The organism is Brevibacillus choshinensis (assembly GCF_016811915.1).
Classification (GTDB): domain Bacteria; phylum Bacillota; class Bacilli; order Brevibacillales; family Brevibacillaceae; genus Brevibacillus; species Brevibacillus choshinensis_A.
In genome coordinates, this window is sequence record NZ_CP069127.1 from 86,067 (window position 1) to 143,737 (window position 57,671).

At 51.3% G+C, this 57,671-nt stretch carries 59 protein-coding genes, 1 other RNA gene and 1 pseudogene (2 of these 61 cut by a window edge); 57 read left to right on the forward strand and 4 right to left on the reverse strand.

From position 1 onward, the window contains the following. The 10 genes from JNE38_RS00525 to JNE38_RS00570 form a co-directional block, all read left to right on the forward strand. Positions 1-761, forward strand: partial view of an HD-GYP domain-containing protein gene (locus JNE38_RS00525; protein ID WP_203354808.1) — the 3' portion only. 379 nt of this gene lie to the left of the window's left edge; the window shows 761 of its 1,140 coding nt (coding positions 380-1,140); the start codon falls outside the window, past its left edge; the stop codon is at positions 759-761. Positions 762-832: 71 nt separating this feature from the next. Then, an RNA gene (gene ffs, locus JNE38_RS00530) (signal recognition particle sRNA large type) lies at positions 833-1,097 on the forward strand. A gap of 249 nt (positions 1,098-1,346) precedes the next feature. Beyond that, the gene (locus JNE38_RS00535; protein WP_203354809.1) at positions 1,347-2,777 is read left to right on the forward strand and encodes a PAS domain-containing sensor histidine kinase; all 1,431 of its coding nucleotides are present in this window, start codon (positions 1,347-1,349) and stop codon (positions 2,775-2,777) included. 128 nt (positions 2,778-2,905) lie between these two features. After that, positions 2,906-4,606 carry a DNA polymerase III subunit gamma/tau gene (dnaX, locus tag JNE38_RS00540; RefSeq protein WP_203354810.1) on the forward strand — a complete coding sequence of 567 codons (1,701 nt, stop codon included), beginning with the start codon at positions 2,906-2,908 and terminating at the stop codon, positions 4,604-4,606. Positions 4,607-4,646: 40 nt separating this feature from the next. Beyond that, entirely contained in the window at positions 4,647-4,958 is a 312-nt protein-coding gene (locus tag JNE38_RS00545; RefSeq protein WP_238933688.1) for a YbaB/EbfC family nucleoid-associated protein, read from the forward strand. A gap of 27 nt (positions 4,959-4,985) precedes the next feature. After that, positions 4,986-5,582: a recombination mediator RecR gene (gene recR, locus JNE38_RS00550; protein WP_092274871.1), complete on the forward strand. Its 597-nt coding sequence runs from the start codon at positions 4,986-4,988 to the stop codon at positions 5,580-5,582. Positions 5,583-5,654: 72 nt separating this feature from the next. Then, positions 5,655-6,134, forward strand: coding sequence for an SRPBCC family protein (locus JNE38_RS00555; protein ID WP_203354812.1), 480 nt, complete (start codon positions 5,655-5,657; stop codon positions 6,132-6,134). A gap of 57 nt (positions 6,135-6,191) precedes the next feature. After that, positions 6,192-7,166, forward strand: coding sequence for a CPBP family intramembrane glutamic endopeptidase (locus tag JNE38_RS00560; protein WP_203354813.1), 975 nt, complete (start codon positions 6,192-6,194; stop codon positions 7,164-7,166). Between the two features lie 12 nt (positions 7,167-7,178). Next, positions 7,179-7,409, forward strand: coding sequence for a DUF2508 family protein (locus JNE38_RS00565; RefSeq protein ID WP_203354814.1), 231 nt, complete (start codon positions 7,179-7,181; stop codon positions 7,407-7,409). Positions 7,410-7,420: 11 nt separating this feature from the next. Next, on the forward strand, positions 7,421-7,687 hold the full coding sequence (locus tag JNE38_RS00570; protein ID WP_203354815.1) for a pro-sigmaK processing inhibitor BofA family protein: 267 nt from the start codon (positions 7,421-7,423) through the stop codon (positions 7,685-7,687). Between the two features lie 4 nt (positions 7,688-7,691). Here the strand turns inward: JNE38_RS00570 and JNE38_RS00575 are convergent, their stop codons facing one another. Then, positions 7,692-8,219, reverse strand: a complete 528-nt coding sequence (locus JNE38_RS00575; RefSeq protein WP_203354816.1) for a hypothetical protein — start codon at positions 8,217-8,219, stop codon at positions 7,692-7,694. 202 nt (positions 8,220-8,421) lie between these two features. On the opposite strand from JNE38_RS00575, the gene JNE38_RS00580 reads away from it, so the two are divergent. From JNE38_RS00580 to rsmI, 12 genes are all read left to right on the forward strand, one after another. Continuing rightward, positions 8,422-9,432: a hypothetical protein gene (locus JNE38_RS00580; RefSeq protein ID WP_238933523.1), complete on the forward strand. Its 1,011-nt coding sequence runs from the start codon at positions 8,422-8,424 to the stop codon at positions 9,430-9,432. Positions 9,433-9,492: 60 nt separating this feature from the next. Further along, a complete protein-coding gene (locus tag JNE38_RS00585) occupies positions 9,493-9,675 on the forward strand; it encodes a sigma factor G inhibitor Gin (protein ID WP_203354817.1) in 183 nt (60 codons plus the stop codon). A gap of 131 nt (positions 9,676-9,806) precedes the next feature. Next, complete coding sequence (locus JNE38_RS00590) at positions 9,807-11,243, forward strand: aminotransferase class I/II-fold pyridoxal phosphate-dependent enzyme (RefSeq protein ID WP_428993688.1); 1,437 nt, start codon at positions 9,807-9,809, stop codon at positions 11,241-11,243. A 42-nt stretch (positions 11,244-11,285) separates the two neighbouring features. Beyond that, complete coding sequence (tmk, locus tag JNE38_RS00595; protein WP_203354819.1) at positions 11,286-11,927, forward strand: dTMP kinase; 642 nt, start codon at positions 11,286-11,288, stop codon at positions 11,925-11,927. Between the two features lie 139 nt (positions 11,928-12,066). Next, positions 12,067-12,396, forward strand: coding sequence for a cyclic-di-AMP receptor (locus tag JNE38_RS00600; RefSeq protein WP_007719896.1), 330 nt, complete (start codon positions 12,067-12,069; stop codon positions 12,394-12,396). Positions 12,397-12,496: 100 nt separating this feature from the next. Beyond that, complete coding sequence (locus tag JNE38_RS00605) at positions 12,497-12,943, forward strand: YaaR family protein (protein ID WP_203354820.1); 447 nt, start codon at positions 12,497-12,499, stop codon at positions 12,941-12,943. Positions 12,944-12,960: 17 nt separating this feature from the next. Next, positions 12,961-13,941 (forward strand): DNA polymerase III subunit delta', encoded by a 981-nt coding sequence (holB, locus tag JNE38_RS00610; RefSeq protein ID WP_203354821.1) that lies wholly within the window; start codon positions 12,961-12,963, stop codon positions 13,939-13,941. 2 nt (positions 13,942-13,943) lie between these two features. Next, positions 13,944-14,759: a PSP1 domain-containing protein gene (locus JNE38_RS00615; protein WP_203354822.1), complete on the forward strand. Its 816-nt coding sequence runs from the start codon at positions 13,944-13,946 to the stop codon at positions 14,757-14,759. 27 nt (positions 14,760-14,786) lie between these two features. After that, entirely contained in the window at positions 14,787-15,158 is a 372-nt protein-coding gene (gene yabA, locus JNE38_RS00620) for a DNA replication initiation control protein YabA (RefSeq protein WP_203354823.1), read from the forward strand. A gap of 95 nt (positions 15,159-15,253) precedes the next feature. Next, complete coding sequence (locus tag JNE38_RS00625; RefSeq protein WP_203357371.1) at positions 15,254-16,021, forward strand: tRNA1(Val) (adenine(37)-N6)-methyltransferase; 768 nt, start codon at positions 15,254-15,256, stop codon at positions 16,019-16,021. Next, a complete protein-coding gene (locus JNE38_RS00630; protein ID WP_203354824.1) occupies positions 15,957-16,286 on the forward strand; it encodes a GIY-YIG nuclease family protein in 330 nt (109 codons plus the stop codon). Before JNE38_RS00625 ends, JNE38_RS00630 begins: the two co-directional genes overlap by 65 nt. Then, the gene (rsmI, locus tag JNE38_RS00635; RefSeq protein WP_203357372.1) at positions 16,270-17,151 is read left to right on the forward strand and encodes a 16S rRNA (cytidine(1402)-2'-O)-methyltransferase; all 882 of its coding nucleotides are present in this window, start codon (positions 16,270-16,272) and stop codon (positions 17,149-17,151) included. The genes JNE38_RS00630 and rsmI overlap by 17 nt, the downstream gene beginning before the upstream one ends. A 101-nt stretch (positions 17,152-17,252) precedes the next feature. Here the strand turns inward: rsmI and JNE38_RS00640 are convergent, their stop codons facing one another. After that, entirely contained in the window at positions 17,253-17,504 is a 252-nt protein-coding gene (locus tag JNE38_RS00640; RefSeq protein WP_055746082.1) for an AbrB/MazE/SpoVT family DNA-binding domain-containing protein, read from the reverse strand. 736 nt (positions 17,505-18,240) lie between these two features. On the opposite strand from JNE38_RS00640, the gene metG reads away from it, so the two are divergent. From metG to spoVG, 11 genes are all read left to right on the forward strand, one after another. Continuing rightward, positions 18,241-20,268, forward strand: coding sequence for a methionine--tRNA ligase (gene metG, locus JNE38_RS00645; protein ID WP_203354825.1), 2,028 nt, complete (start codon positions 18,241-18,243; stop codon positions 20,266-20,268). 35 nt (positions 20,269-20,303) lie between these two features. After that, positions 20,304-21,071: a TatD family hydrolase gene (locus JNE38_RS00650; protein WP_203354826.1), complete on the forward strand. Its 768-nt coding sequence runs from the start codon at positions 20,304-20,306 to the stop codon at positions 21,069-21,071. A 373-nt stretch (positions 21,072-21,444) separates the two neighbouring features. Beyond that, positions 21,445-22,539 (forward strand): resuscitation-promoting factor, encoded by a 1,095-nt coding sequence (locus JNE38_RS00655; protein ID WP_203354827.1) that lies wholly within the window; start codon positions 21,445-21,447, stop codon positions 22,537-22,539. Between the two features lie 167 nt (positions 22,540-22,706). Next, on the forward strand, positions 22,707-23,255 hold the full coding sequence (rnmV, locus tag JNE38_RS00660; protein ID WP_203354828.1) for a ribonuclease M5: 549 nt from the start codon (positions 22,707-22,709) through the stop codon (positions 23,253-23,255). A 3-nt stretch (positions 23,256-23,258) separates the two neighbouring features. Beyond that, positions 23,259-24,152, forward strand: coding sequence for a 16S rRNA (adenine(1518)-N(6)/adenine(1519)-N(6))-dimethyltransferase RsmA (rsmA, locus tag JNE38_RS00665; RefSeq protein ID WP_203354829.1), 894 nt, complete (start codon positions 23,259-23,261; stop codon positions 24,150-24,152). 215 nt (positions 24,153-24,367) lie between these two features. Beyond that, a complete protein-coding gene (gene veg, locus JNE38_RS00670) occupies positions 24,368-24,640 on the forward strand; it encodes a biofilm formation stimulator Veg (RefSeq protein WP_055746088.1) in 273 nt (90 codons plus the stop codon). Between the two features lie 123 nt (positions 24,641-24,763). Beyond that, on the forward strand, positions 24,764-24,946 hold the full coding sequence (locus tag JNE38_RS00675) for a small, acid-soluble spore protein, alpha/beta type (protein ID WP_203354830.1): 183 nt from the start codon (positions 24,764-24,766) through the stop codon (positions 24,944-24,946). A gap of 167 nt (positions 24,947-25,113) precedes the next feature. After that, complete coding sequence (gene ispE, locus JNE38_RS00680; RefSeq protein ID WP_203354831.1) at positions 25,114-25,992, forward strand: 4-(cytidine 5'-diphospho)-2-C-methyl-D-erythritol kinase; 879 nt, start codon at positions 25,114-25,116, stop codon at positions 25,990-25,992. Positions 25,993-26,047: 55 nt separating this feature from the next. Continuing rightward, the gene (gene purR / locus JNE38_RS00685; RefSeq protein ID WP_203354832.1) at positions 26,048-26,872 is read left to right on the forward strand and encodes a pur operon repressor; all 825 of its coding nucleotides are present in this window, start codon (positions 26,048-26,050) and stop codon (positions 26,870-26,872) included. Between the two features lie 84 nt (positions 26,873-26,956). Continuing rightward, positions 26,957-27,340 (forward strand): RidA family protein, encoded by a 384-nt coding sequence (locus tag JNE38_RS00690; RefSeq protein WP_203354833.1) that lies wholly within the window; start codon positions 26,957-26,959, stop codon positions 27,338-27,340. Positions 27,341-27,549: 209 nt separating this feature from the next. Continuing rightward, the gene (gene spoVG / locus JNE38_RS00695; RefSeq protein WP_007719936.1) at positions 27,550-27,837 is read left to right on the forward strand and encodes a septation regulator SpoVG; all 288 of its coding nucleotides are present in this window, start codon (positions 27,550-27,552) and stop codon (positions 27,835-27,837) included. Between the two features lie 53 nt (positions 27,838-27,890). Here the strand turns inward: spoVG and JNE38_RS00700 are convergent, their stop codons facing one another. After that, positions 27,891-28,904, reverse strand: a complete 1,014-nt coding sequence (locus JNE38_RS00700; protein ID WP_203354834.1) for a CobW family GTP-binding protein — start codon at positions 28,902-28,904, stop codon at positions 27,891-27,893. A 197-nt stretch (positions 28,905-29,101) separates the two neighbouring features. Between JNE38_RS00700 and glmU the strand changes: the two genes are divergently transcribed. From glmU to JNE38_RS31040, 14 genes and pseudogenes are all read left to right on the forward strand, one after another. Then, positions 29,102-30,487 (forward strand): bifunctional UDP-N-acetylglucosamine diphosphorylase/glucosamine-1-phosphate N-acetyltransferase GlmU, encoded by a 1,386-nt coding sequence (gene glmU / locus JNE38_RS00705; protein ID WP_203354835.1) that lies wholly within the window; start codon positions 29,102-29,104, stop codon positions 30,485-30,487. Positions 30,488-30,508: 21 nt separating this feature from the next. After that, entirely contained in the window at positions 30,509-31,459 is a 951-nt protein-coding gene (locus JNE38_RS00710; RefSeq protein WP_203354836.1) for a ribose-phosphate diphosphokinase, read from the forward strand. A gap of 117 nt (positions 31,460-31,576) precedes the next feature. Beyond that, positions 31,577-32,197 carry a 50S ribosomal protein L25 gene (locus JNE38_RS00715; protein ID WP_203354837.1) on the forward strand — a complete coding sequence of 207 codons (621 nt, stop codon included), beginning with the start codon at positions 31,577-31,579 and terminating at the stop codon, positions 32,195-32,197. Positions 32,198-32,338: 141 nt separating this feature from the next. Next, the gene (locus tag JNE38_RS00720) at positions 32,339-33,304 is read left to right on the forward strand and encodes a spermidine synthase (protein ID WP_203354838.1); all 966 of its coding nucleotides are present in this window, start codon (positions 32,339-32,341) and stop codon (positions 33,302-33,304) included. An 84-nt stretch (positions 33,305-33,388) separates the two neighbouring features. Beyond that, entirely contained in the window at positions 33,389-33,958 is a 570-nt protein-coding gene (gene pth / locus JNE38_RS00725; protein WP_203354839.1) for an aminoacyl-tRNA hydrolase, read from the forward strand. 105 nt (positions 33,959-34,063) lie between these two features. After that, on the forward strand, positions 34,064-34,294 hold the full coding sequence (locus JNE38_RS00730; RefSeq protein WP_055746099.1) for an anti-sigma-F factor Fin: 231 nt from the start codon (positions 34,064-34,066) through the stop codon (positions 34,292-34,294). A gap of 155 nt (positions 34,295-34,449) precedes the next feature. Then, on the forward strand, positions 34,450-37,998 hold the full coding sequence (gene mfd / locus JNE38_RS00735; RefSeq protein ID WP_203354840.1) for a transcription-repair coupling factor: 3,549 nt from the start codon (positions 34,450-34,452) through the stop codon (positions 37,996-37,998). A 35-nt stretch (positions 37,999-38,033) separates the two neighbouring features. After that, complete coding sequence (locus tag JNE38_RS00740) at positions 38,034-39,110, forward strand: peptidylprolyl isomerase (RefSeq protein ID WP_203357373.1); 1,077 nt, start codon at positions 38,034-38,036, stop codon at positions 39,108-39,110. A gap of 234 nt (positions 39,111-39,344) precedes the next feature. Beyond that, positions 39,345-39,887, forward strand: a complete 543-nt coding sequence (gene spoVT / locus JNE38_RS00745; RefSeq protein WP_203354841.1) for a stage V sporulation protein T — start codon at positions 39,345-39,347, stop codon at positions 39,885-39,887. Positions 39,888-40,059: 172 nt separating this feature from the next. After that, a complete protein-coding gene (locus tag JNE38_RS00750) occupies positions 40,060-41,694 on the forward strand; it encodes a putative polysaccharide biosynthesis protein (RefSeq protein WP_203354842.1) in 1,635 nt (544 codons plus the stop codon). A gap of 14 nt (positions 41,695-41,708) precedes the next feature. After that, a complete protein-coding gene (mazG, locus tag JNE38_RS00755) occupies positions 41,709-43,196 on the forward strand; it encodes a bifunctional methyltransferase/pyrophosphohydrolase YabN (protein ID WP_203354843.1) in 1,488 nt (495 codons plus the stop codon). Between the two features lie 3 nt (positions 43,197-43,199). Next, on the forward strand, positions 43,200-43,496 hold the full coding sequence (locus JNE38_RS00760; RefSeq protein ID WP_203354844.1) for an RNA-binding S4 domain-containing protein: 297 nt from the start codon (positions 43,200-43,202) through the stop codon (positions 43,494-43,496). A gap of 146 nt (positions 43,497-43,642) precedes the next feature. Beyond that, positions 43,643-43,987: pseudogene (locus tag JNE38_RS30890) on the forward strand (DUF2157 domain-containing protein); the annotation flags it as partial. Between the two features lie 357 nt (positions 43,988-44,344). Further along, positions 44,345-45,796 carry a GDYXXLXY domain-containing protein gene (locus JNE38_RS31040; RefSeq protein WP_343071678.1) on the forward strand — a complete coding sequence of 484 codons (1,452 nt, stop codon included), beginning with the start codon at positions 44,345-44,347 and terminating at the stop codon, positions 45,794-45,796. Between the two features lie 25 nt (positions 45,797-45,821). Here JNE38_RS31040 and JNE38_RS00770 read toward each other — a convergent pair whose 3' ends face one another. Then, positions 45,822-47,102, reverse strand: coding sequence for an MFS transporter (locus tag JNE38_RS00770; RefSeq protein WP_203354846.1), 1,281 nt, complete (start codon positions 47,100-47,102; stop codon positions 45,822-45,824). Between the two features lie 102 nt (positions 47,103-47,204). On the opposite strand from JNE38_RS00770, the gene JNE38_RS00775 reads away from it, so the two are divergent. The 10 genes from JNE38_RS00775 to JNE38_RS00820 form a co-directional block, all read left to right on the forward strand. Next, entirely contained in the window at positions 47,205-48,986 is a 1,782-nt protein-coding gene (locus JNE38_RS00775) for an ABC transporter substrate-binding protein (RefSeq protein ID WP_203354847.1), read from the forward strand. A gap of 61 nt (positions 48,987-49,047) precedes the next feature. Then, positions 49,048-51,078: a copper amine oxidase N-terminal domain-containing protein gene (locus JNE38_RS00780; protein WP_203354848.1), complete on the forward strand. Its 2,031-nt coding sequence runs from the start codon at positions 49,048-49,050 to the stop codon at positions 51,076-51,078. Between the two features lie 103 nt (positions 51,079-51,181). Next, positions 51,182-51,466 (forward strand): sporulation protein YabP, encoded by a 285-nt coding sequence (gene yabP / locus JNE38_RS00785; RefSeq protein ID WP_092274989.1) that lies wholly within the window; start codon positions 51,182-51,184, stop codon positions 51,464-51,466. Further along, on the forward strand, positions 51,463-52,035 hold the full coding sequence (gene yabQ, locus JNE38_RS00790; protein ID WP_203354849.1) for a spore cortex biosynthesis protein YabQ: 573 nt from the start codon (positions 51,463-51,465) through the stop codon (positions 52,033-52,035). Before yabP ends, yabQ begins: the two co-directional genes overlap by 4 nt. A gap of 14 nt (positions 52,036-52,049) precedes the next feature. Continuing rightward, positions 52,050-52,364, forward strand: a complete 315-nt coding sequence (locus JNE38_RS00795; RefSeq protein WP_238933524.1) for an FtsB family cell division protein — start codon at positions 52,050-52,052, stop codon at positions 52,362-52,364. A 42-nt stretch (positions 52,365-52,406) separates the two neighbouring features. Further along, entirely contained in the window at positions 52,407-52,778 is a 372-nt protein-coding gene (locus JNE38_RS00800; protein ID WP_203354850.1) for a S1 RNA-binding domain-containing protein, read from the forward strand. 352 nt (positions 52,779-53,130) lie between these two features. Continuing rightward, on the forward strand, positions 53,131-55,605 hold the full coding sequence (spoIIE, locus tag JNE38_RS00805; RefSeq protein WP_203354851.1) for a stage II sporulation protein E: 2,475 nt from the start codon (positions 53,131-53,133) through the stop codon (positions 55,603-55,605). Positions 55,606-55,668: 63 nt separating this feature from the next. Continuing rightward, on the forward strand, positions 55,669-56,430 hold the full coding sequence (locus JNE38_RS00810; protein ID WP_203354852.1) for a VWA domain-containing protein: 762 nt from the start codon (positions 55,669-55,671) through the stop codon (positions 56,428-56,430). Continuing rightward, positions 56,420-57,358 carry a serine/threonine protein kinase gene (locus tag JNE38_RS00815; RefSeq protein WP_238933690.1) on the forward strand — a complete coding sequence of 313 codons (939 nt, stop codon included), beginning with the start codon at positions 56,420-56,422 and terminating at the stop codon, positions 57,356-57,358. Before JNE38_RS00810 ends, JNE38_RS00815 begins: the two co-directional genes overlap by 11 nt. 18 nt (positions 57,359-57,376) lie before the next feature. Continuing rightward, positions 57,377-57,671 carry the 5' end (the start) of a threonine/serine exporter family protein gene (locus JNE38_RS00820; protein WP_203354854.1) on the forward strand. The gene runs 455 nt beyond the window's last position, so 295 of the gene's 750 nt are visible here — the first part of the coding sequence; it begins with the start codon at positions 57,377-57,379; its stop codon lies beyond the right edge, outside the window.

The window sequence follows — 57,671 nt, forward strand, 5'->3', positions numbered from 1 at the left end:
GTGATTTCTCCATACGGGTTCCCATTCAGGGGATGAAAGAGATCACGATCCTCGAAAGGAAATTCAACAAGATGGCAGGGCAAATGCATGAGCTGATCGTACGGGAACGGGAATACATGCAGGAGAGTCTGGACCAAATCGTGCGCAGCTTTTACTTGGCGGTGGAAATGAAGGATCCGTATACGGCAGGACATACCGAACGCGTCACCGAGTACGCACTTATTTTGTACGATCATCTGGATGAAAAATCACGCAGCCAATTTTCCCGGGACGACTTGCGTTACGCCAGTTTAATGCATGACATTGGAAAAGTAGCGATACCGGATCATGTTTTGCTCAAAGCAGGGAAGTTGACGGATGAGGAATATGAATACATGAAGCGGCATTCGTCCATTGGAGCCAACATTGTCGAGCAGATCGAAAGCTTGGCTCACGTCAGCCCGGGAGTGAGGCACCATCACGAGCGGTGGGATGGCCGCGGTTATCCCGATCAATTAAAGGGAGAGGCCATTCCTTTGATTGGGCGGATCATAGCTGTTGCCGACACATTTGATGCGATGACGACTACCAGATCCTATCGGAAGGCGATGACCTTTCAGGAAGCGCATGATGAAATTGTCCGCTGCTCGGAGAAGCAATTTGATCCCAATATCGTAACTGTTTTTCAAGAAGCTTACCGAGCTCGCGTGTTGCAGGCGCAGCTTCGGTCAGGTGGTGTCACGCTGGAAACGTCGGCCAGTGCTGCATCCGAGAAAGAATGAGGGGACCTTTCCCTGTATTGGTTGGTCTTTACGCCTTGCTATCAATCCGTATCTCTGGTATTCTAACTGTACCGTGCTAGACGGGGAGGTTGCGGTGCCCTGTAACCTGCAATCCGCAATAGCAGGGTTGAATTCCTATCATAGGTTTCCTCATGTGAGGCTGCCTTATGGCGGCGGTGTTGAGGATCGGGTCCTGTGCAACGCGAACCCATGAACCTGGTCAGGTCCGGAAGGAAGCAGCCATAAGTGGATCATCGCGTGTGCCGCAGGGTAGCCTGGTCTGAGCTGCTACCATAAGTAACGCTCGGATGAGGATTATCGAAGATAGGTGCACGGTACCTTCTATATGACAGTCAAGTAGCATGTTTTCTTCGGGAGACATGCTATTTTTATTTGCCAATAAAGTCTTTCCGATCGCTCGGTGTATTTTTTGTTGTTTTTTGACGATAAACAGCGAAACATTTCCCTTTTCTTCCTGATGGAAAAGGGCAGGTTTTAGGCGGAGTTTCACGAATTTTCATAGAAGGAGAAACAATATACTATCCTGCACATTGAACTACGTCATAGGTCAGGGAGGGACAAGCTGTGAGTGCATCTTTTTCGCTACATCTGGTCGGCTCGTCCGGACGATTGCAGCAGTTCATGCATCAACTGCCTACTGCCGTTTTATTGGTAAATCAGGCAGGAAGTATCGTTGAAGTAAACGAACAACTGCTTCGTGTCACCGGATATTCACGCGATCGACTTGTCAATCAACCGTTTCAGACCATCCTTCCTTTCAATGGCTCCGTGGAGCAGTTGTATGAAGAGTTATTGCAGAAGGAAGCGCAGCCGGAATTCAACGTGGAGGTAGAATGGAAGAATAAACAGGGGATATGCGGAAAGACTCCTGCGATGATATTGGTGCAGCAAGCAGAACAGCCCTTGTATCTGATTCATCTGTCTCAACTATCAAAAGAACCAGACTTCACCTTGCCCCAGCGAGTGCTGACTAAGCTGACGCACGATACCAGCCTTGGCTTGTTCATTCTGGACGAGCAGGCGAATATCGTCGAGGCCAGTCAGACGGCATGCAAGCTCTTGGGGATGGACCGGCTGCAAGTCATCAACAACCACATTGATCGTGTTTTTGCAGGCATTCCCGAACAGCATCGGCTCATCAAAAAAGAGCTGCTGGAAGGTGTCAAATTACACAACATCGCCACGTCATGGTCCAATGACAATCAGCGCTACGAATTAATCGTGGATGCCAATACGCTGCAGGACGGTACAGGCAAGACGGTTGGCGCTTTTGTCCTTTTTAAAGATATTACGAATCTGCGTTCCTTTGAGCAAAAAATCGAGCGAAACGAGCGGTTGGCGATGATTGGGCAGATCGCTGCCGGCACCGCACACGAAATACGCAACCCGCTTACCTCCATCAAAGGATTTCTGCAAATGTTCTTAAAATCATTTGGCGAAAGCGGAATGGATCGGGAAAAGACGTATACGGAAATCATGCTGACGGAGATCAATCGAATCAACTCGTTGGTGAGTGAGTTTCTCTTGTTGAGCAAACCGCGCAATATTCAATACTCCATGGTGGACCTCAATACCGTCTTCTCGGAAATCCTGCCGATCGTCGAATCCCAGGCCATTCTGTACGGGATCGACGTGAAGTTTTCCTCCCACGGAAAACTTCCGATGGTCGTAGGCGATACCGAGCTTCTCAAGCAGGTGTTCATCAACATTTGCAAAAACGGCATTGAAGCCATGGGCGAGCAGGGCACGCTGCAAATTTCCCACCACATCGATCAGGACGGAGACAAGGTAAGCATCGACATTCACGACTCCGGCCCCGGTATTCCGTTGTACATCATCGACAAAATTTTCGACCCGTTTTTTACGACTAAAGAAGAAGGAACAGGCTTGGGGTTGTCCGTCTGCCAAAAAATCATCCACGATATCGGTGGCCAGATTCGCGTCTCGTCCAAGGGGTACGGAACGACCTTTCACATCATGCTTCCTTACATGTAAAAACGTCCATGCGAAAGCGTCCCTCACAACCATGTGAACGGGGCGTTTTCTTTGATGGAACTATGCCAATAGTGTATAATGAATAGGATATAAAAGAGGACTGTGCAGATGGGGAGTGTCACACGAACATGGCTTATACCGCGCTGTATCGCGTATACCGACCGCAGACGTTTCAAGACGTTGTCGGACAAGAACATGTGACGATTACCTTGCGCAATGCATTGCGCGAAGGAAGGCTTTCCCATGCCTATTTGTTCAACGGTCCCCGTGGTACCGGTAAGACGAGTGCAGCCAAAATCATGTCCAAAGCCGTAAACTGCGAGCAGCCGATTGACGGCGAGCCTTGCAATGAGTGCGGTTCGTGCCGTGCGATTACAAGCGGTTCTGTGACGGATGTGCTGGAGATCGATGCCGCATCCAACCGCGGGGTTGAAGAGATTCGCGACATTCGCGACAAAGTGAAATTTGCTCCAAGCGACGTCAAGTACAAGGTGTACATCATTGACGAAGTGCATATGCTGACGACGGAGGCGTTTAACGCGCTGCTAAAGACGTTGGAAGAACCGCCTGCACACGTCATTTTCATTTTGGCCACCACGGAACCGCACAAGCTGCCGGCCACGATCATCTCTCGGTGCCAGCGTTTCGATTTTCATCGAATTCCGCTTCGGGTGATGGTCAATCTGCTGCAGAAAATTTGCCAATCGCAGGGAGTACGAGTCGAAGAACAAGCACTCCAGCTGGTGGCGAAGATGGCAGAGGGTGGAGCGCGTGATGCCCTCAGCTTGCTCGATCAGGCGATCAGCTATAGCCGAGATGAAGTGAAGGCAAGCGACATCATGCAAATTACGGGTACCGTCTCCCAGACGTACTTTTCCGTCCTGGCCCGCCATATCGCTGAGCGCGATGTAGCTCAGGTCATGGAACAGTTCGATCAGGTCATGGTTCAAGGGAAGGATCCCGAGCAGTTCCTGCATGATTTCATGTACTACTATCGGGATATGCTGCTGTTGAAGACTGCTCCTCAGCTGGAGGAGATCGTAGAGCGGACGATGATAGACGATCAGTTTGCCACCGTAGCTGAGCTGTACGGGTTTCCCGAGCTGTATGCGGCGATCGAGACATGCAATGAGGCGCTGACCCAATTGAAATACTCGACGTACGCCAGAGTTTTGGTGGAGCTGACACTGGTCAAGATGTGCCAGCCTGTTGCACAAACGGCCGGAAGTACCGCTACAGCAGCTCCGCAAGTAAATAATGAAGAGCTGGCAGGCATGGCGAACCGGATCCGCACATTGGAAGAACGCCTGGTTCAGATCATGCAAGGGCAGGTAAACTTGCCGACGCAAAAAGCGGAGGAGCCGAGAAAGGCTGAACCGAAGCGTGTGGCTGCGGCAGGAGGCGGATCGCGAACCTCGATGAACAAGGTGCGCGAAGTCGCGAAGGCATTGGACGAAAATCTGACTCGTCAGGTGCGCGGACAATGGAGCCAAATATTGACTGATTTGAAAAAGGTGAAAATCCAGTACCAGGCTTGGCTGGTAAATGGTCAGCCTGTTGCTGCTGGCGGTGATGCGGTGGTGGTCACGTTCACCAGCCCCATCCACTGCGATAAAACCATGGAGCCGGAATTAAAGGGCGTAGTCGAGCGGGTCATCTTGAATGTGCTGGGCAAGCCATTGCAGCTTTTTTCCATCATGGAAGAGGAATGGCAATCGGTCGAACAGCAGGTAGGGCAAAAGGAAGGCCCTGCCGAAGAGGAACAGGATCCGTTTTTGGCAGAAGCCATAAAGCTCGTGGGCGAAGAACTAGTCGAAGTAAAAGACTAATTTCAAAAACAATCAAGGGAGGAACCCTCACATGAAAAACATGCAGCAAATGCAACAAATGATGAAGCAAGTGAAAAAAATGCAAGAAGAAATGGCAAAAGCCCAAGAAGCCCTGAAGGATAAAGTCGTAGAAGGCTCTGCTGGCGGCGGCGCTGTATTGGTCAAAGCGGATGGCCACAAGCAAGTAAAAGAAATCATCATCAAGCCAGAAGTCATCGATCCAGATGATGTTGAAATGCTGCAAGATCTCGTGCTGACCGCTGTGAATGACGCGCTGCGCAAAGCGGACGAATTGATGGCGAAAGACATGGGGAAATTCACTGGAGGAATGAACATCCCGGGTCTGTTCTAAAAACAGGTAGTCGAAGGAGCATACGCGATGTTCTATCCAGAACCGGTATCCAAGCTAATTGAAGGCTTTATGAAACTGCCCGGCATCGGTCCGAAAACCGCTGGGCGGCTTGCCTTTTTCGTTCTCAACATGAAGGAAGACGACGTGCTCGATCTGGCCAAGGCGCTCGTCAACGCCAAACGCCAGCTGCACTACTGCTCGGTATGCAACAACATCACCGATCTCGATCCTTGCCACATTTGCAGGGACAAGCGTCGCGACGGCTCTGTCATTTGTGTCGTTCAGGAGCCCAAGGATGTCGTGGCGATGGAAAAAACGAGAGAGTTTGAAGGGTATTACCACGTATTGCACGGAGCCATTTCACCGATGGATGGGATCGGTCCGGAAGATATTCGCATCCCTGACCTGTTGAAGCGGCTCAGCGACGAGCAGGTCAAAGAGGTTATCCTGGCGACCAATCCCAACATCGAAGGGGAGGCGACGGCGATGTACATTTCCCGCCTGATCAAACCTTTCGGGATTCGCGTAACGCGCATTGCCCATGGATTGCCTGTGGGCGGTGATCTGGAGTACGCAGATGAAGTGACGCTGACCAAAGCACTGGAAGGTCGACGAGAACTATAGAATGGTGGAAGAGAAAAAGACGGGGGAAACCTGTCTTTTTTTCATTCTTCACATGGTTAAGGAGAGAGGGACATGCCTGTCATCTGTTCGGAGCTGATTATCGCAGCGCCGCCGCAACTCTGTTTTGATGCGGCCAGAAGCATCGATTTGCATATGGAGTCAACATCTAGAACCGGGGAAAGGGCGATCGCCGGGGTCATGAGTGGATGGATCGAGCTAGGGGAGTCTGTGACCTGGGAAGCCGTCCATTTTGGGATCAAGCAGCGACTGACTGCGAAAATCACAGAGATGAACAAGCCTCATTATTTTGTGGACGAGATGGTTTCCGGAGCATTCAAACGATTTCGGCATGAGCACGAATTTATACCAGTAGGACAAAACCAAACGCGCATGCTCGATACCTTTGACTATACTTCTCCACTCGGAATTTTGGGGAAAATCGCGGATTGGCTTTTCCTTGAGGCGTACATGGCGCGCTTTCTGCTGGAAAGGAATCTTTACTTGAAGCAGGTGGCCGAGCGGCAGTTCAAACAAACGGAAGAAGAAGCTTGAGGAAAGACGGACTTTTTTTGTGGGACGAGACATACAGTGAAATAGGAGCGTGAAGAGATGCTGACAGGACCGGGGCTGTCGCTGCGGATAGAGCCAGAGAGACATCGGTCTACTCCGTGGGCGATCATGCTGTGCATAGGGTATTGGCTGATGTTTGCCGCTGAATTTTCCGTCATTCGTTTCTATCGGGGAGAAGACGGGCGATGGATCGCATCGACAACAGATCAGCCTCATTTGTGGTTGTCGCTGACGGTGTTAACCATTACCATGGTCAGCTTGGTAGGGGCAGTCGGGTTTGCAATCAGTCTCTGGAGGCAGGGACGGCAAACGCAGTGGCTGTGGGGAGATCACGATCTGACTGGCAACGATGTGCTGCACATGGTCGCGTGGATGCATGTATTTCAGACGTTCACGCTTCTCATCTACGGATTGATCCTCGAGGGGACTCTCTTTTCGGAGGGAACAATCGGCGGGACGTTCGAATCTGCCATGTTTCAGTTGTTTCTCTTGATCCTGATTCCATTCTGGTTCCGGGGGAGACTGGCAGAGATCGGTGTGCGCCGTCCCGCACGTATAGGCCGAATGCTCCTCACCCTGCTGATCATGTTCATCCTGATCGCCAAAGTGCTCGATGTGGCGATAACCAATCCTCTCGCAGATTGGCTCGGGATGTCTCTCTCCTCCGAGCGGGAGCAGCAGATTGAAAAGGAAATTGTACAAGCCAAGCAAACCGATATGCTGGCGGCAGCTACGTCGTTTCTCGTCATCGGGATCTTGGTCCCGATTGCGGAAGAGCTGTTGTTTCGGGGAGTCATCCAGACGTATCTGGTGCGTCGCATGGGAGCTGTCATCGGTATCGTTTTGAGCAGCTTGTGGTTCGCTCTCTTGCACATTGATTTGGCTTTATTCGTGCCGCTTTTTGTCATTGGTCTCGGTTTGGGATTTGTGCGTCATCGCTACCAGTCAATTTGGGGCGCAGTATTGCTGCATGCAGTGAACAATTTGTCTGGAGTGCTGTACTACTTTCAGTGAGGGGGTACGCTGATGAGCAGGTGGGGGAAAAAGGCGAGGGTGTTGATCGATGTGGAGGCGGTCGGTCTGGATGCGGCAGTCAATCGGGCCCGTCTCGATTGGCAGCACGCCCGCCATCTGGTAGAAATCAGTGAACCGGATGGCGGCTTGGATGATGCGATTTACTATTTGCAGTTGACAGAAAAACGCTATATGTACCTTCTCTCGCAAGCGAAGCGGGAGCATCATCGTAAGCAAGCCTAAGGAGGAAGCTCATGGAAACGGGATGGGTCATTGCTCTGATTATTGCGGGAATTCTGCTCGTCATCGCTGCCAGCAAATCGGTTGCGCTTCCGGTGCGCTGGATTGGTTTTGGGATCATGCAGCTGGTGATAGGCGCGATCTTGCTCTTCTTTGCGAATCTGGTCGGGGAATTAGCTGATTTCCATATCCCGATCAATCCGGTTACCGCCTTGCTGGCCGGTTTTTTACGGTTACCGGGTCTAGCAGCCTTGGTCGTCATTAAGCTGTGGGTGATGTAAGGCTTCACCCATCGGTCAGCAAAAAGGCGACCCCTCTATTTTCGTATTTCACACGGCTTTTTTTTGATTGACGCAAGGAAACAAGCAGAGCAAACAGCCTGGGCAGCGACAGAACCAGTGTGCCGCAAAGCAAAGTCAAGCCGTATTCGACAGGCAGCCACACGTAAGCAGCCGCTGCGAGAAACAGGCAGCCGAGCAGCACGACGCACTCTCCTCGGCGATATACCGAAATCGGCACAGGAAGCCGGTACCCGCTCCCCCACCAAGGAGAGACAAGCATGTCGGCAGTCGTTTGAGGTTTGAGAAGGCGAAGCTGCGCATATAGACGAAAGACAACCAGATGCCCCACTGCAATAGCGGGAAGGATAGCCAGTGTCACGATCAGGCGAGCCGCTGGAATGTGTAAATAAAACGAAATAGCGATCATGGACACGCCCATCAACAGCCATTGAAACAGATGGCCGAGCAAGCCCCAGCGGAAGCGGTGAAGCAGTTTGTAGCTGTATATGGTTTGGTTCGCAGATTCCTTCATACGTCACTTCCTTTACTGACAAGCCTTGAATTCGATCTAATTATCGCATAGTCGCAAATGTTGAAAAAGCACGAAATCTTTGCCGTTGGAGAGGTCCAGCGGCTTTTGTATGTCCGGTCCGGGCTGTGCCGTACCGTGCCGTCATGGGCTGGCGGTGAATGGGAACGCTAATTGGAACGGCAGATAGAGGAGGGAGAGGGTCTTGTTCCATCAGCGTTTGACTTTACTGGCGATAGAAGAAGAGGTGACTCCAGATGTTCGCCGGGACCTTATGGAATGCGGAATCCAACTGATCCCATTTGAAATAGAAAAAGGAGCTTTCCATTCAGAGGCAGATGGATGGCTGCTCACAAAGAGCAGGGATATGAAAACGTGGGGAGAAATGGCCCAGGAAGCAGCCGTATCACCTGGCCTTTTGCTGGTCTACGGCGAAGAGATCCCCTATGGCTGGACGGAATCTGTCACGGATCGCGGCTCAAGCCTCGGAAGCTGGGAAGTGGTCAGGATGGCGCTGCTGTCAGAAAAAGAGAAGGCGCTGGTCGGAGGGAAGCCGGACGGGGAGTGGTTACGCATGGTGTGCCGCCTGCTGGCTCGCTATCAGCGGGTGTCTTTGGTCTGCAGCATACGCGAAGTCGATGAGATCCTCCGCCAGCTACCCATGTATTTATCATGGAAAGAGCGCTTTTATCTGGAACTGGGAGAACGATGCGATCAAGAGGGGATTTCTCTGCAGACAGTATCCCGAGCACTTGGCATGGACAAGCGCATAGGACAGGGCTGGCTGTATCCAAATCGACTGGACCAGGCCCCGTTGTGCAGATGGATTGAGCGCGAAGGCAAGCTAGCCATGGAAAAGGCGAATGTGCATCGCGTGGTCTTATGGGGCTCTGCGATCATGTGGAATCAGATGGATACAAGCTGGCTCACGGGAAAAGAGGTATGCCTGCTATCCCAGGAGGAGAAGCAAATTCCGAACGAGGTCTTCACTGAATACTGGCAATGCGAGCAGTGGCAAAAAGCGCTGCAAAACGCAGATTTGCTGGTGATCGGCACAGCAGACGACATCATTCGTGAACTCCCGTTAAAAGAGCTCGTCCATTCCATGAAACAGGCGAATGTAGTGGATGCTTGTGCTTGTTTTCCGGTACAGGAAACGCAGAATGTCCTTCAAAGCTACCGAGCTATCGGCGAAAAGACGAACGTTTGGGAATGATGCTGATTATAATGGGGTATAATGATTGGTAGATTGAGGAAAAGGGCAGGCGTTAAAACTATGGAAAAGGTTGCTCAGCGATGTATCGTCTGTGAAATGGAACGCAGCGACGGAATCGCGATCTGTGAGCAGTTCATCTGCCAGAGATGCGAGCAGGAAATGGTCAATACGGATGTACAGGATGAAAAGTACCCGTTCTTTATTCACCAGATGAGGAGAATATGGTTACGGAAAGATGCTTGAACGAAAAAAGGCAACGGACAAATCCCGATGCCTTTTTTCGTTCCAAATCATGCTAAAATAGTGGGTAATTCATTTCATAAAGGACGTGAGTGCACGTGTTGGGGAAAAATGCTGATTTTCGGGAGAGGCAAATGCGTGCCCCCCTGTATGAACAGCTGGAACGGCACGTCAAGCGTCGTCCGCATCCGTTTCATGTTCCTGGACATAAAATGGGGCACAGCTTCGACAGCGAAGGCAGACATCGGTTCCAGTCGATTTTGGAGCTCGATCTTACAGAAATAAATGGCACGGATGATTTGCATCAGCCTCAGGGCGTCATCGCAGAAGCGCAGGAGCTGGCAGCAGAGGCGTTTGGAGCAGAGGAGACGAGATTTCTCATTGGCGGAAGCACGGTCGGGAATCTCGCGCTGATCATGACGGTATGCCGTCCCGGAGACAAGATCCTCGTCCAGCGAAATTGCCACAAGTCGGTGTACCACGGAATCATGATGGCGAAGGCCATTCCGATTTTCTTGGTGCCAGCTGTCGATTTGGCTACCGGAGTCGCAGCAGGAGTCAGGAGAGAAGACGTGGAGCGTGCGCTGCATCTCCACCCTGATGCGAAGGCCGTCTTTTTGACAAATCCCACCTACTACGGAATGGGAATCGATTTGGAGAAGATGGCAGCGATCGTGCATCGGTATGATATTCCTCTCTTGATTGATGAGGCGCACGGTCCGCATTTTGGATTCCATCCCGCTTTCCCGTTATCTGCGATGCAGTCAGGTGTCGACGCGGCGGTGCAGTCCACACACAAAATGGCGTCGGCGATGACGATGTCTTCCATGCTGCATGTGCAAGGAGGGAGGATCGACCGGGACAGGCTGTTTCGGCATTTGGCCATGATCCAGTCGTCGAGCCCTTCCTATGTGCTCATGGCTTCGCTCGATTTGGCACGGCGTCATCTGGTGAAGGAGGCATACGAGGAGTGGGACAGACTGTTGCCGCAGCTGGACAAGCTGCGGGAGCGCACAGGCAGACTGGGGTGGCTGGAATGGCCGGATGTGACGTCAAGCAGTGTGTACGCCACTCTCGATCCGCTAAAGCTGTTTCTCCATATACGGACGGAACAAATAGACGGTTTTGCCCTGCAGCAGACCATGGAGAGGGATGGCATTTACCCAGAGCTGGCAGACTCCTCGCATGTGCTCCTGGCTGCATCAGCCGGAACCTCCTCTCGAGACCTGGATGGATTGGTCCGGCTCTTGGAGTCACTGGAACTCGAGGTGGAGCCCGGGGAAGAGCGAGTGCTAGAGGCAGGGGTGGTTTCCTCACACTACCTGCGCGAACAGGTCGTGCCGATGGATGAGGCGGTGGACGCCCCAAGCGAGCAGGTGACGTTGGAGAATTCACTGGGGAGAGTCGCAGCGGAGATGGTGATTCCGTATCCGCCTGGCATACCGGTGGTTGTTCCCGGTGAGCGGATGGATGCCCAGAGCCTTGCGATGCTGACGGAGCTGCGGATGGGCCAGACACGCTTTCATGGTGTGCAAGATGAGCATTTGCAAACGATACGAGTCATAAGATAGACAAGCAATGGGCATGACAACAGGTGTTTTGGCGGAAGGAGCATGAAAGTGACAACAGGACGAAAAGGTCGGTTCATCACCGTGGAAGGTGGAGAGGGCGCAGGAAAATCCACGATCATCGCGAGGCTGTATGCGGAGCTGCAGGAGCGTGGAATGGACGTGCTTCTCACGAGGGAGCCGGGCGGTATCGATATCGCCGAGCAGATACGCGAAATCATCTTGAACCCGGCGCATACGCAAATGGACAAACGCACAGAAGCGTTATTGTATGCGGCTGCGCGGGGGCAGCATTTGGCGGAAAAGGTGCTCCCTGCACTTGAGGCAGGGAAACTGGTGCTATGCGACCGTTTTATCGACAGCAGCCTTGCATACCAAGGTCATGCTCGCGGTCTGGGAATCGAAGAAGTGTATGCCATCAACAAATTCGCAATCGGTGACTGCATGCCCCAGCTGACGCTGTTTTTCGACGTCCAGCCTGAGGTCGGTCTGGCGAGGATCAATGCTGCGAGAGGCAGAGAGGTCAATCGTCTGGATCTGGAGGGCATGCGTTTCCATGAGCTGGTCAGGGAAGGATACCAGCTGGCGATGGCCCGGGACCCGGAGCGTTTCCTCGTGATCGACGCTGGTCAGTCGATGGAACAGGTGTATCAGGACGCACTCGACGCGTTATTGGCCCGATTGTAAGGTGGCAGTACCGTTCGGCAGCGTACATGCTGTATAATATGTTTAGAAAGAATATCGTACCATGCCCACATGTTTCACATACAATGAAGCACCGAGAACCCTAAGTGGGAATGATTATTTGCGGAAAGGGTGATAGCCGATGAAAATGGTAGTTGCGGTCGTCCAAGACAAAGACAGTGGTCGTCTGTCTCAACAGCTGGTGAAAAAAGGATTTCGTGCTACTAAGCTTGCCAGTACGGGTAGCTTTTTACGCGCCGGTAACACAACATTCTTGATCGGTACGTCTGACGAAAGCGTGCCGGAAGTAATCGACATCATTGCTCATAATTGCAAATCCCGCAAACAGATGGTCACTCCTGTTTCTCCACTTAGCAATGCGGTAGACTCGTTTATGCCATACCCCCTCGAGGTGCAGGTAGGCGGAGCTGCTGTGTTCGTGCTCGACGTTGGAGAATTCCACTCCTTCTAGCATCTGCTTTCCGTCAGTTCCTGCTCTCTTTTTTCGCTGCTTTCGTATATACTGATTCTCATGGGGACAAAACCCTCGGATCGGATGCGGAGGTGGCGATATGAAAATCAGCGATGGTCTTCGGCCGAAGCTGGACATGGTTAAAACGACAGATGCACGCAGAAATCCTCAGCTCGAAAAGCTGAATTTTGGCACGATGGTTCAAGGTGAAGACGAACGTATGTCCCAGGAGCGGCTGAATCGGCTGTTGTCTGATATCGACAAGCAAGGTCAGATACTCGCCCGTTCCCGCTCCGTGCGCGACTTTTATTCCTATAAAAATCTCGTCAAGCAGTTCATGGAGGAAGCCGTGAAGTACGGTATCGCCCTGGACGACCGACGGGGGATGAACCGGCGTGGCCGCAGCAGGCTGTACAAGATCGTCAAAGAGGTGGATACGGAGCTGCTCAAACTCACGGATGAGCTGCTGAGCGACCAGGCACCCATGATTGACTTGCTGGCCCGCATCGGTGAAATTCGCGGAATGCTGATCAACCTGTACTTTTAGTTAGGTGTTGAATAACCATGACATGGACACAATTCTCCCAGCAGCCTCGGGCATCGGAGCTGCTGTACCATAGCCTTCGCAACGAACGGCTGGCACACGCTTATTTGCTGACCGGTCCTAAGGGCGCAGGCAAAAAGCAGATGGCCCTGCATCTGGCGAAATCCCTGTTTTGTCCGGAGAGGGAAGCTGACGCCTGCGGGGCCTGTCTTACATGCAGACGCATCGAGGGAGGCAATCATCCCGACGTGCTGTTTATTACGCCGGATGGAGCTTCTATCAAAATCGATCAGATCCGTGCGCTGCAAAAGGAAATGGCGATGCGTGCGGTCGAGTCCCGGCACAAGGTGTACATCATCGAGCACGTCGATAAAATGACGACACAAGCTGCCAACAGTCTCCTCAAGTTTTTGGAGGAGCCACCTGCTGGGGTGCTCGCCCTGCTGCTCACAGAACACAGCCATGCGATTCTCCCTACCATTTTGTCGCGCTGCCAAATCGTACAATTTTCGCCACTTTCTGCAGAGGCGATCGCACAAGAACTGCGCAGGGAAGGCGTTTTGGCAGGATTGGCCCATGTCGCTTCCCACATTACGACAAATGTGGAAGAGGCCAAGGTGCTAACCCAATCAGAATCGTTTGCACAGCTAAGAAATCTAGTGATACAATTGATTCAGGAGTGCAAACAACGCAATTCGTCTGCGCTTTTTACCATCCATGATATGTTGCAAAAGAGCGACAAAATTAAAGAGGAACTACCCCTCTTTTTAGATTTGCTCATCCTTTGGCTGCGCGATATCCTGTATGTGCAAGTAGGCAGGCATGCCCATCTCATTAACAGCGACCAACAGGATGTGCTGCAAGGACAAGCACTGGTATGGACAAAAGCTGAGCTCTTGCACGGGATAGATTTGGTCATGGAGACGAAAAATCGGATAGAGCGAAATGCCAACGTACAGTTGGCTCTTGAGCGGTTGGTTCTTCAATTCCAGGAGGGATAACCTTGTACGAGGTTGTTGGAGTCCGCTTTAAAAAAGCGGGCAAAATATATTACTTCGACCCGGACCGACTGCCGATTGAAAAAGATTGTACGGTCATCGTGGAAACGGCACGAGGGGTCGAATATGGCAAGGTTGTAATCGGGAAGAAGCAGGTAGCAGATTCCGATGTCGTGTTGCCATTGAAAAAGGTGATCCGCGTCGCAGACGACAAGGATGCAAAGCAGGTGGACGAGAACAAGCAGGCCGCCAAGAATGCTTTTGCCGTTTGTCAGACCAAGATCAGGGAACACAAGCTGGACATGAAGCTGGTCGATGTAGAGTATACATTCGATCGCAACAAGATCATCTTTTACTTCACGGCAGATGGTCGAGTAGATTTCCGCGAGCTGGTCAAAGACCTGGCTTCGGTATTCCGTACGCGTATTGAGCTTCGCCAGATCGGTGTGCGAGACGAAGCCAAGATGCTCGGCGGTATCGGACCTTGTGGACGACTGCTCTGCTGTTCTACGTTCCTTGGCGATTTTGAGCCAGTATCCATTAAGATGGCCAAAGACCAAAACCTTTCGTTGAATCCAGCCAAAATCTCCGGACTTTGCGGCAGATTGATGTGCTGTTTAAAATACGAGAACGACAACTACGAGAGTACGCGTGATGAAATGCCGGACATCGGCAAGGTCGTCACCACTCCGATGGGTAATGGCCGAGTCGTGTCCGTCAATGTACTCGACCAATCGGTTCAAGTAGAACTTTCGATCGATAAAAAGATCACAGAGTTTGGGCTCGATGAGATTGCGATAGGGCATCCCGCTTTTGAATAAACGCGGGAGTAGGGGAGAGGTGAGCTAGTGGACAAACGGGAAATCTTCGTCAAAATGGCGAGCATTGAAGAACGAATTGGGGACCTTTATAAAGAGATCGGTGAGTTGAAAGACGTCATCGTCGTTTTGATGGAGGAAAATGCCCAATTACTCGTTGAAAACCAGCACCTTCGCAACCGACTGGACAGGAAAAAGACAAGCTCCTCTCCCAAGCAAAAGGGTACTCGCCCTGTTGCCCAGGAGAAGACCAAGAAAGCAGTCGTCGGAGAAGGGTACGACAACCTGGCTCGTCTCTACGCAGAAGGGTTTCATATCTGTAATGTCCATTTTGGCAGCTTGCGTAAAGAAGGCGATTGTTTATTCTGCTTGTCGTTTTTAAGCGGAGGCCCTCAAAAATAGATGGTAAATCAAAAGCGACCTAGGCCATGTGTCAGGTCGCTTTTAAATGGATAGGAAATCATAACGATAAGATCTAAAGGGGTATGGACCAACGGATGGAACCTGTCACCAATGTGCCGCTCTATGAATCGGAGCGCATCGACGATTTGCTGACTCATGAATTGAAGATTATACAAAGCCACGAGGTATTTTGCTTCTCGATGGATGCCGTCCTGCTGGCTCGCTTTGCCTCTGCGCCAAAAAGAGGACGCATCCTCGATTTCTGCACGGGTAACGGAGCGATTCCGCTCATCATGACGACCCGGACGCCGGAAGCTTCCTTTGAAGGGATCGAGATTCAGGAGCGGCTGTTTAGCATGGCGAGCCGCAATGTAGCGTTGAATCGTCTGGAAGGACGGATCACCATGCACCATGGCGATGTAAAGGAAGCGGTGGAGCGATTCGGCCATTCCAAGTTTGACGTGATTACCTGCAATCCGCCGTATATGCCTGCGACCAGCGGTGAAAAGAACATCAGTGAGCATTTTGCAATCGCGCGCCATGAAATCATGCTCTCGCTGGAAGATGTGATTCGTGTCGGCAGCCAGCTACTGAAAAACGGAGGTAAGCTCGCTATGGTACATCGTTCGACACGCCTGATCGAGATTATCTCTCTGATGCGTCAATACGGGATTGAGCCGAAACGGATGCGTCTCGTGTACCCGCGCAAAGATGCGGAGCCGAACATGGTACTGATCGAAGGGATGCGGGGAGGCAAGCCGGAGCTGCGAATCCAGCCGCCGTTGATTGTGTATGAAAATGGAGAGGAATACTGTGAAGAACTGCAGGAAATCTATTTCGGAAGACGCGATTCCCTCGCATAAAAGTCACTTTGTGTACATTTTGGCTTGTGCAGACGGGAGTCTTTACACGGGCTATACGACCGAGCTGCTGCGACGCCTGCGTGCACACAACGAAGGCAAAGGAGCCAAATATACCCGAGGGCGGGGACCTGTCGAACTGTTGTATTGGGAAGAGGGGACAGACCGCTCCTGGGGGCTGAGGAGAGAGGAAGGAATCAAACGGCTCTCCCGCCCCAAAAAAGAAGAATTGATTGGAGAGGGACCCCATGATTCAAGTTCAACGTAGTTTTTCCACCGAGCAGTCAGGCGTCCTGTACTTGGTAGCGACACCGATCGGAAATCTCGACGATATGACGGTGCGCTGTCTGGAAACGCTGCGCTCCGTCGATGTCATTGCCTGTGAGGATACAAGGCAGACACGCAAACTGCTGAACCACTTTGCAATCGACAAGCGGACGGTCAGCTATCACGAGCATAATAAGGAAGCGAGCGGAAACGGGCTCTTGCAATGGCTGGCGGAAGGCAAGCAAATTGCTCTCGTCAGCGATGCAGGGCTGCCTGCTATTTCAGATCCAGGTGCGGAGCTGGTGCGAGATGCCGCCGCTGCAGGATTTGCAGTCATCCCGGTTCCGGGAGCCAATGCTGCGTTGACAGCGCTGATCGCATCGGGACTGCCGACGGAGCGATTTGTGTTTTGCGGTTTTATTGGACGGGAAAACAAGGAGCGTCGCGAAGAACTGGATCGGCTGAAAAAATATCCCGAGACGTTGATTTTCTATGAGGCCCCCCACCGGATCGAAAAAACACTCGGAGCCATCCGGGAAGCGTGGGGCAATCGCCGTGGGGTTCTGGCAAGAGAGCTTACCAAGCGATATGAGGAGTTTGTGCGGGGGACGATCGATGAATTGCTGGAGTGGCTGCGGGAAGGCGAAGCGCGGGGCGAATTTTGCCTGATTGTCGAGGGCTACACCGGACCCCTGGAGGAAGAGGAAGCGGATGCATGGTGGCATTCACTCAGTGTCATCGAGCATGTCGATACGTACTGTGAGCAGGGCTTGAATAAAAAAGAGGCGATCAAGAAAGCTGCAGATGACCGAGGCGTCTCCAAGCGCGATGTGTACAATGAGTACCATCGTGATCAAGCGGAATAGAGCTGGCCGACTGCGGTCAGCTTTTTTATATGCAAAAAGAGCCTTCTTCGGGCTTGTCTTCCCGAGAAGGCTCGAATATATGTAATAGAAGAAACAGGTTTTTATCGTTTTACGACTGGCATTTCGGACAGACAGTCTTGGCAAACGATTTTACCTTTAAAATGAGATACTTTGTCAGCGTTACCGCAGAAAATGCAAGCAGGCTCATATTTTTTCAGGATGATGCGCTCGCCGTCCACGTAAATTTCCAATGCGTCTTTTTCTGCGATACCCAGTGTGCGGCGCAATTCGATTGGAATAACTACACGGCCCAACTCGTCCACTTTACGTACAATACCTGTTGATTTCATCATTGTGTTTTCTCCTCCCAAAACTGGACATGTCGATGCTATTGTCCAACCTGAATCATTAATCGTCAATATTCGACATTTTCTGTTGAACACATCATACCAGCGATTCCCAAAGGTGTCAACATCGTTTTGACAATTCTTTGAAAACCAAAATGTTTTTAGAAAATAAGAATGCTGATATAACAACGTTTTTCTGTAATGTGGAAATCTTATGTAAAATGATATGGATAATATTTACTGGAATTTATCAGCTTGATAACAGTCGGTTCATGTCGAATTCAGACTTGATTATTCGACATAATCACCGTTATTTCACTCTTTTTCCTTTTATTTCAACCGTATGCCTGTTTTGTGGAAAAGTGGTGGAGGGGAGGTTTACAAAACAGGTTGGTCGTGTACAATAGAGGGTGTAAAGAGGGAAAACATAGCAAACGACCGTGATGGGAAGAGTAGGCCGCAACTCCTTATTCCAGAGAGCCGGGGTAGCTGAAAACCGGCATAAGTGAGCAAGCTGAACATGGACCCAGAGTCTCGCCGATGAACATGAGACGGTGCAATGCCGTTCCCAGTAGTCCGCGACGCAAGCCCACGTTACGGGCAGAGTCAAATCCTTGACTCACCAAGTCCGTGATCCGTGAGGGTGCGGAATGTTTGGGTGGTACCGTGAGTAATAAGCTCGCCCCAATTTTGGGGCGGGCTTTTCTATTTTCTAAACGTAATTTGGAGGTGTTTTGTTGCAATGAAACCAACGTATTACATTACCACACCGATTTACTATCCGAGCAACAAGCTGCATATCGGAAATGCCTACACAACGATTGCCTGTGATGCAGTGGCACGCTACAAACGTCTGCGCGGCTATGATGTCTACTACCTCACAGGCACAGACGAGCATGGTCAAAAGCTGCAAGAGCGCGCCGCCGAGGATGGCAAAGCTCCGCTGGAATTCATAGACCCTGTCGTTGATTGGATCCGCGATCTGTGGGCAAAATTGGACATTTCCTACGATGACTTCATCCGTACGACCCAACCGCGTCATAAAGAAGTGGTCCAAAAAGTATTCCAGCGTCTGCTCGATCAGGGAGACATCTACCTGGGCGAATACGAAGGCTACTACTGTGTGCCGGATGAAGCATTCTGGACCGAGACCCAATGTAAAACGGACAAAGGTTACATTTGTCCTGACTGTGGTCGCGAAGTGAAAAAGGTGAAGGAGAAAAACTACTTCTTCCGCATGTCCAAATACCAGGACAGACTGCTTGCGCACATCGAAGCCAATCCTGATTTCATACAGCCGGAGAGCCGCAAAAACGAGATGATCAACAACTTCCTGAAGCCAGGTCTGCAGGATCTCTCCGTTTCCCGCAGCACGTTTGACTGGGGAATCAAAGTCCCAAGTGATCCGGAGCATGTCATCTACGTTTGGATTGATGCATTGACCAACTATATTTCGGCATTGGGCTATCTGAGCGACGATGACAGCAAGTACCGCCGCTTCTGGCCGGCCGATGTGCACATGGTAGGAAAAGATATTTTGCGTTTCCACACCATTTACTGGCCCATTCTGTTGATGGCTTTGGATGTTCCGCTGCCGAAGCAAATCTTTGGACATGGCTGGCTCCTGATGCCTGATGGAAAAATGTCCAAATCCAAAGGAAACGTGATCGATCCGAAGCTGCTGATCGATCGCTATGGCTCTGATGGCGTTCGCTACTTCCTGCTGCGTGAAATCAACTTCGGACAGGATGGCATCTTTACCCCGGAATCGTTCGTCCAACGTTTGAACTTCGATTTGGCAAACGACATCGGCAATCTGCTGAGCCGCACCGCCACGATGATCGAAAAATATTTCGACGGCGTGATTCCGGCTGCGCAAGACGCAGGTGAACCGGATGACAGCCTGATCAGTCTCGCAGTGAAAACAAAAGGTCTGGTTGAAGAGCACATGGAAGCAATGCGCTTCAGCAATGCCTTGGCACACATCTGGGAGCTGGTGGGACGCACCAACAAATACATTGATGAAACCATGCCGTGGAATCTGGCCAAGTCTGAGGAAACCAAAGGGCGCCTGGCGACTGTCATGTACAATCTGGCGGAGAGCATCCGGATCAGCTCCATCCTGATTCAGCCATTCATGACCAAAGCACCGGCGAAAATTTGGGACCAACTCGGGATTGCAGCCAATGAGGAAGCGACCAGCTGGGAATCTGCCGGCGTATGGGGCGGATTGCCTGTAGGCAGTCCCGTTAGCCGAAAGGAACTATTGTTCCCTCGCTTGGACGTTCAAGCCGAGCTGGCATTTATCGACGAATCCACTGCCGAAGCCCGTCGTCAGGCAGAGGAAAACAAGAAAAAGCAAGAGGCATTGAAAGGGGAACCATCCGTGAGCGAAACAACAGCAAACCAAACCGAAGCAGCAGCTGAAAAGCCGGCTGATGCCAAAGAAGAAATCGGCATCGATGACTTTGGCCAAGTAGAACTGCGCGTCGCTCAGGTCGTGGAGTGCGCCAAACACCCGAATGCGGACAAATTGCTCATCTTGCAACTGGATCTGGGATACGAAAAGCGTCAGGTAGTATCCGGTATTGCGAAGTATTACACTCCGGAAGAAATGGTTGGGAAAAAGGTCATTCTCGTGGCCAACCTGAAGCCAGTGAAACTCCGCGGCGAAATGTCCCAAGGCATGATTCTCGCAGCTTCTGCAGGTGATCAGCTGACGCTCGCGACGGTGGATCCGAGTATGCCAAACGGCGCGATCGTGAAGTAACGAGCGCACGCAGCAAGAAAGGTAGGTCTTACGCAGTGTTATTCGAAACGCACACGCACCTGAATGCCAAGGAATTTGACGAGGATCGCGATGAGGTCATTGCCCGGGCCAGAGAAAATGGGGTCAGCACGATCGTCAACATCGGATTCAATGCGGAAACGATCCCGACCTGCATCGAGCTGGCGGAGAAGTACGACTTCATTTACGCTGTTGTCGGCTGGCACCCGCAGGATGCAAAAGATATGACGGACGAACATCTGGAATGGATCGAAGAGCTCAGTCGTCATCCGAAAGTCGTAGGCCTGGGGGAAATGGGTCTCGATTACTATTGGGATACGTCGCCAAAGGATGTGCAGGCAGAGGTGTTCCGCAAGCAGATTCGCCTCGCCCGCAAAGTGGGAATGCCGATCATCATCCACAACCGCGATGCCCATCATGATGTCATCTCCATCCTCAAAGAGGAGAAGGCAGCGGAAGTGGGGGGGATCATGCACTGCTTTTCTGGGAGCTGGGAGACCGCAAAGCTGGCGCTGGATATGAATTTCTATATCTCCTTCGGGGGGCCGCTAACGTTTAAGAACGCCAAGCAGCCCAAGGAGGTCGCTGCCAAAGTGCCCCTTGATCGACTCCTGATCGAGACGGACAGCCCGTACCTGACGCCTCATCCTTTCCGTGGCAAGCGAAACGAGAGCGGCTACGTCCGGTACGTCTGCGAGGAAATGGCGAACATTCGTGGATTGTCCTATGAAGAAATGGCACAAATCACCTCAGATAACGCTCGTCGTTTATTCCGGTTCAAATAAGCAAAAAGACATAGCAAAAGCGGAAATTCACGGTCTACTCGTGTTTTTCCGCTTTTTTTATTCGTGATTTCTTGGGTTCTACTCTTTTTTGTCGACGCATACCATGTACAATGTGTCGAACGATTATTGTCCCATCGACACATCTGGTCGACACCAATCAACTATGATTCGTCAGAGGCTTTTTGCTAGGCTTGTACCATCATCTCTTCAGCCGAAGGTAGGGGAAATTTGACAAAGCCGGAAAAGTAACATACAATCAAATCCAATCTTGTTTAGTACCGGCCACTTCCAGAATATTAGTGCAATTACAATGACCCTTACCTGGCTAGACCGAAAAAGCCTATGTGCTTTTCTAGGAAAAGGAGTGTGGGAAATGGAGTTACGCACGATGTGGGAAAGGTATAAGAATCGGGGGCTCGTCCTATTCGGCGGTCTTGCTCTTGTGCTCGTTCCCATGATTGGGTATTTCTCTGCCCAGGCTACCCAGCCAAAACAGGTCACTTTTTCGTTAGACGGAGAGAGTCGCACGATGGCTACCAAAGCCGAAACAGTTGAGCAGTTTTTGACGGAGCGACAGATCGTGGTAACGGAAAAGGATTTCCTTCAACCGACAGCTGAGACATCGCTAAAAAACGGAACAGTCATCACTTTACATACAGTCTGGTCCATACCGGTCCAGATTGACGGGCAGAAAAAAATGATCGAAACACTCAGCCGTGATGTTGCCGGCGCGTTGAAGGACGGCGGCATCGCAGTTAGTGATAAGGACCGGGTGGAACCGGCCTTGACCGCAGCTCTATCCAAAGATTCTTCCATCACTGTCAAACGCGTAGTCGAGAAGATGGTAGAGGAGGAAGAGCGCGTCACCTATCAGGAAATTCGCAAGAGTGATCCTGTGTTGGAACGAGGTAAAACCAAGGTATTGCAAACAGGGCAAGAAGGTAAGGCAATTGCACACTACAAGGTCATCATGGAGGATGGCAAAGAAGTCTCCCGAGAACTCGTGACGAGAGATGTCATCACACCGAAGAAGGACCAAGTAGTTGCCGTAGGAACCGCCGTAGCGATGCGTGCGGGAGACAGCTCGCAGCGGGTACTGGTCGCATCAGCAGCCGGATCGATATCCCGTGGCGGAAAAGTTTTCAGGCCGAAGAAAGTACTGAACGGAGTGACCTTGACAGCCTATTCTCCATCAGGAGGAGGCAAACATCCTAGCTCGCCAGGCTATGGCCGTACGGCGACTGGGGTAAAAGCACAGGCTGGGCATACGATTGCAGTAGACCCTCGCGTCATTCCATACGGATGGTGGGTCTATATCGAAGGAGTCGGCTATCGTCGAGCAGAGGATACCGGTGGTGCCATGAAAGGTGGCAAGATTGACGTATTTGTTAGCACGGAGTCGGAAGCGGTCCAGTTTGGCCGCAAGCGTAACAAAACTGTCTATATCATAGGACCGCAGAAGCCTTAGGACAGGAGCGATATGCTCCTGTCTTCTGTTTGGTTGCGAGCCGTGTTAAGCTGGTTGTTAGTTAGACGCTCCTGGGGTAGGTAATGTTTCGGCTTTTTGGGGCTTTTGGCCGTATTTTTTTGGCATACTTGTACCATAGGGACAATGTACGAAAGTGGGAGCAAAGAATGAAAATCAAGGAAGTCATCGTGGTGGAGGGCAGGGACGATACCGCAGCGATCAAGCGAGCTGTCAACGCAGATACGATCGAGACGGGCGGTTCCGCCATCCATACCTGGACGATTGAAAAAATCCGCCTGGCGCAGCAGAAGCGCGGCGTCATTATTTTTACAGACCCGGATTACCAGGGCGAGCGCATTCGCAAAATTATCAGCAAAGCGGTACCAGGCTGCAAGCATGCGTTCATCACCCAGGAGAATGGGACGAAGAAGGGCGATATCGGGGTCGAAAACGCCTCCCCGGAAGTCATCATTCAGGCACTGTCCGAGGTGCGTACGGAGATGGCAGAGACCGCGGGGGAAATTACAGCTGACGATATGCTGGCTCATGGTCTGACATCAGGGCCCACCTCCAAGGAACGGCGGATCAAATTGGGGGAGAAGCTGGGGATTGGGTATGCCAATGCCAAGCAGATGCTGCAGCGGCTCAATGCCTTCCAAATCAAGCGGGATGAATTTGAAGCAGCTATGAATGCCATAGACAAAGAAAGGGATTAAGCCATGACCCAAATGACAGGCAAGGATATTGCCACACCTACGCGGACAAAAGAGGTCCTGGAGAAGTACGGCTTCTCATTCAAAAAAAGCCTGGGGCAGAACTTTCTCATCGACACCAATATCCTGCACAATATCGTAAGCGAGGCAGATCTGACGAAAGAAAAAGGAGCCATCGAGATTGGACCGGGAATCGGCGCGTTGACGGAACAGTTGGGACGAGCTGCAAAAAAGGTGATGGCGGTTGAGATTGACCAGCGGCTGCTCCCTATTTTGGCGGATACGCTGTCCCCTTATGACAATATTGAGGTCGTGCACGGCGATGTGCTGGAGCTCGATCTGAAAGCGTTGATCGCGGAGAAAATGACTGGGGTGGACAAGATTAGCGTAGTGGCAAATCTGCCTTACTATGTGACCACTCCGATCCTGATGAAGCTGCTGGAGGAGCGTCTGCCGCTCGAAAATATCGTGGTGATGATTCAGAAAGAAGTAGCTGAGAGAATTGCTGCCAAGCCCGGAACGAAAGACTACGGCTCTCTATCTGTAGCGGCGCAGTTTTATGCAGAGACAGAAGTGGCGATGATCGTGCCGGCCAGCGTCTTCATCCCTCGTCCAAATGTAGATTCGGCTGTCATCCGTCTAAAGGTTCGGGACCGTCCGCCAGTCGAAGTGGATGACCAGGACTTGTTCTTCCGCGTCGTTCGAAGCTCGTTCGCCCAGCGCCGGAAGACTTTGTTGAACAACCTCATGAACGGTCTGTTTCGCAAAGAACAGAAGGAAGAAGTAATACAGATGCTTTCCGACATCGAGGTTGACCCTACACGTCGCGGGGAGACCTTGAGCTTGGAGGAATTTGCACGCCTAGCCAACGAAAGCTTGCGGCGCGGGCTGATTGGATAACGACATGGAAAGACCCTCGTTTTTGGGCCAATAACGCCAAAAGTGAGGGTTTTTTGCGTTTTCTGCTTCTTTTCGATATCATACTGACAAATATCTACGTAATTCATGAAAAAAAGCCCGTTGACAAAATATCTGCTTGGTTGCTATAATTTTTTATTTCTTTGACAAAATAAGTGTATGCTGTTATAATAGATGTAAGCGAGGTGGATGGAACAATGGCAAGAAACGCGTTACTTGACATTAAACGCAGTTTAGACGGACACATTGGTGAGCGCATCCTGCTGAAGGCTAATGGCGGTCGCCGAAAAACCGTCGAACGTAGTGGCATCCTCGAAGAAACATACCCATCTGTGTTTGTTGTAAAGCTAGACGACGATCAACTTTTTGAGCGGGTTTCTTACAGCTATGCGGACATCTTGACAGAAACTGTAGAGTTGACGGTGTGCCGTGAGAATCAGCACATCCGCATCACATTTGTACAACAGTAGAGCCCATTGGGTTCTACTGTTTTATTTTTGCCAAATATTCGGTTGCTGATGAGGACTGCCAAATCGATTGAAACGCTCCCATACTGCACACACTACTTGTGTCAACGAGAAAGGGAGGATGTTATGGGTCGCAGACGAGGCATTATGTCTGAGCAGTTCAAGATGGAGATCGCCAAGGAGCTTGGATTTTACGATACGGTGAAAGCCGAGGGATGGGGTGCCATCACGACGCGTGACGCAGGGAATATTGTCAAACGCGCGATTCAGATTGCCGAGGAAGCATTGGCCAAACAGCATACTACATGACTCGTTGGCAGGCCGGGGAAACCCGGTCTTTCCTTTGAGATCGGTATTTTCTAAACCGTCATAATGTTCACCATCATATTGTTTTATTTGATCGAGTGGCATGGAAGAGAATGCCTATGCTACAATAAGAGACTAGGAAATTTAGAACGTAGTCAGAGGTGAACAACGTGCGTATCTCGGTCAAAGCTCCGGCCAAAATCAACTTAACTCTTGATGTTCTCGCCAAGCGGCCGGACGGTTATCACGAAGTGGAAATGGTGATGACTACCGTAGACTTGGCGGATCGTGTGGATCTGACTCTACGTGGAGATGGAGAGATCACGCTGGACTGCTCTGCTAGCTTCGTACCAGATGATATCCGCAATCACGCGTACAAAGCTGCGGTGCTCTTAAAAGAACGTTACCATGTGCGTGAAGGCGTGCATTTGTATATCGATAAGCAGATCCCCGTTGCTGCGGGTCTGGCAGGGGGAAGCAGCGATGCAGCGGCAACGCTCCGCGGGCTGAACCAACTATGGAATCTCGGACTGAGTCTGGATGAGCTGGCTGCTGTAGGAGCGGAGATTGGCTCTGATGTTCCTTTCTGCGTGTACGGGGGAACAGCGCTGGCAAAAGGTCGGGGAGAGCAAATCACCCATCTGGGGGCACCAGCGCCGTGCTGGGTCATTCTCGCCAAGCCGCCGATTGGTGTTTCGACAGCCGATGTATACGGAAACCTGCGAGTGCCCGAGATCGACAACCATCCGGCTACAGGAGAAATGCTGATGGCGATTTCGGATCAAGATTTTTCACTCATGTGCCAATCGCTCGGGAATGTGCTTGAAAATGTCACCTTGCCGCTTCATCCGCAGGTGCGGCAGATCAAGGAGCTGATGATGGCGTCGGGGGCAGACGGCGTACTCATGTCAGGCAGCGGTCCTACCGTGTTTGCCCTCGTGCAAAAGGAAGCAAAGGTTCACCGGATCTACAATGCATTGCGCGGTTTTGTGAAAGACGTATTTGTAGCCCGAATGTTAGGTGCACAAGAAGGGGAAATGCTTGCATGAACCCGTATATAAATGATACATTAGCACCATAATATTCGGTTTTGGAGGAAGAGCTATGAAGAAATTGCGTAGAAGTGCTCGACTTGTCGATATGACTCAGCACTTGCTCGCCCATCCCCATACGCTGATTCCGCTCACTCTGTTTGCCGAACAATACGGGGCGGCGAAATCGTCGATTAGTGAAGACTTGTCCATCATCAAGGAAGCGTTTGAGGTTCAGGGCGTTGGCTTGCTGAAAACAGTGGCGGGAGCGGCTGGTGGAGTGAAGTACATTCCACAGGTCAAAACGGAAGAGGCACTGGTTTTCGTGCAAGAACTGATTGGACAACTTGCTAATCCGGATCGTCTCTTGCCAGGTGGATACCTGTACATGTCCGATATTCTCGGCGATCCGTCCACGATGGCGAAGATCGGCAAGCTGTTCGCGACAGCTTACGCTGACAAAAATGTGGATGTGGTCATGACGGTGGAAACCAAAGGGATTCCACTCGCCTATGCGACAGCGATGTTTTTGAACGTGCCTGTGGTGATTGTGCGACGTGACAACAAGGTGACGGAAGGTTCGGTCGTTAGTATCAACTATGTTTCGGGGTCAAGTAAGCGGATTCAGACCATGTCTCTGGCGCGCCGTGCACTGGCTGAGCAGTCTCGTGTCCTGATTGTGGACGACTTTATGAAAGCAGGCGGTACGCTGCGAGGCATGATCGACTTGCTGCAAGAGTTCCGTGCTACGGTAGTAGGCTGCGGCGTATTGGTTGAAACGACAGCGGACGTTTCTGAACGCCTGGTCGATGAGTACGTGTCACTCGCGAAGCTTCAGGATGTAGACATCAAAGGCAAGCAAATTGAAATCGAGCTCGGAAGCTTTTTTGACAGATAGGAATCCATTCTTGTCTGCTCAGTGTAATTCCGGCTCCGTTACTTGCGGAGTCAGGTTTTCCAAAATAGAGGGGAGTAGATCCACATGGCAATCTCTTTTGTTTCCACTGACAAAGCTCCAGCAGCAATCGGTCCATACAGCCAAGCTGCAAAGGTAGGCCCATTCCTATTTGCATCCGGTCAAATTCCTCTGCGCGCGGACGGAACACTCGTCGAGGGCGACATCCTCGCTCAGACTCATCAGGTGTTCTCCAACATCCAGGCAGTGCTGGCAGAAGCAGGCGGTAGCTTGTCCAATGTCGTAAAGGCGACGGTATTCATCAAAGACATGAACGATTTCGCTCAGCTCAATGAAGTGTACGGCCAGTATTTCGGCGATCACAAACCGGCTCGTTCCACTGTGGAAGTGGCACGTCTGCCGCGCGACGTGAAAGTAGAAATTGAGATTGTGGCTTATATCGAAGCGTAACAATCAGGATGATGAACGAGCAGCCTCGCGCAAAATGTGCGCAAGGCTGTTTTTTTTTTCGACTTTCCCCCCATAGGCTCAGTGCGAATTTGGTCGATATGAATAAATTTATATATTTTTTTAAAAATTTGCATAGAGTAGCAGGAATATTTACCCAAAGGGTGGAAATACTCCTAAACGCGTTTTTATAGATAAAGGGAGTGAACTAGATGGAAGTTACAGACGTTAGACTTCGCCGAGTGAATACGGATGGTAGGATGAAAGCGATTGCGTCCATTACAATTGACCATGAATTTGTGGTTCATGATATCCGTGTCATTGACGGAAACAATGGTATGTTCGTAGCCATGCCGAGCAAACGTACACCGGATGGAGAGTTCCGTGATATCGCGCACCCGATTTCTTCCACTACCCGCGAAAAAATTCAGGCTGCTGTCTTGACTGAGTATGATCGCGTAGGTCAAGAAGAAGAAAGCACGATTGAAGCCGGTGCATAGGTAAAACCAACAAGCACCCTGTCACTTTGACAGGGTGCTTACACGTACGGCTATCAATAGCATTTTTCCAAATCTGCAATCATCTTGTCTCGGTTCATTCCCTCTCCGATAAAGACGGCCACCATCTTGGGTCCATGATTTTCAAACGGAAATAGATGGACTTGATTGTCGGTGTGCTGAAAAGAGATGAGCTCCTCTCTTCCGTGAAACAAAACGTAGCCTTTTGCCCGGTACACGTTTTTGGGCAGGCTGTACAGGAAGTCTTCAAACCTGGCGCCATCGACGGGCCCTGCAAAGGGGTAAGAGAAAGTCTCGATGCTGTTGAACAGCGAAGGAGAGCTCGTACGAAGTCCAAGAGACTGTTTGAGCCGATCCACCGCAGACATACGGCCGATGCTCTTTTGGACGGGAACGTGGCTGACCGCTTCTCCTTGTGCAGCGACGTGGTCGGGCAGACGTGTGACGGTTAAGAGGGTATGTAGGTCCATGTCGCTCTGGATGGTCAAATGAACGGGCGCATGTGGATTCAGCTCGGACAGTTTTCGCTTTACTTTTTCCAGGGCATCATCAGCAGTCATGTCGATTTTGTTTACCAGCAGCAGGTCTGCGTATTTCACTTGGTTGCGTATCGTTTTCACCAGGGCGCTCGTGGATTGGAACCGTGAGTTTAGCTCTGAAAAGCGGGAAGCATCCACGACGGTGATGATCCCTTTCAGTTCAATCGACTCGTACAGCTCTGGATGAGTCAATCCGTCGATCACATCGACGGGATCAGCTACGCCTGTCGTCTCGATGAGAATTTTATCAGGCTGTATGGAGGTAATTATCTCCTTTAAGCTCTCCGTCATTTCCCCTCGTATGGAACAGCAGATGCAGCCATCCAACAACTTTTTTACAGGAAACCCAAATCCTTGAAGTTGTTCCCCGTCAATATCTTCCTCGCCCATTTCATTCATGACAACCACGACTTTGCTATCTTGTGCACGCAAATGAGTGAGCATTTTCTGCAATAGGGTGGTTTTTCCGCTTCCTAAATAACCTGTCAGCAAGTACACCTGAGTGCTCATCCCGTTCGACCCCCTTATCAATTACCCCTATCGACCATCAATATATCACAATTTTATCAGAAGATTAAATGTTGTCCGTTATTTGTCCAACTTTCCGGCAATGTCCGGAAAACGGCCATAATCCTGCATCGATTGTCTTGAAATCCACATATGATTAAGATATAGTCATTGTGGAACTTCTACGATGGAGGGTTGTCATGTCTAAGATCCATGCCGTGGTTCTGGCTGCTGGTCAGGGTACACGGATGAAATCGAAGCTGTACAAGGTCCTGCACCCTGTGTGCGGAAAGCCAATGGTCCAACATGTAGTGGATACGATGGCGTCCATGCAGGTAGAGGATATCGTTGTCGTCGTAGGTCATGGTGCAGACACAGTCCGCGCCAAACTGGGCGAGGGCGTTGTATATGCACTACAAGAAGAGCAGTTGGGAACGGCGCATGCCGTCCAGCAGGCAGCGCCATTTTTACGAGATAAAGAAGGCACTACGTTTCTACTGTACGGAGACGTCCCACTTTTGTCTGCAGAGACTCTGTCCGCTTTGTTGACCTATCACGAAGAGCAGCAAGCGGCGGCGACCGTGTTAACCGCCGTACTGTCCGATCCAACCGGGTATGGACGCATCGTGCGCGATGAGGCAGGCGAAGTATTGCGAATCGTGGAACATAAGGACGCCACGGAAGCGGAACGGGCGATCCGGGAGATTAATACGGGCATATACTGCTATGACAACCAAAAATTATGGAAAGCCTTGGCGCAAGTGAAAAATGACAATGCACAAGGCGAATACTATGTAACAGATGTTGTCGGTATTCTGCGGGATGCAGGGGAAAAGGTTGCCGCTTTCGAAGCAGCAGATCCGGATGAAACGATGGGGGTAAACGATCGTGTGCAGCTTTCCGAAGCGGAAGCGTATATGAGACGCCGCATTGCTGTCCGTCACATGCGTAATGGCGTGACCATTTTGGACCCAGCATCCACCTATATCGAGGCAGACGTGACCATCGCACCTGATACGGTGATCCATCCGGGTACATTCTTGCGTGGAAGGACAACCATCGGGGCTGATTGCGTCATCGGGCCAAATGCAGATTTAACCAATGTCGAGGTAGCTGACAGCGTTTCCCTCACGTACACGGTTATGGTAGATGCTCGCGTGGAGCAGGAGAGCACCGTCGGGCCGTTTGCCTATGTTCGTCCGGGAAGTGTCATTGGTCCAAAAGCAAAAATCGGTGATTTCGTTGAGCTGAAAAATGCGAAAATCGGCGAAGGAAGCAAAGTTCCTCACCTCAGCTACGTAGGGGATGCTGAGATTGGCGATGGCGTCAATATCGGCTGTGGAACCATCACCGTCAACTACGATGGAGCTGTCAAACACAAAACCATCGTGCAAGACGGTGCGTTCGTCGGTTGCAACTCAAATCTGGTTGCACCGGTCACCGTCGGTCAGAATGCTTATGTAGCAGCTGGCTCTACGATTACCCAAGATGTGCCAGATAATGCGCTTGCTATCGCTCGCGAACGGCAAGTAAATAAAATCGACTACGCCAACAGAATGCCTCGCAAGGGCAAAAAGCAATCATAACGGGAGGTTCTTGAGAAGATCATGGCTAACTACCGCGACCCAAAACTGAAGGTATTTACGTGCAACGCAAACCCAGAACTGGCGAAAGAAATCGCCGAACACATTGGTGTACCACTCGGAAACGCGCAAGCAGTGCGCTTTAGTGATGGTGAGTGCCAAATCAAATTGAATGAAAGCGTTCGCGGTTGTGACGTATTTGTTATTCAGCCAACATCTGCTCCCGTTAATGAGCATTTGATGGAGCTATTGGTGATGGTGGACGCATTGAAACGTGCTTCTGCTAAAAGCATCAACGTAGTGATTCCTTACTACGGCTATGCTCGTCAAGATCGTAAAGCACGCGCACGCGATCCGATTACAGCGAAACTGGTTGCCAATTTGATTGAAACAGCTGGCGCACAACGCGTAATCACGATGGACCTGCATGCGACCCAAATCCAAGGTTTCTTTGACATCCCGGTTGATCATCTGTTGGGCGTACCGATCCTGGCAAAACACTTCTCCGAAAAAGGTCTGTCTGACATCGTGGTGGTTTCTCCTGACCATGGTGGTGTTACCCGCGCCCGCAAACTGGCTGAGCGTCTGGAAGCACCAATCGCGATCATCGACAAGCGCCGTCCGGAGCCGAACGTAGCGGAAGTCATGAATATCGTAGGGAACATCGCAGGAAAAACGGCGATCATCATTGACGATATCATCGATACAGCTGGTACCATCACACTGGCAGCGAGTGCATTGGTTGAAGCAGGTGCACGCGAAGTTTACGCTTGCTGCACCCATCCAGTACTGTCCGGACCAGCAATCGAGCGTATCGGCAACTCCAAAATTCGCGAGCTGATCGTGACCAACTCGATCCCGCTTACAGAAGAACAAATCATCGACAAAATCACAGTGCTGTCCGTAGCGCCGATCATTGGCGAAGCCATCATCCGCGTGCACGAAGAGCTGTCTGTGAGCAAACTGTTCGATTAATAGCCGGCTCCCGCAAAGGAGTCGAAACATGCCCCCGCCTTATGGGGGATTGAAACAAACCTTCGTTGGACAAGCTAGTGAGGAAACTTTTACTAGCGGTCCAAGGGAGGTTTTTTTGTGGAAGCGATTCAGGGTCAAATGCGAGCGCAAGGCATGGGGAACTCGGTCAAATCACTGCGGAGAAACGGCTGGGTACCCGCCATTGTCTACGGCTCCGATATGAGCAATCAGGAAATTCAAGTGCAGGCAAAAGAGCTGGATGCAGCATTGCGTCGGCAAGCGACAAACAAACCATATAAACTGGTGGTTGATGGCAATACCTACGACGTCATGGTGAACGAATTGCAGCGCCATCCGATTGGGGGGGTCATCATCCATGCGGACTTTAAAAAGATCAATATGAATGAAAAGGTGCATACATCAGTTCCCGTGCTCATGACCGGTGATCCAGAGCTTGGCGTTGCTACATTGGTTCGTCATAACGTAGACATTAGCTGCTTGCCTGGAAATATTCCGGAATCGTTCACGGTAAATGTAGATGGGTTGAATATCGGTGACGTCGTGCTGGTCAGTGATCTGGTCGTTCCGCCGGGGATCGAGCTGGGGGTAGATGCGACTGAAGTGTTGATCAGTGTCCTGCCGGTCAAAGCCAAATCAGAGGAGTCTATCGAAGCTCAGCACGAAGCGGAGCAGGTGGCTGAAGCGGCTGGCTCGACGGAACAATCAAAAAGAGTGTAGCTCTTACGTAAAAGGCTCGGGTGGCGGCATCCGAGCCTTTTTTTACCTTTTTTGATTTCCATTGTCCATGCATCCATGCAGGAGGAGAACAGGCTTCATATCCTGCTAGTATGTCAAACGGAGGGTGGAATCGCATAAGAGATGATGGAATTATTGTGGATGGCCGTTGGTGTAGCCGCGACATTGATTGTAGCCGGGCTCATTCGACTTTACTTTCGTTTTGAGGTCCGTGCGTACGTAGCTGAGGATGAAGAGCCTGAGGGAAAGTATCGCATTTTGCGAAAAGTGCAGACCCCTACCCAGCGAGTAGCCCTTGTGGAGCATGAAGACCAGCTGCTGGTCTATGCTAACGGCTATGTCATGTTCGGAACAACCGAAGATGAAGACATGTATGGGGAAGCCTTGATTCACGTTCCTGTGTCGGTTGCGCAGAAACGTGAGCGTGTCCTGCTCATTGGAGCGGGAGGCGGCATAACGGCAAGGGAAGTCCTTCGTTATCCGGACGTGAAAGAAATTACCGTGATAGATATTGATCCAGTCATGATTGAATTCGGGAAGACACTGGAACCGCTCGTCAAGTTTAACCAAGGGTCGTTGAACCATCCCAAGGTTCGGACGGTAGTCGAGGATGGAAGGAGCTTTCTGGAGAAAAATGAGGAGAAGTGGGATGTCATCATTTTGGATGTGCCTGAACCCACCATGGAAAGCCTCGGTCTCAGTCGGCTCTATAGCTGGGAGTTTTACAGTCTGTTGAGAGAGCGTTTGAATCCTGGCGGGGTTGCGGGAATCGCTGGTTCGGTTCTTTCCAATACCCCGGAGTACTTCTGGACGATACAGGCCACGCTCAAGGCAGCCGGCTTTTCGGTATTGCCCTATCACTTTGATGTTCTAGTGGAGCATGATGAAGATTGGGGGTACTGTGTGGCTGCTACCAGACCCATTTCACCTGCAGATGTGAACATTCAGGTTCCCAACCGTTACTTGAATCGCGACAGGCTGAAGGATATGTTCCATATTCGCTACGGATACTGGAAGTACTGGGAAGAAGACGAAATCCAGACAGACCGGAACCGGGTGCTGGCGTATTATCAAAATGAAGACATGTAACGATGAGTCCCACTTTCGGTGGGGCTTTATCTTTTGTTCGGCAGTCCATTCTAGTACAATGGGGAAAGATTAGGAGGGATCACCGTGAAAGTAATCATCGGGCTGGGGAATCCCGGCAAGAAATACGAAGATACGAGACATAATGCGGGTTTTATGGCCATAGATAAAATAAGCGAGAAATGGGGCATTCCTGTCCAGCAAAATAAATTCCGGGCACTCGTAGGAGAAGGCAGGATCGAGGGCGAAAAGGTTCTACTCGTGAAGCCGCAGACTTATATGAACCTGTCGGGTGAATCCGTGGCGGAAATCCTGAAATTTTACAAACTGATCCCGGATGAGCTGGTAGTCATTTTTGATGATCTGGATATGCCGGCGGGTCAGCTGCGCTTGCGGGAAAAAGGGAGCGCGGGTGGTCATAACGGGATCAAGTCCATGATACAGCATCTGGGGACACAGGATTTCAAACGCATCAAGGTAGGAATAGGCCGTCCAGAGCCAGGGAGAAGTGTCAGCGATTACGTGTTGCAGTCGTTCCCGGCCTCCGAGAGAGCGGACATCAACGAAGCCGTCACCTTGGCGGGAGATGCTGCGGCAATGTGGACCAGAGAACCATTTGTAAAGGTCATGAACCACTTTAACAGCTTGAAAAAGTAAAAAATTTCATCCGGAGCAACATACCTGCGGGGGTACATGTCTAGTATGATTTTCCACCCTGCCGTCCATACTAAGCGATATGAAAGGTATGGGGGTGGCATATACATGAGCATACGTTATGCGTGTCGCTGCTGCGGGATGAAGATCGCGGAATTTGACGAATCGCAAGTAACAGAAGCGCAGCTCGGGTTTGATTCCTTGACCCCGGAAGAGCGGGCTCTTATAATATCGAGAGAACAAAGTGGAGATACGGTCGTCAGCATCACGTGCGACTATTGCCGTGAAGCGCTGAATCAGCATCCAGAGCTTTCGCTAGTCGGAAACCCACTTCAATAAGTGGATAACACTCGTTAGGAAGGCTTGCACTGACAAGGCCTTAGCTTGGGGAGCTAAGGCTTCTTTTCGCATGGTCGACCTGAATGTCAAATTGTGACAAGAGCTGCTGGAACCCCATTTACGAATGACAGAAGAATTAGAGAGGGGATTAGTGAATGCAAGTCATCATTAACCCGATGAAGCAGGATCCGAACGTAGGAACGATCGTCGCTGGTCTGGAAAAAGGACTGCATGAGCAGCTCGTCTCCGGTTTGGCTGGTTCTGCACGGCAGACACTCATGGCGACGCTGAAGCAAATGACAGATCGCCCCGTCTGCGTCGTGACCCATAATATGTATCAGGCGCAAAAAGTATATGAAGACCTGATTGAGCTGGTGCCTAGCGATCAAGTATTGCTTTATCCGGGGAACGAGCTGATCGGCTCCGAACTCGCTATCGCCAGTCCGGAGATGCTCGCACAGAGAATTCACGTGTTCAACCGTTTGGCCCGGGGCTTTACGGGTTTTTTAGTTGCGCCTTTCGCGGGCTTGCGTCGATTGGTGGTCCCTCCGCATGTCTGGAAGGAATCGCAAATCAAGCTGGCTGTCGGCGAAGAGCTGGACATCGAGTCGTTTTTGCTCCGCTGTATCGAGCTGGGCTACGAGCGCGTCGATATGGTCGAGCGAAAAGGCGAGCTGAGTGTTCGCGGCGGCATTATTGACCTTTATCCGATTGATTCTGAATGGCCCGTGCGGATTGAGCTGTTCGATGTCGAGATCGACTCCATCCGTACGTTTGACATGCTTTCCCAGCGTTCTCTGGAGTCTGTGCAGACCTATCTTATCGGACCTGCCAAAGAAATGATTGCCTCAACCCCGCTCTTGCAAGAGTCTGCTGTTCGTTTAGAGCAGAAGCTCGGTGAAACCGTTGCCAAATTGAAGGATGGTTCCGCAAAGGAAAAGGTGGTAGAGCGTATCGGGTCAGATGTTGAGCGCATGAGTCTCGGACAACGCTTTCCCCATCTGTACTCGTACGTCTCGGTGATCTACCCGACGGAAGATACGCTGTTGTCCTACATGCCGTCGGATACGCTGATGATCGTGGATGAGCCGACTCGCGTACTGGATACGGCAGCTCAGCTGCAAAAGGAAGAAGCGGAATGGCTGACGGGACGTATCATTTCTGGCGAGTACATGGCCAATCTCAGCCTGTCCCGTACGTATGAAGATATCATTTCGACGAAAAAGCGCCAGATCGTTTACCTGTCTTTATTCCTGAGACAATCTCCTAAGACACAGCCGCAAAATATCGTCAATCTCACCTGTAGGACGATGCAGAACTTCCACGGTCAGATGAATGTACTGAAGACAGAGCTGGCTCGCTGGCAAAAGTCTCATGACCAGATCGTATTCGTCGCAGCGGATTTGGAGCGGGCTAAGCGCTTGGAGCGAGTCCTCCACGATTACGAGATGGAAGCCGATGTGCTGGCCGAAGCTGTCGACACTGTGCCGCCAGGTCGTCCGACCATCATTCTGGGCAATCTGCAGACCGGATTTGAGCTTCCTCTGAACAAGCTCGTGGTCATTACCGAGGGCGAGGTCTTTACGGCCAAGCAGCGCAAGGCCAGAAAAGTACAGCAAACCATGAATAACGCCGAGCGAATCAAGAATTACCTGGAGCTCAAGCCGGGTGATTACGTGGTGCACGTCAACCACGGGATTGGAAAATACCTTGGAATTGAAACCAAGGAAATACTCGGAATTCATAAAGATTACTTGCATATTCAATACGCGGCGGGAGACAGTCTGTTTGTTCCCATCGATCAAATCGATCACGTGCAAAAATACGTGGCGAGTGAAGAAACGCAACCGAAGATCTACAGCTTGGGCGGCAGCGAATGGAAACGGGTCAAGAACAAAGTGCAATCCTCCGTAAAAGATATCGCCGAAGACTTGATCAAGCTGTATGCATCCCGTGAAGCGGCTGTGGGGCATTCCTTTTCGGTGGATACGGCAGAGCAGCGTGAATTTGAGGCGATGTTCCCGTATCAGGAAACACCGGATCAGCTGCGCGCGATTGCCGAAGTAAAATCGGACATGGAACGCCGGCGCCCCATGGATCGTCTTGTATGTGGGGACGTAGGGTACGGGAAGACAGAGGTAGCCATTCGCGCGGCGTTCAAGGCAGTGATGGATGGCAAGCAGGTTGCCGTACTCGTGCCGACCACCATTTTGGCCCAGCAGCATTACGAGACGTTCCGCGAACGCTTTGCGGATTATCCGATTCGTGTGGAGGTACTGAGCCGCTTCCGTTCCCGCAAGGAGCAGAATGCTACTTTAAAAGGTATCAAGGAAGGCACAGTTGATGTGGTCATCGGTACCCACCGTCTGCTCTCCAAGGATCTGACATTCCGCGAGCTCGGACTGTTGATTGTGGATGAGGAGCAGCGTTTTGGGGTGAGCCACAAGGAAAAGCTGAAGCAGCTGAAGACCAACGTCGACGTCATGACGCTGACGGCTACGCCGATCCCACGTACGCTGCATATGTCCATGCTGGGTGTACGCGATTTGTCGGTTATCGAGACACCGCCGGAAAACCGCTTCCCTGTACAGACGTATGTCATGGACTACAGCCCTGCATTGGTGCGTGAAGCGATCGAACGGGAGCTGGCCCGCGATGGACAGGTGTTTTTCCTCTACAACCAAGTCCAAGGCATCGAACAGATGGCGGAGCAAATTTCCATGCTCGTCCCCGATGCGAGGATCGCTGTGGCCCACGGTCAGATGAACGAAAGCGAGCTGGAAGGAGTCATCCTGGACTTCCTGGAAGGCAATTTCGACGTATTGGTAAGCACCACCATTATTGAGACGGGTGTGGACATCCCGAATGTCAACACGCTGATCATCTACAATGCTGACAAAATGGGCTTGTCCCAGCTGTATCAGCTGCGCGGGCGGGTGGGTCGTTCCAATCGGATCGCGTACGCTTACTTTACGTATCAGCGCGACAAGGTGCTGACAGAGGTAGCCGAAAAACGCCTTCAGGCCATCAAGGAATTTACAGAGCTCGGCTCTGGATTCAAGATCGCCATGCGTGACTTGTCCATTCGTGGTGCGGGTAATTTGCTCGGCGCTGAACAGCACGGCTTCATTAATACGGTCGGGTTTGATTTGTACAGCCAGATGCTGAAGGATGCCATCGATGAGCTGAAAGGCGAAGTGAGGCAGGAGAGCGCCACGACTGTGGAAATCAACCTGCAGCTGGATGCCTACATTCCATCGATGTACATCACAGACAGCCGGCAGAAGATCGAGATGTACAAAAAGTTCGTGGCAGTCTCTTCGCTGGACGACGTGGACGATCTGGCGGAAGAATTACTCGACCGTTTTGGCCCGGTGCCCAAGCCGGTTGAAAATCTCTTGACCATTTCCCGCATGCGCGTGTATGCCCTGCAGCACCACATTACGGAAATCAGTCAAAAGAATCCGGACGAAATCAAACTGTTCCTGCATCCGAGCCAAAACAACAACATCGATGGCGGAGCCTTGTTTGCTCTTGCCAGTAGTTGGAGCCGCAGGATAGGGCTATCGGGTGGACAACAGATCACGATTGCTGTTAAAGTAAAAGGGTTGAGAGAAGACGAGGGCGTGCAGCTGGTAGAGAAGCTGCTGCGTCAATTTCACCAGGTGCGCAAAGACACCGGTACGGAGAGCCCTGTATCATAGAAAAGCTGGGCTAGCCAGGAAGGGAGATCCTCATGATGAAACGTTCTGTAGCCGTTCTGTCCACTGCTGTGCTCGTTATGGCACTCTTGGCGGGATGCGGAAAAGCAGATGACAAAGCTCAGCCTCAAACACCGGCAAATCAGACAGAAGGCAGCGGGCAAGGCAATCAGGCAGCGGACGCCAATGACCCATTGGTTCAGTTTCCCAAGCTGACTCTGCCGTTTACAGTAGAACCAAACGCGACCATTGTGGAATATCAAGGCGGCACCATGAACGGGAAAGAGTTTGAAGAGTTCCTGCGCGTCATCAACTTCATGAATCCGCAACAAGGCGGTATGATTGAAGCAGCCGACGATAACGCCTTGAAAGCTTTTGCTCGTGAATACACGGCGACCAAGATCATGGCTGCCCGTGCTGACGAGACCATGAAAAAAGATTCCAAGGAACTGGCAGAAAAAACGTTTGAAAAGATTAAAAATCAATACCTGGGCTTTATCGGAAAAGATGAAGCCAAGTTTACCAAGCTGATGGAAGGCCAAGGCGTCACGAAAGACATGGTAGTGGGCCAAATGGCTTTGATCAACGACTCCATCAACGTACTGAAAAAAGGCATCGATGATGCGACGCTGAAAAAAGAGTACGATAGCATGGATAAAGCGTCCCGTACCATTGCTTCTGTCCGTCACATCCTGATTTCGACCGAGAAACGCAAACCGGAAGAAGCACTGAAGCTGGCGAACGATCTGGAAGCTCGTCTGAAAAAAGGCGAAGACTTCGCGAAGCTTGCCAAAGAATTTACGGATGACCCAGGAAGCAAAGAAAATGGCGGCCTCTACGCTGACGCTGATGTCACGCAATGGGTGCCTGAGTTCAAGGAAGCGGCTCTGACTCAACAAGTGGGTCAAGTAGGACCTCCTGTGAAGACTGATTACGGTTACCACATCATCAAAGTGGAGAGCCGCAAGGAAAAGGCTTTTGATGAAATGAAGGAACAGCTCCGTGCACATGCATTGGAGAAGGCCTATGATGCCTTCGGTAAAAACGAGCTGGACAAGCTCATCACCAAGTACAACCTGCCGAAAGTCAATCACCCGGCTCCGGCAACCAAATAGCACTCACTAAGAAACAGGGACATTCGTTCCCTGTTTTTTCGTTTTCTCGCATATTCTTGAAACGTGGGCAAATACTATTATCACTCGCTACCGCCCGGGGGAGAGTAACTGAAACAAGCTGGAAAAAGTTGCAGTCGCCACGCATAGGTAAAATTAGAATTTGAGGAAAAAATACAGGTAACGAGCCAAGCCAATTTACTATTTACTTCTCTTAGGAAAGCGAGGCAACATGACATGAAAGCAACTGGTATCGTTCGTCGAATTGACGACCTCGGTCGGGTCGTGATTCCTAAGGAGATTCGTCGTACACTGCGCATTCGTGAAGGCGACCCGCTGGAGATCTTTGTAGATCGTGATGGAGAAGTCATTCTCAAGAAGTACTCGCCTATTGGAGAGTTGGGAGACTTCGCAAAAGAATACGCTGACTCTCTGTACGAGAGCATGAATCATACCGTATTGATTTCAGACCGAGACAGTGTAATAGCCGTTGCGGGAGCATCCAAGAAAGAGTATCTCGAGAAGCCGATTGGAAGTATTGTTGAGAAATGCCTGGAAGAGCGCAAAACTCGACTGGAGAAGAATGCAGGCTCCTATGAGATTTGCCGCGATATGAATGAGACGTACGGCTCTTTCGTTGTGGCTCCGATCGTGGCTGGAGGAGATCCGATCGGTTCGGTGATCCTGCTCAACAAAAACGAGTCCACCAAGATGAGTGATTTGGAAATGAAAATGTCGGAAACGGCTGCAGGTTTCCTGGCAAAACAGATGGAGCAGTAGAGGGAAAGCAAAGAAAACAGCCCCGGTCATTGGGGCTGTTTTTGTGTTGCATAGATAGGAATTACAAATGCTGGAGGGGCCAGGTTTTCCAGCCATTGAAGTTTTCTTGATCTCCAAACGCATGTGGTATAATGTACAAAGTTTCTGGTTGGAGAGGAGAAATTTCACTCATATGGGTAGGGAAAAAGCATCTGTACAATTTGTGAAAGGCGCCGCGATTCTCGGGGTTGCCGGTCTTGTCTCCAAGCTGCTTGGCGCCGTATACCGCATTCCGTATCAGAATATTGCCGGTGACATCGGTCTGTATGTATACATGCAAGTTTACCCGCTGTATACCACGCTGCTCATTTTGGCGACAGCGGGTTTTCCGATTGCCATTTCCAAGATTGTCTCTGAACGCGTAGCGGTAGGCGATGCGATTGGGGCGCGTCGAGCATTTCGCGTTGCCAGCATTGCGCTGGTGATACTCGGTTTGTTTTTCTTCTTATTGTTGTATGGCGGAGCGCCGCTTGTTGCCCAATTCATGGGAGATGAGCATTTGACCACGCCGCTCCGGGCAGTAGCCTGGTCGCTGCCGCTAGTACCGATGGCAGCGATTCTGAGGGGATATTTCCAAGGCCATCAGAATATGATGCCCACAGGCGTATCGCAAGTGATCGAGCAATTGATCCGGGTCATTTTCATCCTCTTGTCGGCTTTCTGGGCGATGAACGTGTATCAGGATGCATATCTGGCAGGGACTGGCGCCGTATTTGCCGCTTTTCCAGGAGGTGTAGCGGCCGTTCTCGTACTGCTGTGGTATTGGCAAAAGGACAAGCAGGTACGATTGGTGGAAGCGAAACAGGAGCAGTCGGCTGGCGTTGCTGAATGGACCAACCGTCAAGTTCTTCGCAGTCTTTTGTATTATGCGCTGCCGATCTGCATGGGCGCCCTCGTTCTGCCGCTGATTCCACTGGTGGATTCGGTGACAGTCGTGAACATGCTGCAGTGGAGCGGGATGCAGGAAGACCTCGCCAAGCTGGCCAAGGGAGCATTTGACCGTGGACAGCCGCTGATTCAGTTCGGCACGTTTTTTGCGACCTCCCTTTCTTTGGCTTTGGTGCCAGCGATCAGTGAAGCTGTCGCGCAGCGTCAAACCCAGCTGATCGAAAGCCGCTCGGAGATCGCGATCCGCTTGACCTTTTTGCTGGGGCTCCCCGCGTCGTTTGGACTTGCCCTGCTGGCCGAGCCGATCAACGTGATGCTCTATGGCGATAATAGCGGTACGGAAGCACTCGCTGTACAATCCTTTACGATTGTCTTTGCCACGTTGAGTATTGCCAGCGCGGGAATATTGCAGGGGTTGGGACGCGTCATGCGGCCGGCGCGCAATCTCTTTATCGGCGTATTGGTCAAGCTCGTGTTGAATCTGGCGCTAGTTCCAGTCTGGGGAATTACCGGTGCTGCCTTATCGACCGTAATCGCCTATCTGGTAGCGATGGGACTCAACGTGCTGGCTGTGAAGAAGTACACCGGCGCGCAAATCGGCATTCGCCAAACGGTGTTGAAACCACTCATCTCCGTCCTGGTCATGTCTGTGGTTGTCCTGGTAGTCGAATGGGGGGCAACCGCCCTGCTCGGGAACATGCCTGGTCCAGAGCGGCTGTTCCACACGGTGATCGGACTGGTGGCTGTCGGTTGCGGAGCGCTTGTCTACTTGCTTGCCCTTCTCAAGACAGGCGGGCTGACACGCACGGATATTCAGTTTTTACCGAAAGGCAGACAGATTGCTTCGCTGCTCACGAGACTGCGACTGCTGCCAAAATAAAGGAGGCGTGACGATTGGAAGCTAACCAATACATCATCACCGTGGTCGGTTTGGGAGCCGGAGATCTCGACCAACTGCCCTATGGGATATATCGGACGCTGAAACAGGCTGCCCATCTCTATTTGCGCACGCAGGAGCACCCGGTCGTCGCAGAGCTCGCCGCAGAGAACATCAGCTACTCGTCCTTTGACGCCATTTACGAGCAACATGAATCTTTCGAAGACGTGTACACCGATATCGTGGAAAAGCTGTTCGTCAGTGCCGAGCAACAAGGAGCGATCGTGTATGCGGTACCGGGCCACCCTCTGGTAGCAGAGCGCACGGTGCAGCTATTGCTGGAGCAAGGACCTGATCGCGGAGTGCGAATCGAAATCGGGGGTGGGCAAAGCTTCATCGACCCCCTGTTTGCCCGTTTGAAGATCGATCCGATCGAAGGATTCTCTCTGCTCGACGGCACGGCTTTGAAAGCGGATCAGGTGTCGCCGGGCCTGCATACCATCATTGCGCAGGTGTATGACGCGTTTGTCGCATCGGATGTCAAACTGACGCTGATGGAAGTCCTGCCGGATGATTTTCTCGTGACGGTTGCGACTGCAGTGGGAGTCGCCGGTCAGGAGTGCGTTGAGACCGTCCCGCTGTACGAGCTCGATCGCCTGGATCATTTCGGCAATTTGTCGCTCGTCTATGTGCCGCCTGCTCGCGACGAGCGCATCTCTTATCGACAATTCTCCTATCTCAAGGACATCGTGGCGGTTCTGCGAAGTCCGGAGGGTTGTCCGTGGGATCGGGAACAGACCCATCAGAGCATCCGCAAAAATCTGATCGAGGAAACGTATGAAGTGCTGGAAACGATCGATGATGAAGATCCGGATGCCATGTGCGAGGAGCTGGGGGATCTGTTGATGCAGATCATGCTGCATTCCCAAATGGCATCGGAGGATGGATATTTTACTGTCGATGATGTGGTAGCGACTCTGAATGAAAAGCTGATCCGTCGACATCCACACGTATTCGGTGAAAAGAATGCCAACGATTCCGAGGAAGCATTGGCCAATTGGCAAGAGATCAAAGCCCAGGAGAAGGCGGCCAAAGGAATCGATACGACGGTCCAATCCCAGCTCGCCGGTATTCCCCGTGACCTGCCTGCCCTGATGTACGCCTACAAGCTGCAGAAAAAGGCTGCTCAGGTCGGATTTGATTGGGACGATGTAGCCGATGTCTATGGCAAGGTGGAGGAAGAGTACCGAGAGCTGCGCGAGGCTGCAGTAGAAGAGCGTGCAGGCGAGCTGGGGGATCTTCTGTTTGCGGTCGTCAATCTGGCCCGTTTTCTGAAGCTCGATCCCGAAGAAGCATTGGCCTTGACCAACAATAAGTTCAAGCAGCGGTTTTCCTATATTGAAGACAAACTCCGCGAGGCTGGCAAATCCTTTGAGGATACTGATCTGAAAGAGATGGATCAGTGGTGGGAAGAGGCCAAGCAGCACGGAAAAAGGAGAGGATAGTTCATGAGGCTGGACAAATATTTGAAAGTATCCCGTCTGATCAAACGCCGCACCTTGGCAAAAGAGGTTTGCGACAAAGGGCGCGTCGAGATCAACGACCGCCAGGCGAAATCCTCCAGCAACGTAAAGATCGGCGACAGGCTGGCGATCCGTTTCGGTCAAAAAATCGTGACGGTCAAAGTGGAGGACATCAAAGAAAACCCGCGCAAGGAAGAGGCGGCTTCGCTCTACACCGTGATTGGTGAAGTGCCTGTGCCGCGCGATGAAAAAGAAGAAGACGCCTACATGAAAGGCCAATGATACCAGATAAATAGAAAGCAATACAAAGAGCTACCCTACCACGGGTAGTTTTTTTGTCGCCTTCCTTGGGCAGTTCCTGATAGAGGTTTTCTTATTGAGGGTATGGTATATAATGGGTTTACGCATGTAGGCACTACGATGAGAAGGGATGTGAACACATGCAACAAAATGCTGTGCGACTCGGCTATTTTTTGGCCATTTCCCTCCTGTTGTCAGCCCTCTTCTATTTCTTCGCCTCCAACTGGCCCGTGCTTGACCGATGGGAGAAAATCGGAGTCAGCGTGTCCGTGCTCATCCTTCTTTATTTGTTTTCGTATGGAGCTGCACGGATTCTGAGAAGGCATTCCTTTCTGAGCAATTGGCTCTTGGTCGCAGGCGGTCTTTCCTTTGGCATCAGCGTCGCCCTATTGGGGCAGATCTATAATTCCCATGCCGACAGCTACACGCTCTTTGTCGTCTGGCTGATCCCCAGCCTGCTGTTTGCCATCGTGACGAGGTACCAGCCTTTCTATGTGATCAGCTACGTTCTCGCTCATTTGGCCGTTTGTTTCTTTTTGGATCCCTCCGTCATTCATGTGGTGAGGGATGAACAATGGTGGTTTATGGTCTTTTGGCTGATCGCGCTAGGCAATCTGATCTTGTTTTGGTTAGCTGCAACAGACTGGTTGCGATCCCGACCCATTCACTACTTGTCCTTCCTCGTCTTCCAGCTGGCTTTGTTCTTATCAGCCTTCGTCGAGGTCTACGGACCGCTTCCGGAGCTGTTGTATCTGGTGATCGGTGGCGCGCTTTTCTTTGGCTTCCTGAAATGGATGCCCAATCGTGCCCTGTTGATTGTGACCTCCACGATGCTGGCCTTGTTTGTAGTGGTGATGTTTTTCAGGTTCATGCTTGAACATTATTCCGAGAGCTTCTACCTGATCGGGCTTCTGGCTGCTGCGGGGATCGTCTGGGGAGCCGTGGAGGGTATCAAATGGCTGCGAAGACAGGCGTCTCAGAAGGATAGCAAATGGGTCCGAGTCGTTCAGGAAGCATTCACGGTCCTCGTCACACTGGTGGCGGCGACGATCGGTGCTGTCTCGCTTACGGGGCTTCTGTTCCTTTTGGCTGATGATGATACGGTCGTCTATTTCCTGTTCTTCCTGTCGCTGATCGGCATCTTGGTACCCATCTTCCTAGAGAAGAAAATGAATGCGACAGTCCGCTACACGTTGATCACGATGGGGTGCATGATCGGAATCGGAGCGTCCTTGTATTTGGAGGATTATTACTGGATTGTGCTACTGGCGGCGCTGGGACTGTCTTGGGGAATCACCAGGGAAATTCCCGCCAAACTCCTGACTCAGTTTGTTTTTCTCCTCGTCTTGTACGTTGAGGCGGGTGATTGGGGCAATACCCATGACGGGGTGCTCGCAGCCATTTTCGTCACACAAATGGCGATGTACTTGCTTCCGCGAATGCCTGATGCCTTGCAAAACAGCTCGCTGATTTACGCTCTTCTCTCCTTTTTGGTACTTACGGAAAGCAATCGATGGGGAACCGCATGGAGCATCACGGTCAGCCTCGTCTATTTCGCCTTGACTACGTATCTGGTCTATCGCACCATGCACAAGAAGGATCGAATGAGCTTCGGGATTGCCATCGGCTTCTGGTTCGCCTTTTTGCTGATGAAGTACTACGACTTCCTTTGGAGTCTGCTGCACAAGTCGCTCAGCCTGCTCTTGCTCAGCGTCGTGTTTTTTGCGGTCAGCTATTGGCTGGAGCGATCGGGCAAAACCGAGTGGGGTTCCGAGGCCTCTCCGATATTCGCCTCGAAGCGACTGGCGCTGCTGACGATTATCGTGCTGCAGTTTGCGCTGCTCGGCTACCAGATCTGGGGCAGTGAAACCATTCTCTCGCAAGGTCGTTCCATCAAGCTGGAGCTTGCTCCGGTTGATCCTCGCTCGCTTTTGCAAGGAGATTATGTGCAGCTACGCTACACCATTTCGACACTCGACAATGAAAAAATACCGGATCCGGACGGAAAAGTACGAGTTGTCCTGCGTCCTGAGCAGAACGGACTGTACGAATACAGCGGATACTACGAGCAGGACGGTGTCTGGAACAAGGCTTATCAGGCACAACCTGACGATGTCATCTTGAACGGACATGCAATCGGATCCGATCGGGTCGAGTACGGCATCGAAAGCTATTTCGTCCCTGAAGGAACCGGACGTGAGGTTGAGCGCAAGGCGAAATTTGCGCAAGTTCGGGTAGGGAAAAAGGGAGATGCACTCCTGGAGGCATTGTCCGAACACTAGAATGAAAAAAACAGGAGCTGCCAGATTAATCGGCAGCTCCTTTTGCGTGTGAGAAGGAGAGGGAGGGCCTTTGATTCAGCTGCAGCAGTACGTGGCGAACCAGCAAAAGACCTGTGATCCCCATCATGAACAGAAGGGTCGACACCGCTATGGGAGGCAGGATGGCCCCAAGGCTGATCCCGATTGTTCCGGCTAGCTTTGCGCCTTGGAATACCAGACCGTTTACTGCCATGTAGGAGCTTCGGGCATCGTCTCGGATGATTTGGGCGAGATAGGTCTGTCGGGTAGGGATGTGGAGCAGCTCACCCAGCGTAGCAAAGAACATGGCGATGACGATAACCAGCAGCGTGTTGCTGTAGCTGATGATCGTGTATCCGACGATAAAGAAGTGCGCACCCGCATAGAGGGCATTTGCTTCCCGTCCAGGACGGACCAGCTTGGTGATCAAGAGCGAGAGGAGTACGACCAGCAGTGTGTTTTCCAGCTGGATCAGGCTGAACACTTTAATTCCTGTCAGCTCAAAGGAGAACAGGCTCCCCAAGTGCACGGTTTGGGTATGAAACTCATTTGCGAGGCGCACCGCGACGTAGTTGGCAGTCTGAAATTCGAGAGAGAAAATGAGCAACCCCCCCAAGGAGAACAATAAAAATCGTTGGTCATTCATCACTGGTCTGTAGCTCGTGAATACATCCTTGAGGATGTTAGTTTTGGCTGCGCTGCCGGGAGTCTTTGGCCGATACGACTCTTCCATGAAATAGACGGTCATTACGAGCGTGAGCAGACTGACAGCAGTGAGTCCCAAAATCAACTCAAAGCGATGAGTAGCAAACCAGATCCCGCCGAGGACGGAACCGATGGCAACCGACAAATTTACCGCCCAGTAATTGATGCTGTACATGAAGGTCCGGTTCTCTTTGGTGCTGACGTCGATGAGCATCGCATCAGCGGCAGGACCGATTATTCCGCTGCTCGCATGCTGCACGAGCATCATGGCGAATGTAAGCCATGCAGAATCAAGCAAAGGGGAGTTAGCTGCGGCCATGAGGACAAAGGCCACGCACTGCGCGATCTCCCCGTACACCATCACTCTTTTTCTCCCCCAGCGATCAGCGAGGTAACCCCCGTAGAATCCCATCAAAATCTGTGTGCACACATTGGCAAAAAGCAATAAACCGGCGACTGCCTGCCCGAGTTTGTCAGAGAAATAGATGGCCATGAAGGGAAAGATCATCGTGCCGACAACCCTGGTGAGAAAGGAAGTCACGATCCGTATGCGGATATTGGGATGCAGTTGCATAAAGCTCATGGAACAGACCACCTTTCGTTTTTCTACATTTTACCTGTTAAAAGGAGAAGAAAAAGGGTAAGATTCGGATAGGAATTTCACCTTTTAGGAGGTCGGATCGGGATGAAGAGCCAAGAGCACTTTATGCAAATGCTATTTGGGCTTTCCGAATGGGAAACAGATCGTGAACAGTCGATCAGCGTCGAGGCTTTGTCCGAGATCCTCTGCTGCACACCGCGCAATGTCAAATTGATTCTCCGCAAATGGGAGAACGAGGGGTTGCTGCGCTGGAGGGCAGGGGTCGGACGGGGCAATCATTCGACGTTGACGATTTTGTGTGATACCTCCGACTTTTTTAGCGCCTATTTTAAAAATCTTCTGTCAGGGGGAAAAATAACGGAGGCGGTCGGGCTTGTCCAAAATGAAAAGCTGCCTGCTCGAATCAAGCGAGGGCTCCAGCAAATATGGGACAGCCAATTCGGTTTCGTTTTGGAAGAAGGCGAGTCGACTAGTCTGGATGTTCTGCGCATTCCGAGACAACGGGGGTTCTCTACGCTCGATCCAGCCTTTGTGGCTGTAGCTGCTGAAAGTCACTTTCTACGTCAAATGTGCCACAGGCTGGTTTATTACGATCAGGAGCAGCAAACCTTTTTGCCTGAGCTCGCCCATGCCTGGGAGTGCAACGAGGAGCGGACGGCTTGGACGTTTTATCTGCGCAAAGGGGTACGCTTTCATCACGGAAAGATTCTGAACGGAAAAGATGTCGAATACACGATGCGGCGCCTTATCGATTTGGATTCACCGTATCGCTGGCAGATGGATGATGTCGATTGGATCGAGCATCAAAGCGAGCGGATCATTACCTTCCATCTACGCCAGCCGAACAGCTTTTTTCTGCACTATATGGGCTCCCAAGCTATGTCCATCCTCCCGCATGACGTGCCATTTTCAGAGCAGGCCGTAATAGGAACCGGCCCGTTCCGCATGGCTGAGTACACGGACGAGAGGTTGGTGCTGGAGGCGTTTGACGATTACTATCGGGAGCGGGCCGTACTCGATCGTGTCGAGATCTGGATTGTCACGGGGCATCCTGGCTCCAGACAACATTATGAGCTGCCAAACAGGGAGCAGCAGTCAGATTCCGGGAGCGAGGGTAAAGATATTGTTTTTGAAGAGACCGGTTGCAATTATCTCGCCTTCAACTTTCGCCGGCCGGGTGTTCAGCATGATTACGCGTTTCGGATTGCGATGCGGATGGTAATGGACCGCAATCAGCTCATTAAAAAGCTAGGTGAGTATGCGTTCTCGCCCGCAGGCAGTTTTTTGCCAAGCAGGAGCAGAGCCATGACCTTTTCATCGTCTACGCTGGAGGAAGCCGCATCCTGGCTGAGTCGCAGCTCTTATCAAGGGGAGACGCTTTCCGTGTTTATCAGTGAGGGCAAATTGTTTGACATCGTCGGAAAATGGATGAAACGTCGGTGCCAGCAGATCGGGATCCAAATCAAGCTGGTTCCCATGACCAAGGCTAATTTCTTGTCTGATCACGTGGACCTCGAAGCAGATATGGCCATCATGGGGGAAGTGTTTCAAAGCGACGTGGAGCTTGGCCTGATCGAGCTGTACAAGAATAAGAGCACCATGGTTTATCGGTTTATGGATGATCATATGCGTGCGTTGGTAGACGATAAGCTGTCCGAGGTTCTGCGCATGGAGAATCGGGATAAGCGTATGAGAGCGCTGGATTTGATCGAACAAGCGTTTGAGGAGCAACAGTGGCTGCTGTGCAACTTTCATGTGAAACGTATAGACCGTTACCACCCGGCTCTGCAAGGTTTTGTAGCGGATTCCTTCGGCTGGCTTGACTTCTCCAAGCTGTGGGTAAAATCATTCGTTACCAGTCTGTAACCCTTTCCTGCCGTTCTTTTCCTATCATAGAGAGAATTGCAGGTTAAAGGAGGCGTTACCGTTGCACAAAAGCGCAAAAACAGGAATTTCCGTATTGCTGGCGACTACGGTGTTGGCAAGTCCATTCGTCGTGGTGCCAAAAGCCGCTTATGCTTTAACTGTCGAGGATATTTCGGCGGATGATACGAGCGCAGATGAAGAAACAGAATATACGATTGAGTTTGAAATCGACAAGGAATTGAAATCGGGGGACGAGATTTCCGTCAAGTTTCCATCAGATTTCACTGTCGATAAAAAGCTGAAAAAATCAGATGTGACCCTTGAAGATGACGATGGCGACGATGTCTCGATCGACAGCGTTTCGGTCAGCAGCAATGTCGTCACAATTGAGCTGGACGAAAAGGTAAGCAAAGGAACATTGCTCACCTTGACCATCGATAACATCACCAACCCGGAAGACAAAGGGACCTATTCGATCGGGGTCAAAACGTCCAAGGAAACGAGCTATAAAAACGAAAAAATCACCATCGGCAAATCCTCTGGCAGCAGCAGTAGCAGCGGGAGCAAATTCAGCGTATCCCAAAGCACCAAATCAGCAGAAGCAGACATCACTTTGACACTTGGCAAGTTCAACCTGTCGTCCAAGTCCAAATTGAAAAAAGGAAAATACATTTATGTAGATTTCCCTACCAAAGATATGCTCCCGAAAAGCATCAGCAAATCGGATGTCAAAGTGAATGGCACCAAGGCCGAGTACGTCTCCATCATCGACAGCGATTCCATTCGCATCGAGGTTCCAAGCGGGGCAGACGGAGACAGCTATATCAAGCTGGAATTCTCCTCGTCTGCAGGAATCAAGAATCCGTCAAGTGCTGACAACGACTACACCTTTGAGATTGAATACGATGACAAGACGTATACATCTGAGGATATGGAAGTGACGGGGTCGGCTCGTGAGTCGTTTGAAGTCTCGTTGTCCGATCAGACAGCAGGGGCTCGTTCGAGCTATTCGTTCGACATCGATCTCTCGACCAAGCTCTATTCCAACACAGACATCCAGATTGAGTTCCCGAGTGCTGACATGATTCCGCCTGTGGTTTCGGGCTACAGCGTAACAGTCAACGGCGATCAGGTCGGCGGTGTCAGTGTGAGCAACAGCAAAGTATCCTTCCGCACACCAAGCGGATTCAAGAGCACCGACAAACTCACGGTCAAATTTGCCTTTGACGCCTATTTGACGAACCCGAAAACAACGGGTACATACAACCTGACAGCGAGGATCGACAATAAAACGTACCGTTCGAAAAGCTTTGATATCTCGGGCGCATCCGCGCCGGTTGCGGTAGATAACACGGCTGCGACCATCGGATTGACCCGCGCTACCGCTTCTACTCCGACAGGCTTGCAGATTGCGATCAAGGGACTGGGTGCCCCTATCGTACGCTCCCAAGGCTTCTTTGAAGTCGTCCTGCCAGCTGGCTTCAAGGTGCCTGCCTATATCCCAGCCAATCAGGTGACCGTCAACGGAACTGCCGCCAACTATGTGGGCGTCCGCGGGCAAAATCTGATTATCGTGCCTACGCAGGATATTCCGGCAAAGACAGCAGTCCAGGTCAACATCCTGGAAGCAGGGGGGATCGTAAACCCTCCGACGACAGGTGTGTACAGCATCGGGGTCTACACCTCTGAGGAAAAAGGGCTGCTGTTTGCAAGGCCAGCGACGATTGTGGCACTCAATGGAGTGAGCTTCAAGGCAAACGTAGCTTCGTTCACCAAATCGGGCAAGGCAACGGCATTGGCAGCAGCACCTTACATCGTCAATGGCAATACGCTGATGCCTGCTTCGTTCTTCCGCGATGGACTGGGTATGTCCGTCACATGGACGACGACCACTGCGAGAGTCGTGAGCGGCAATACGGTCATGCAGTTCAAGGTGGGCTCCAACGTGGCGACGATCAACGGACAAAATGTCACATTGCCTGTAGCCGTTCAATTGAAGAACAAAATACCGACACTGCCTCTGCGTACGATCACCGACCGGACTGGTCACAAGATTGTCTTTGTCAATGGCAACTACACGGTATACAAATAAACAGAAAAAAGCACAGAACCCCGCTATCAGGCGGGGTTTTTGTTCTAAAAGGACATCCCCTCCCATACGATGGTACAAGAAGGGTAGTAAGGGAGGAGTTAGCATGATGGAGCACACGAAGCGGCCTCGCCATGAAGTCGTGATGATCAATCGACGCAGTCTGGCGATTTCGGGTGTGAAAAACGTCGAAAGCTTTGACAGTGAAGAGTTTCTTTTGGAGACAGAGGGCGGCTTTTTAACCATACGAGGACAAAATCTGCATATGAAAAATCTGAGTTTGGAAACCGGAGAAGTGGCGATCGAGGGTCTGGTTCACGAAATGGCCTATCTGGAGCAAGGGCAGGCCGGCGATCGGTCGAGAGGGTTCTTCGGTAAGCTGTTCAAGTGAGTATCGGCATCCAGCTTCAGACGGTGCTGGCCATGTCGACGTGTGGTGCTCTCATGGGAATGGGCTTTGATACGTACCATGTGTTCAAGGGAAAAAGCAAACTGCCCCTTTGGATGATCTTCATTTTTGACATTCTGTTTTGGGTAGGCAGCATGGGAGCCGTTTTCTTGATATTAGTAAAAGTAAATGACGGGATCATTCGGTTTCCCATCTTTTTTGGAATGATTTTCGGCGCTTGGGTATATTTTTTATTGGGTAGTAAGAAGTATATCCATTTTCTACATCGCGTGATAAAATTTTGTCAGTGGTTTTATCGAACGGTATTGCAAATCATTGACACCCTGGTTGTGCGTCCCATCCTCTTTTTCTACCGAGTGATCCTCATGGTGCTGGCATTTTTGTATTCCGTGTTGCTCGCGATCCTCGGCTTTTTGTGGAAAGTGATACGTTTTGTCACTTCACCTTTTGCCAGATGGGGTCAACATTTAGGGAAAAAAATGTTCGGAAAATCAAAAGGAATTTGGACCAATTGGAAGAATTGGTTTCACTCAAAGAGAAAGCGGGAGTAATCCGAGGTGGCCTAATGATGAAAGAAGCAACGTCCTCTCCAACTATCAATCGAAAAGGGCAGAAACGAAGAATGCGGTTTTTTTTCTTTTTCATTCTTTGTTTTTTCGTCTGGACTGGCTATACCCTGTACTTGCAAAGCGGCGTCCTGTCGCAGAAAGAAGCCGAGCTGGAAGCGTTGAAACAAGAGTCGGCCGTGCTATTGCAGCAGCAAGAGGAGCTGACGTATGAAGCGAGTCGGTTGAACGATAAGGAATATCTGGCGGAGCTGGCGCGCAAACGAATTTACTACACCAAGCCTGGTGAGAGCATCTACGTGATTCCGGAGTAGGCAACTGGCTGATCTTCAAGCAGAGGGAGGCTTTCCACGTTCATGGGAGTCGAGATCGGGAGCAAACTTGAAGGAAAAGTGACAGGGATTACGAAGTTTGGGGCCTTTGTGGAGCTGCCTGGAAATGTGACCGGTCTTGTGCACATCAGCGAAATTGCAGACACGTTTGTCAAAGACATTCACGAATTTTTGAAAGTCGGGGATACGGTAACCGTGAAGGTGCTGAATATCCGGGAGGGCAAGATCGGTCTGTCAATCAAGAAGGCGCAGGAAAAGGAAAGACCTCCACGTCATCACCGTGAGCGAGGGGAAGGCTTTGAAGATAAGCTCAATCGGTTTTTAAAAGAGAGCGAAGACCGCCAGTCCTCATTAAAGAAAAATGGGGACAAGAAGGGGCGCGGTCGACAACATTGATTCGGAAAATTTTGACTTTTCTTTCTTCGTGAATAATACATTTAGACGGCAAAAGGCGGAAGGGCATTTGGAAATTATGCCGAATACGTATCGTAAGCCCGTTTCGCAAAGCGCGAATCACCTGTCAGCCGACGTTATCCGCCATAACGTCGGTTTTTTTTCGTCTCCGGACCATATCGTACGTCGCGAAACAGGGTGTCATCACGATATCCTCCAATAGATAGCAAATGTCCGAATGTGTCAATGAATTTGTCGGACGATTCTGGGAATAATCGCTGGATTTTTGACAAATTTTACAATACCACCTCCGTATAATTGAGGAACAAAATGAACAAGAACGGGGTGGTGTGACATGATCGCAAACAAAAATGTTTCTAGTACCGGTCAGGTTTGGACACGCCAAGTATCGGAGCATGTGGATACGACGGCGCAGACCTGGGGAGAAAAAATAGCAGATGCAGCACATCGATGGAATGTGCTCCCCTTGTTAATGGGCTTCTTGTTGGGGAGGGCACTGATTGTAGAAGAGCTGACTCCCTTTGTGATTCCCTATTTCATGGTCATGTTTTACCTCCGACGGGATTGCATCGTGACGACCGGGTTCGCCTTGATCCTGGGAGCGTTTACCCAATCCGTCCCGCTGGGGCTGCAAACGATTCTAAGCGTCATACTCGCTTTTGCGGCCTGCAAAATCAGCGATCGATTTCGGCGAAAGGATTTTTCCCGAACGCCCCTGCTGGTCATGGCAACGGTATTTATTAGTCATCTGTTGTACCATGCGTTGACGAATCAGGTGAATACGTACGAGCTGGTCATGGTAGCCGTGGAATCCGTATTGGGCTTCGTCCTGACCTTGATCTTTATACAATCCCTCTCGATCATTCATTTGGCCAAGCCGTATGAGCCCCTGAAAAATGAAGAGATCGTGTCGCTGGTGATCCTGCTCGCCTCGCTGATGACGGGAACGGTCGACTGGATGGTGGAAGGCATCTCCATGGAGCATGTGCTCTCTAGGTATTTGCTGCTGTTGTTCGCCTTTGTGGGAGGCGGGACGGTGGGTGCAGCCGTAGGGGTCGTCACTGGGCTGATCCTCAGCCTTGCCAACGTGAGTGCTTTGCTGCAGATCAATTTGCTCGCTTTCTCCGGTCTGTTGGCCGGTTTGCTGAAAGAAGGGGGAAAAGTCGGCGTCTCGGCGGGCCTCTTGATCGGTACCGCGATTTTGGCGATTTACGGTGGCGCTGAAGATACCCTTTACTTGTCACTGGTGGAGACGTCCATCGCGATTGTCTTGTTCATCCTGACTCCTGCTTTGCTTTGGAAAAAGGTAGCGAGATTCATTCCGGGCTCCCCGGAAAACATGCAATCTCATCAGGAATACATGCGCCGGGTTCGGGATGTGACGGCCGGCAAGATCCAGCAGTTCTCTGAGCTGTTCACCCAATTGTCCCGCAGCTTTGCCCAGACGGCAGACTCGGAGGAAATCGAGGAACAGGCAGATGCATTTCTCAGCCGCGTGACGGAATTTACATGCCAGAAGTGCTGGAAAAAAGAGCAGTGCTGGGAAAAAGATATGCAGTCGACTTACCAAGGGATGCGCTGGCTAGCGGAGAAGGTGCAGGAAAACGGTACGCTTGCAGGTATTACTCCGCCCAAGGAATGGGAGCGAAAATGCGTGAAGACGGAAAAGGTGTATACCGTCATGGAGCAGGAATACGATCGTCAACAATCGTTCGACCAGCTAAAAAAGCAGGTAAAGGAGAGCCGCAAGCTGGTAGCGGATCAGCTGTCCGGTGTCTCGCGAGTCATGAGTGACTTCGCCCGTGAAATTCAGCGGGAAGGGATGGAGCTGAGCTTTCAGGAAAAGCAAGTATCGCAGGCGTTGGAGGGGCTGGGCCTATCTGTTCGCCGCGTGGAAATACACAGTCTGGAAGAGGGAAGAGTGGATATCGAGATCAGTCAGCCTACTTGCTATGGACGGGATGAATGCGCCAAAATCGTCGCGCCGATGCTCACTGAAATTTTGGGTGAGAACATTGTCGTCAGAGAAAGGCATTGTGAGGCGCAAAAGGATGGCTCGTGCACCATGTGCCTCGCTTCCGCCAAGACATTCGAGATCGATATCGGTATAGCGGGTGCAGCCAAGGATGGCAAGCTTTTGTCAGGCGACAGCTTCCGCACCATGGATCTGGGGAATGGGAAAATGGCTTTGGCGATCAGCGATGGGATGGGGAATGGGGAGCGCGCTTCCCTGGAGAGCCAGTCTGCGCTGGACATGCTCCAGCAGCTGCTGCGCTCGGGCATGGATGAGAAAATATCGATCAAGACAGTCAATTCCGTTTTGGCGCTGCGCTCGACGGATGAGATGTTCGCCACGGTGGACTTGGCTTTGATCGATCTGCAGACTGCCCATACCCGTTTTGTGAAAATCGGGTCAACACCCAGCTTTGTCAAACGAAATTCCGATGTGATCACGATAACGGCTAACAACCTGCCAGTGGGAATTCTGGATGAAATCGAGGTGGATGTGGTCTCCCGCATGCTCAAGCCGGGTGATCTCCTGATCATGATGTCAGACGGCATCTACGAGGCTCCGCGTCATATTGAAAACAGGCAGGCGTGGATGAAACGGATCATCAGCGAGCTGGAGACGGATGATCCGCAGGAAGTGGCAGATCTGCTGCTGGAAAAGGTAATCCGTCAGCATTCCGGCCAAATCGTCGACGATATGACCGTGCTGGTCGCGCGCATCGACCGGTTTGTGCCGCAATGGTCAGCCATACAGGTGCACGGCATGCAAAAGCTGGAGCGCCCACGGATTGTCAGCTGACAAGTATGTTTTCCAGCCTCCCCGTCGATACTGTTGCTAAAAAGCAGAATGGGGAGATAATTTGTGAAAGAAGCGACACTTCGGCAGATTTTGGTAGTGACGGATGGATGCTCGAACACGGGGATGAGCCCAGTAGCTGCTGCAGCTCTTGCGAGGGAACAAGGCATTACCGTAAATGTCATTGGTGTTATTGAAAAAAGCGACCTGGGTGAAAAGGGGGAGACGGAGATCCGTGAGATCGCGGAGGCAGGAGGCGGATTATGCGACATCGTGTACCCGCAGCAATTGGCGCAAACCGTTCAGATGCTTACGCGAAAAGCGATGACGCGCACGATTCACCAAGTGGTCAATAAAGAATTGAAAGAGATTTTGGGCGATTCCGGAATAGAAGAGCTGGAGCCGCAAAAACGCGTGCAAGTCGCCGGCATGGTGGACGAGCTGGGTGAAAAAAGCAGCCTGAATGTCGTCATGCTGGTGGATACCTCGGGCAGTATGAAGCCCAAGATGTCGGCCGTGCAGCAGGCGATCCACGATTTCAGCATCAGCCTGCATTCCCGCAGTGGGCAGAGCCGGATGGCCGTCTGCTCATTTCCTGGGAAACAAAAGTACTTGGACGTGAGAATTCCTTGGACCGAAAAAGTGGAGCAAGCTCACCAAATCACCAGCGACCTGGCGATGAGCGGCATTACTCCGACGGGGCCGGCTATAGTAGAAGCGATTGCGTTGTTCGAGCATGTAAAGCTCCCGCGCTCTCTGTCTGAGCGTTATGCCGAGACGGAATCAGACGACAACGAGGATGGAAGCCTGCGTGACCATGTCTTTTAATCAAACGACTGCGATCCCAAGCCTACCCCGACAGTTTCAAGGGAAATGGAACAAAAAATCGTATCATGTCCTGAGGGAGCTGGGACGCGGAGCGAATGGTGCGGTTTACTTGACAACCGAGGGTGGCGTCAAACGGGCAGTCAAGGTCGGGGTAGAGGGCATCGATATTTTAATGGAAGTAAATGTGTTGAAAAGCGTACAGCAGGGGCGGGATTCCCGAGTGGGACCGCTCCTGTCTGATGTCGACGATCTGATCGTTGACGGAAAAGCGTGTACGTTTTATGCCATGGAGTATCTGGAGGGTGATCAACTTGATCGCTATATCCGGCAATACGGACAGGAATGGGTCGGAGTGATGATGGTCCAGCTGCTGGCTCGCCTCGATGTGCTGCACAAGCATGGCTGGGTTTTCGGGGACCTAAAGCCGGAGAATATCATGGTGACGCAGTCGGACAGGCAGGTGCGCCTCATCGATTTTGGCGGCGTGACCAAGCTGGGCAATGCCGTTCGCCAGTTTACCGAGGAATACGATCGGGCGTACTGGCATGCAGGGGATCGTAAGGCCGAAATCAGCTATGACCTCTTCTCCGTGGCCGTCATGATGGTGCGTCTGTCTGTCGACCGTGAAGTCTGGAAAAGCAGTCAGGGAGAGACGCGTCACACGGTATTGCTCTGTGATATAATACGAAAAAGTGACGGCCTGTACCCCTACCGAGTGCCGCTCCTGAAGGCTTTTCACGGGAAATACGCATCGGCAGGGGAAATGAGAGCAGAAATGCTGCCAATTCTTCGAGAACTCACGGTTGCCGCCCCGCAAAAGCAAGCTCAAAAGCGGGCATCCGGGGCAGGGGGAATGGGGATTAGCGGCTTGTTTGTCGCATCTTTGTTACTTTTGGCTGGCACACTTTATTACGCATGGTTCATGTAAAGAAGGATGTGACGGTTCGTGTCCTCGGATCTGGTGATGGATACATGCCTGCTCGCAGGCTCGATTATTTTAAAAAACGGGGGCGAAACCTACCGGACTGAAGAGACGATGGCCCGCATTGCCCAGGCGGCAGGAATGGACGATGTGAACAGTTCAGCCACGCCTACCAGCATCATTCTCTCGTTTCGATGCAAGGGCTTCGATCATACCCGGATGGTTCGGACTCCCACGCGGACGACCAATCTCAACAAAATCACATTGGTGAATGACGTGTCCAGGCGATTTGTCGGGGGCGGCATTACTTTGGAGCAGG

Bases quoted from the DNA above. Each gene is read 5' to 3' on its own strand.
- dnaX (WP_203354810.1), top strand. From the start codon at position 2,906: ATGGCTTATACCGCGCTGTATCGCGTATACCGACCGCAGACGTTTCAA.
- JNE38_RS00545 (WP_238933688.1), top strand. From the start codon at position 4,647: ATGCAGCAAATGCAACAAATGATGAAGCAAGTGAAAAAAATGCAAGAA.
- recR (WP_092274871.1), top strand. From the start codon at position 4,986: ATGTTCTATCCAGAACCGGTATCCAAGCTAATTGAAGGCTTTATGAAA.
- JNE38_RS00555 (WP_203354812.1), top strand. From the start codon at position 5,655: ATGCCTGTCATCTGTTCGGAGCTGATTATCGCAGCGCCGCCGCAACTC.
- JNE38_RS00560 (WP_203354813.1), top strand. From the start codon at position 6,192: ATGCTGACAGGACCGGGGCTGTCGCTGCGGATAGAGCCAGAGAGACAT.
- JNE38_RS00565 (WP_203354814.1), top strand. From the start codon at position 7,179: ATGAGCAGGTGGGGGAAAAAGGCGAGGGTGTTGATCGATGTGGAGGCG.
- JNE38_RS00570 (WP_203354815.1), top strand. From the start codon at position 7,421: ATGGAAACGGGATGGGTCATTGCTCTGATTATTGCGGGAATTCTGCTC.
- JNE38_RS00575 (WP_203354816.1), bottom strand. From the start codon at position 8,219: ATGAAGGAATCTGCGAACCAAACCATATACAGCTACAAACTGCTTCAC.
- JNE38_RS00585 (WP_203354817.1), top strand. From the start codon at position 9,493: ATGGAAAAGGTTGCTCAGCGATGTATCGTCTGTGAAATGGAACGCAGC.
- JNE38_RS00590 (WP_428993688.1), top strand. From the start codon at position 9,807: ATGCGTGCCCCCCTGTATGAACAGCTGGAACGGCACGTCAAGCGTCGT.
- tmk (WP_203354819.1), top strand. From the start codon at position 11,286: ATGAAAGTGACAACAGGACGAAAAGGTCGGTTCATCACCGTGGAAGGT.
- JNE38_RS00600 (WP_007719896.1), top strand. From the start codon at position 12,067: ATGAAAATGGTAGTTGCGGTCGTCCAAGACAAAGACAGTGGTCGTCTG.
- JNE38_RS00605 (WP_203354820.1), top strand. From the start codon at position 12,497: ATGAAAATCAGCGATGGTCTTCGGCCGAAGCTGGACATGGTTAAAACG.
- holB (WP_203354821.1), top strand. From the start codon at position 12,961: ATGACATGGACACAATTCTCCCAGCAGCCTCGGGCATCGGAGCTGCTG.
- JNE38_RS00625 (WP_203357371.1), top strand. From the start codon at position 15,254: ATGGAACCTGTCACCAATGTGCCGCTCTATGAATCGGAGCGCATCGAC.
- JNE38_RS00630 (WP_203354824.1), top strand. From the start codon at position 15,957: ATGGAGAGGAATACTGTGAAGAACTGCAGGAAATCTATTTCGGAAGAC.
- JNE38_RS00640 (WP_055746082.1), bottom strand. From the start codon at position 17,504: ATGATGAAATCAACAGGTATTGTACGTAAAGTGGACGAGTTGGGCCGT.
- metG (WP_203354825.1), top strand. From the start codon at position 18,241: ATGAAACCAACGTATTACATTACCACACCGATTTACTATCCGAGCAAC.
- JNE38_RS00655 (WP_203354827.1), top strand. From the start codon at position 21,445: ATGGAGTTACGCACGATGTGGGAAAGGTATAAGAATCGGGGGCTCGTC.
- rnmV (WP_203354828.1), top strand. From the start codon at position 22,707: ATGAAAATCAAGGAAGTCATCGTGGTGGAGGGCAGGGACGATACCGCA.
- rsmA (WP_203354829.1), top strand. From the start codon at position 23,259: ATGACCCAAATGACAGGCAAGGATATTGCCACACCTACGCGGACAAAA.
- veg (WP_055746088.1), top strand. From the start codon at position 24,368: ATGGCAAGAAACGCGTTACTTGACATTAAACGCAGTTTAGACGGACAC.
- JNE38_RS00675 (WP_203354830.1), top strand. From the start codon at position 24,764: ATGGGTCGCAGACGAGGCATTATGTCTGAGCAGTTCAAGATGGAGATC.
- purR (WP_203354832.1), top strand. From the start codon at position 26,048: ATGAAGAAATTGCGTAGAAGTGCTCGACTTGTCGATATGACTCAGCAC.
- JNE38_RS00690 (WP_203354833.1), top strand. From the start codon at position 26,957: ATGGCAATCTCTTTTGTTTCCACTGACAAAGCTCCAGCAGCAATCGGT.
- spoVG (WP_007719936.1), top strand. From the start codon at position 27,550: ATGGAAGTTACAGACGTTAGACTTCGCCGAGTGAATACGGATGGTAGG.
- JNE38_RS00700 (WP_203354834.1), bottom strand. From the start codon at position 28,904: ATGAGCACTCAGGTGTACTTGCTGACAGGTTATTTAGGAAGCGGAAAA.
- glmU (WP_203354835.1), top strand. From the start codon at position 29,102: ATGTCTAAGATCCATGCCGTGGTTCTGGCTGCTGGTCAGGGTACACGG.
- JNE38_RS00710 (WP_203354836.1), top strand. From the start codon at position 30,509: ATGGCTAACTACCGCGACCCAAAACTGAAGGTATTTACGTGCAACGCA.
- JNE38_RS00720 (WP_203354838.1), top strand. From the start codon at position 32,339: ATGATGGAATTATTGTGGATGGCCGTTGGTGTAGCCGCGACATTGATT.
- JNE38_RS00730 (WP_055746099.1), top strand. From the start codon at position 34,064: ATGAGCATACGTTATGCGTGTCGCTGCTGCGGGATGAAGATCGCGGAA.
- mfd (WP_203354840.1), top strand. From the start codon at position 34,450: ATGCAAGTCATCATTAACCCGATGAAGCAGGATCCGAACGTAGGAACG.
- JNE38_RS00740 (WP_203357373.1), top strand. From the start codon at position 38,034: ATGAAACGTTCTGTAGCCGTTCTGTCCACTGCTGTGCTCGTTATGGCA.
- spoVT (WP_203354841.1), top strand. From the start codon at position 39,345: ATGAAAGCAACTGGTATCGTTCGTCGAATTGACGACCTCGGTCGGGTC.
- JNE38_RS00750 (WP_203354842.1), top strand. From the start codon at position 40,060: ATGGGTAGGGAAAAAGCATCTGTACAATTTGTGAAAGGCGCCGCGATT.
- JNE38_RS00760 (WP_203354844.1), top strand. From the start codon at position 43,200: ATGAGGCTGGACAAATATTTGAAAGTATCCCGTCTGATCAAACGCCGC.
- JNE38_RS31040 (WP_343071678.1), top strand. From the start codon at position 44,345: ATGCTGGCCTTGTTTGTAGTGGTGATGTTTTTCAGGTTCATGCTTGAA.
- JNE38_RS00770 (WP_203354846.1), bottom strand. From the start codon at position 47,102: ATGAGCTTTATGCAACTGCATCCCAATATCCGCATACGGATCGTGACT.
- JNE38_RS00775 (WP_203354847.1), top strand. From the start codon at position 47,205: ATGAAGAGCCAAGAGCACTTTATGCAAATGCTATTTGGGCTTTCCGAA.
- yabP (WP_092274989.1), top strand. From the start codon at position 51,182: ATGATGGAGCACACGAAGCGGCCTCGCCATGAAGTCGTGATGATCAAT.
- JNE38_RS00795 (WP_238933524.1), top strand. From the start codon at position 52,050: ATGATGAAAGAAGCAACGTCCTCTCCAACTATCAATCGAAAAGGGCAG.
- JNE38_RS00800 (WP_203354850.1), top strand. From the start codon at position 52,407: ATGGGAGTCGAGATCGGGAGCAAACTTGAAGGAAAAGTGACAGGGATT.
- spoIIE (WP_203354851.1), top strand. From the start codon at position 53,131: ATGATCGCAAACAAAAATGTTTCTAGTACCGGTCAGGTTTGGACACGC.
- JNE38_RS00815 (WP_238933690.1), top strand. From the start codon at position 56,420: ATGTCTTTTAATCAAACGACTGCGATCCCAAGCCTACCCCGACAGTTT.